We start from the raw sequence: 57,671 nt of genomic DNA on the forward strand, positions 1-57,671 counted from the left end.
GGTCGCCCTGGTCGCCTGCATGCGCAAACTCCTGGTGATCCTCAATGCCAGGCGTCGAGACGAACTCCTCCTCCAACAGACCGAACTGGCGACCCCTTAAGACAGTTGCTCTCCCGCAAGGGCAGAGGGGCTTTAGGCTTTTTTCTGATCTGACAGAGATCATATGAAGTGTCTTTGGAATCACTCTTCCGAAGTCTTGGTGAGCGGGAGCGAATGCTTTTGACGTTCGGGCCCCTTCCAGAAGCGCCCGTACGGTGGTCGGGCGCAGGGGCGAGCCGGACAGGATGTCCGGCCGAGGGACCTCAGGCCATGGATGGCCTGTGAGCCCGACCTGTGGCGACCGACCGCCGGGCGGGTTGCCCCGCTTCGGCGGGGCCGCCGATGGAGGGTGTACTTTCTTTTGCTTACCTTTATTTGCACAAGCACCAACAGTAGGCGCCTCTAGGCGAGGAAAGGTCAGTCGCCCTTAGGCGAAATAAACCCTCGGAGATTCACGATACCTGACCGGCGTCGTCGCCGGCATCCCCAAGAACGTCCTCACCCCCGCGTCGCCACGCTCTTTCGCGCAATCGCCGTCAGCGTCTCGGCCACCGCCGTGCGCACCGCATGCACCTGCTCGGCGATATGCGGATCGCCGGCGATGGCCTGCACGCGCTTGAGGCTGTGTTCCAGGGCAGCCGTGCTCTGGCGCAGGCTGGTCAGGTGATAGAAGGCCGCAGTGCCGTGGACCGTGTGGGCGGATTCCCGCGCCAGGTCCAGGTCGTTGACGGCGCAGGCGGTTTCCAGCGCGGCGAACTGGTGCGGCAGTTCCTCGCGCAGCAGCGCCAGCAGGTCCGGGTCCTCGGTCAGCATGGTCGAGACTGGCGCGCTGGTCGTGTTGGTAGCCGGCACCAGGGCGCGCAGCAACTGGCGCTCGTCGAAGGGTTTCAACAGGATCTCGTCGGCGCCGGCCTCCAGGAAGTCGCGGCGTTCGTGCGGTTCCAGGTAGGCACTGATCGCCAGGATGCGGCTGCGCGTGGCGGCCTTGCCTTCCGCTTCCAGCTTGCGCACCTCGCGCGCGCAGCTCGGGCCGTCCATCTCCGGCATGTGCGCGTCCAGCAGCAGGTAGTCACCCGGGCTGCGCCGCCACAGCGTCAACGCCTCGCGGCCGTCGTTGGCTTCCACCACTTCCAGGCCCAGGCTGGTGCAGAGCGCGGCGATGTAGCGGCGATTGACGATGTTGTTGTCGGCCACCAGCGCGAGCTTGTCGGACAGCGGGCGCTCCTGCTGATCCTCCGGCGGCGAGATCAGGCGCAGCAGTTCGCTCTGCAACATGCGCCGGCCTATCGATTTGGCGTGACAGGCACCGGCGCCAGCCTCGCGCAGGGTCTGGTGCACGTCCAGCGAGGCGGAGGCCACCAGGATCAGCAGCGGTGGGCGGTGCTGGCGGCACAGTCCGCAGAGTTCCAGAACGGACTGCTCGTCGGCCTCGATCTCCTTGAGGCCGGCGATCGCCACGTCCGGCAGGCGCGTGGAATGCAGCAGGGCCTCGTTGAGGCGCTCCACCGAGTCGAAGGCGCGCACCTCCATGCCCCAGAACTCCAGCCAGTGGGTCAGCGCCAGGCGGGCGATGGGATGCGACTCGTGCAACCAGGCGGACTTCTGCTGCAGCGGCTGCGGTGCCGGCTTCTCGGCGGTGCCGCGGAAGGGCAGCACGGCGCTGAAGATGGAGCCCTTGCCCAGGGTGCTCTCCAACTCCACGCGGCCACCCATCAGCTCCGCCAGGCGGCGGGTGATCGAAAGGCCCAGGCCGCTGCCGCCACGCGCGCTGCGGCCCACTTGGTGGAAAGGCTGGAACAGGCGGCGCTGCTGCTCGGGGGCGATGCCCACGCCGGTGTCGGAGATCGCGAAGCGCAGCCACAGGCGCTCGCCTTCCTCCTTCTCGCGCATCACGCGCAGCACCACCTCGCCGTTCTCGGTGAACTTGATGGCGTTGGAGATCAGGTTGGTGAGGATCTGGCGCAGGCGAGGGCCGTCACCCACCAGCTTCTGCGGCACGTCGTGGTAGACGATCTGCACCAGCTCCAGCACCTTCTCGTAGGCCAGCGGGGACAGCAGGGAGGTGGTGTCCTCCACCGTGTCCTGCAGGTCGAAGTTCTCCTCGTTCAGGCGCAGGTGGCCGGCCTCGATGCGGCTCCAGTCCAGCAGGTCGTTGATCATCGTCAGCAGCGAGCGCGCCGACTTGTCCAGGGTATTGAGCTGCTGGCGCTGTTCCTCGTTGAGGCCGGAGCGGCGCAGAAGGTCGGCGTAGCCCAGGATTGCGGTCAGGGGGGTGCGCAGCTCGTGCGACAGGTTGGAGAACAGCTCCGACTGGGCCCGGGCCGAGTCCTGGCTGTCGGCCAGGGAGCGGCGCAGCAGCTCGCTCTTCTCGTGGACCCGCTGCAGGTCCTGGCGCAGGCGGGTGGTGGCCTGGCCGACCTGCTGGTCCAGCTGGTCGCGGTACTGGGCCAGCAGGCGCCCGGTCTGGTTGATCTGCAGGCTCAGTTCGCCCGACAGGCCGGGCAGGTCGGCGGCGGCCCGGGTTTCCACCCGGCCGGCGGCGAGCTGCTTGAGCACGTCCAGCTGGCCGCGCTGGGCCTGCCCCAGTTTGCGGCTGGCCACCAGGGACAGGACCAGGCCCAGGGCGCCCAGGGCCAGCCAGAGGGCGATGGCCACCGGGGATTCGCGGATCAGCAGGAACCCGGGTGCCCAGACCAGTCCCCCGGGGACCAGGAGCCAGGGCCAGCCGGCCACGCGCTGCTGCCAGAGGCTCTTGAGCCTCATCCAATGCCCCGCAGCGTATCGGCAAACCCTACAATAGACGCCATGAACTTTCCCTCGCTCGCCGATTTTATCGGCAATACCCCGCTTGCCCAGCTCCGGCGCATGCCCGGTACCGGCAACAATACCCTGCTGGTGAAGCTGGAGGGCAACAATCCCGCCGGCTCGGTCAAGGACCGGCCGGCGTATTCCATGATCCGGCGCGCCGAGGAGCGCGGCGAGATCAAGCCCGGCGACACCCTGATCGAGGCCACCTCCGGCAACACCGGCATCGCCCTGGCGATGGCGGCAGCCGTGAAGGGCTACCGCATGGTGCTGATCATGCCGGAGCACCTCTCGGTGGAGCGCCGCGCGGTGATGAAGGCCTTCGGTGCCGAGCTGATCCTGGTGACCCAGCAGCAGGGCATGGAAGGCGCCCGCGACCTGGCGCTGGAGATGCAGGCGCAGGGCAAGGGCAGGGTGCTGGACCAGTTCGGCAACCCGGACAACCCGCGTGCCCACTACGAGGGCACAGCCCCGGAGATCTGGCAGGCCACCGGCGGGCGCATCACGCATTTCGTGTCGTCGATGGGCACCACCGGCACCATCATGGGCTGCTCGCGCTTCTTCAAGGAAAAGAACCCGGCGATCCAGGTGATCGGCGTGCAGCCCGACGGCGAGAGCTCGATCCCCGGCATCCGCAAATGGCCCGAGGCCTACCTGCCGACGATCTTCGATCGCCGCGGCGTGGATCGCGTGATCGAAGTCAGCGCCACCGACGCCGAGAACACCATGCGCGACATGGGGCGGATCGAGGGCCTGTTCTGCGGCCCCAGCAGCGGCGGCGCCCTGTGGGCGGCACTGCAACTCTGCCGCGAGGTGGAGAACGCGGTGATCGTCAGCATCGTCTGCGACCGCGGCGACCGCTACATCTCGACGGGCGTCTTTCCCTCTTGAGAAAGAATGGCAGTCCGCGAATGAACGCAAATGAACGCGAATTCCGGTGCGTGCCCATCTGCGTTGATTCGCGTTCATTTGCGGACTGAGTCATGGCCAGCCAAACCACCTTGGTCTTCGACATCGAGACCGTCCCCGATCTCGAGGGCGGCCGCCGCATCTACGGGCTCGAGGGCATGAACGACGGCGAGGTTGCCGCCGCCATGCGCATGCTGCGCACCGCCGCCAAGGGCAATGATTTCCAGCCGGCGCACCTGCAGCGCATCGTCGCCATCTCGGTGGCGCTGCGCCAGGGCGAGACCTTCCGCTGCTGGTCCCTGGGCGAGGAGTCCAGCGACGAGGCCGAGCTGGTGCGGCGCTTCTTCGACGGCATCGAGAAATACCGCCCGATCATCGTGTCCTGGAACGGCGGCGGCTTCGACCTGCCGGTGCTGCACTACCGCGCGCTGATCCACGGCGTGCAGGCCCCGCGCTACTGGGACACCGGTCACTTCGACCGCGAGGCGAAGTGGGACAACTACCTGGGCCGCTACCAGTTCCGCCACACCGACCTGATGGACGTGCTGGCGATGTATACCGGCCGCCAGAATGCGCCGCTGCACGAGATCGCGCTGCTGCTGGGCCTGCCGGGCAAGCTGGGCATGGATGGCTCGATGGTGTTCGACGCCTTCCGCGACGGCAAGCTACCGGACATCCGCGCCTACTGCGAGACCGACGTGCTCAACACCTGGCTGGTCTACCTGCGCTTCCAGCACATGCGTGGCCTGCTGGACAAGGCGGGCCTCGAGCAGGAAATCGACAAAGTGAAGGAATTCCTGCGCGCCAGCGGCGCGGCACACTGGAAGGAATTCCTGGAAGCCTGGAACGCAGGCTGAGTTCATGACACACCGCAAGAAAAAACCGCTCCCCGCCGGCGAGTTCGCCGCCGAGATCATCGACCTCGACAGCGACGGCCGCGGCTTCGCGCGCGTCAACGGCAAGGCCACCTTCATCGCCGACTCGCTCCCGGGCGAACTGGTGCAGTTCCGCTACACCAGCGTGACCCGCGACGCCGACGAAGGGCAGGTGACGCGAGTCGACCGTGCCTCGCCGGACCGTGTCGAGCCCGGCTGCGCGCACTTCGGCACCTGCGGCGGCTGCTCGATGCAACACCTCGCCGCCGACCGCCAGATCGAGTTCAAGCAGAAGCAGCTGCTGGACGGCCTGCAGCGCATCGGCAAGGTCACGCCGGAAACGGTGATGGAGCCGATCCGGGGTCCGGCCTGGGGCTACCGCCGCCGCGCGCGCCTGGGCGCCAAGCGCCTGCCGACCAAGGGCGGCGTGCGCGTGGGCTTCCGCGAGCGCAACAGCAACTTCATGTCGATGCTGGAATCCTGCGTTGTCCTGGATCCGCGCGTGGGCCTGAAGCTGCGCGACATCGGCCGGGCGGTGGACACGCTCAGCATCGCCGACAAGGTGCCGCAGATCGAACTGGCCTGCGGCGAGCACGTGGCCCTGGTGTACCGCGTGCTGCAGGATCCCACCGCGCAGGATCGCGAGAAGCTCGCCGCCTTCGGCGAGGCCCAGGGGCTGGAAATCTATCTGCAGCCGGGCGGCCCCGACACGATCACGCCGCTGGACCCGGCCACACCGCCGCTGGAGTATTCTCCGGATGGCTCGGACCTGCGCCTGCGTTTCCAGCCTTCCGACTTCATCCAGGTCAACAGCGGCATCAGCCAGAAGGCCGTGCGCCAGTCGATCGAATGGCTGGACATCCAGCCGGGCGAGCGCGTGCTGGAACTGTTCTGCGGCCTGGGCAACTTCTCGCTGCCGCTGGCCCGTGCCGGCGCCCGCGTGATCGCCGCCGAGGGCGAGGCCAAGCTGGTGCAGCGTGCCCGCGAGAATGCTGAGCGCAACGGTATCACCGACATCCGTTTCGAGAAGGCCGACCTGTTTCGGACCGACGCGAACGTGGACTGGCTGCAGCAGCCCTTCGACAAGGTCCTGCTCGATCCGCCGCGCGCCGGTGCCAAGGAGATCCTGCCGGCAGTGGCCAGCCGCAAGCCGAAGCGCATTGTCTATGTCTCCTGCCACCCGGGCACGCTGGCGCGCGACGCCGGCACCCTGGTGAACGAGTACGGCTATCGCCTGACGCGGGTTGGCGTGATGGACATGTTTCCCCACACCAGCCATGTCGAGAGCATGGCACTGTTCGAGCTCTAGGAAGAAAGCCATGCCTTTGGAGATCGAGCGCAAGTTCCTCGTATCGGGTGATGCTTGGCGCAGCCAGGTGAGCCGGTCCCTGGCCATGCGCCAGGGCTACCTGGCGGGCGAGGGCGGCAAGGCCTCGGTGCGCGTGCGCCTGGAGGGCGAGGACGCCAAGCTGAACATCAAGGCTGCCGTGGTCGGCGCCGCCCGCGCCGAGTACGAGTACGACATCCCCGCCGCCCAGGCGCGCGAGATGCTCGACCAGCTCTGCGTCGGCCGCCTGGAGAAGACGCGGCACTACATCGAGATCGACGGCCTGACCTGGGAGGTCGACGAGTTCATCAACGACAACGCCGGCCTGGTGGTGGCGGAGATCGAGCTCGGCAGCGTCGACCAGCCCTTCGGCAAGCCGGCCTGGCTGGGCCGCGAGCTGACCGACGACCGGCGCTACTACAATCATCATCTCGCCCTGCATCCCTGGCGGACCTGGCCCGATGAAGATCGACATTGACCTGACGCGCCAGCGCCTGCGGCTGCTCGAAGGCGAGCGACTGCTGAAGGAATACGCGGTTTCCACCGGCGCCAATGGCCCCGGCGAGATTCAGGGCAGCGGTTGCACGCCGCGCGGCAGGCACTACGTGCGCGCCAAGATCGGCGCCGGCAAGCCTATCAACTCGGTGTTCGTGGCGCGCCGCCACACGGGCGAGACCTGGACGCCGGAAGGCCACCAGCGCCAACCGAAGCGTGACTGGATGCTGACCCGCATCCTCTGGCTCTGCGGCCGTGAGCCCGGCCGCAACCGGCTGGGCTGCGTCGACACCTTCCGCCGCTACATCTATCTTCACGGCACGCCACCGGTGACCGAGTTGGGTAAGCCCGGCTCCCATGGCTGCGTGCGCATGCGCAATGAAGACGTCATTGAACTGTTCGATCTTGTCCCGGCAGGTACCGAAGTTGAAATCCATGAGTAAGAAATCCGCTCTCATCGGCCCGCTGATGCTCGACGTGCCCGGCCAGGAACTGACGGCCGAGGACCGCGAGGTGCTGTCGCATCCGCTGGTCGGCGGCGTCATCCTGTTCACGCGCAACTATCGCGATCCGGAACAGCTCAAGGCGCTGTGCGATGGCATCCTGGCGGTGAAGAAGTCGCCGCGCCTGCTGCTGGCGGTGGACCACGAGGGTGGGCGCGTACAGCGCTTCCGCGTGGGCTTCTCGCGCATTCCGGCGATGGGCTCGCTGGGCAAGCTGTTCATCGAGGACGCCGAGCGAGCCTGTGTGGATGCGCGCGAGCAGGGCCTGACCATCGCACGCGAGATCTCGTCCTACGGCATCGACCTGTGTTTTGCCCCGGTGCTGGACCGCGACTGCGGCGTCAGCACCATCATCGGCGACCGTGCCTTTTCGCAGGACACCGAGACCATCGTGCGCCTGGCCAGTGCCTTCCGCAGCGGCCTGAACGAACTCGGACTGGCGGCCACTGGCAAGCACTTTCCCGGCCACGGCGCCGTCGCGGCGGACTCTCACCTGGAACTGCCGATCGATCGTCGCAGCGAGGAAGAGATCCGCGCCACCGACCTGGTGCCCTTCAAGCGCCTGATCGACGAGGGCGTGGAATCCTTGATGATGGCTCACATCCGCTACCCTGCGGTGGACCAGACGCCGGCATCGCTGTCGGTGAAATGGATCGAGACCATCCTGCGCGGCGAGCTGGGCTTCGAAGGCGCGCTGTTCTGCGACGACCTGTCGATGAATGGCGCTGCTGCCGTCGGCACCATGGAAGAGCGCGCCCGCCTGGCGCTGGCCGCCGGCTGCGACATGCTGCCGGTCTGCAACGACCGCGCCGCGGCCGTGGCGCTGCTGGACGCCCTGAAGGACGTGAAACCCTCCAAGGCCGGTAGCGAGCGCCTGAAGAAGCTTTATCGCAGGGAGCCCAAGTGAGCGACGCCGCGGCCGAACACGCCAACCAGGTCCTCGCCGAGGCCGACTGCCTGCATGACGCAGCGACGGTGCGCCTGGCCTACGACCGCCTCGCCGAGCGCATCCGCGAGGCGTACATCGGCCAGAACCCGCTGATCCTCTGCGTGATGATCGGCGGCCTGCATGCCACCTCGGAGATCACCCAGCGCCTCGATTTCGCCTTCGAGATCGACTACCTCCACGCTACCCGCTACCGCGGCGCCACTGCCGGCGGCGGCCTGCTGTGGAAGCGCCAGCCGGACCGCGAGCTCAAGGGCCGCCACGTGCTGGTGATCGACGACATTCTCGACGAGGGCCACACGATGGTGGCCATCCGCAAGGCGCTTGCCGAGTTCCAGCCGGCCAGCCTCAAGGTGGCCGTCCTGGCGGAGAAGATCCATGACCGCCGCGCGCCCGAGGCGCATGCCGAGTTCATCGGCCTGCAACTGGTGGACCGCTACGTCTTCGGCTGCGGCATGGACTACAAGGAATACTGGCGGCAACTGCCGGCGATCTACGCTGTAAAAGGAATGTAAATGAGCACCAAGATCGCCGTGATCGGCGGCACCGGCATGAACCAATGGCCGGGCCTGGAGATCGAGCGCCGCATCGAGCTGTCCACGCCCTATGGCGCGCCCAGCGCGCCGCTGCTGGAGGGTCGCGTCTACGGCACCCGCGCGATCTTCCTTGCGCGCCACGGTGAGGGCCACAAGCTGCCGCCGCATGCGATCAACTATCGCGCCAACATCTGGGCGCTGCGCGAGGCCGGGGTGCAGAGTGTCGTCGCCATCGCGGCGGTGGGCGCCATCGCGCCCTGGTTCGAGCCGGGGGCCGTGGCGGTGCCGGCGGACATCATCGACTACACCTGGGGCCGCGAGCACACCTATTCCGACGGCCGCGAAGGCTCGGGCCTGGAGCATGTCGAGTTCACCCAGCCCTATTCGGAGCGCCTGCGCCAGGTCCTGGCCGAGGCTGCCGGCCGCGCCGGCGTCACGATGGGCGCAGGGGTCCATGGCGTGACCCAGGGGCCGCGCCTGGAATCGGTCGCGGAAATCCGCCGCATGCAGCGCGACGGCTGCGACATGGTCGGCATGACGGGCATGCCCGAGGCCGCCCTGGCCCGGGAGCTGAAGCTGGATTACGCCTGCCTGGCCGTATCGGTCAACTGGGCCGCCGGTGTCATGGGGCTGGGCGATATCCATGCCGAGATCCACCAGTCCATCGAGACCGGCATGGGTCGGGTGCGTGCCACTCTCGCCGAGACCCTGCCCAAGTTGTGACCAAGGCCCTGATTCGGGGGCGCCCTTCTGGTCTGGCTGCGCTATCCTCCCCGGACCTGCAGGAGCCCCGCGCCCCGTTCCATGCCGCCCCATAGACTAAACCCTGCCGCCTCCCGGGCTGCCATCACCGGCGACCGGGGGGAACTGCGGCTGGCAGGTGGGGCGGGGGGGTACTCCGAGCGCCTGGGCGCCTTCTTCCTGTCGGCCTTCCGCCTGTCCGCCCTGCCGGCGGCCCTGCTGGATACCGACCGCCGCATCCTCTGCGTCAACGACGCCATGAACGCCCTGCTGGGTGTGCCCGAGCTGCCTCCCCAGGGGCGCAAGCTGGAGGAGTTGTTTGACTTCAGCGACCGCGATCCGATCCTGGCGGCGGCTGCCGCCCTGCAGGTGGACCGCCGCTTCGAGCTCGACGTGCGCCTGCAACTGGGCTCTCTGACCCGGCCGCATCGCCTGGTCCTTACCCGTCCTTCGCCGGACGCCGGCTGCCTGGTGGCCGAGCTCCACGAGCGCCGCGGCGAGTCCAGCCTGTCCGCTACGGGTGGCGGGCAGGCCGGCTACAGCGCCATCGGCCTGGCGCTGATGCGCGAGGGTGTGATCGAGACCGATGAGCAGGGCCTGGTCGTCGGCATGAACGAGCGGGCCGAGGAACTGACCGGCTGGCCGCGCGCCCGGGCGCTGGGACAGACGCACGAGCGCGTGCTGCGCCTGCTGTCGCCGGAAGGCCCCTCGCGCAACCCGGTGCGCCTGTGCCTGCAGGGCGGCGCCGCGCGCATCTCCTCGGAGCACCAGTCGCTGACCCGCGACGGCCGCCGCCTCAACCTGCGTTGCTCGGCCGGTGCCCTGCTGCGCGCCGACGGCGACATCAGCGGCGCGGTGGTGGTATTCGAGGACTACACCCGCATGAGCCTGCTGTCGGAGGAACTGGCCTACCGCAGCACGCACGATCCGATCACCGGTCTGCTGAATCGCGACGAGTTCGAGCGCCGCGTCAACCTGGCGCTTGCCCGCTCCCGCAGCGAGGGCTCCGAGCATCTGCTGTGCTACATCGACCTGGACCAGTTCAAGATCGTCAACGACGTGCACGGTCATTTCGCCGGCGACGAGATGCTGCGCCAGATCGCCGGCGTGTTCCGCGCCTCGCTGCGCCCCGAGGACGCGCTGGCACGCCTGGGCGGCGACGAGTTCGGCGTGCTGCTGGAAAACATCCGCGTGTCGGAAGGCATGCCGCTGCTGGAAAGCCTGCTCGAAGCGGCCAGCAACAATCGCTTCGTCTGGGAGGGCCAGAGCTTCGGCACCACCGCGAGCATGGGCGCGGTGACCCTCAATCCGCGTACGCCCGATAGCTCGCGTGCGATGTCGCTAGCCGACGCCGCCTGCCACGCCGCCAAGGAGGACGGACGCAACCGCGTGCGCCTGGCGGAAGACAACGACGAAGCCGCGCGCCGCTACAACCAGATGAGCATGGTGGCGCGGATCAACCGCGCGCTGGACCACAACCAGTTCAGCCTCTACTACGAGGACGTGGTGCGCGCCGACGCGCTGGGCGAGGTGGTCTACCGCGAGCTGCTGCTGCGCATCCGCGGCGACCGCGGCGAAATCCAGCCGCCCACGGAATTCATCGCCGCGGCCGAGCGCTACTACATGATGAGCGCGCTGGACCGCTGGGTGGTCAATGCCGCGCTGGAAGGCATCGCCTGGCGCAACGACGGCATCATCTACGCCATCAACATCTCCGGCCTGTCGCTGGGCGACCGGCGCTTCCTGGACTACGTGGTGGAGCGCATCCACGAGTCCGGCGTGATGCCGCAGCAACTCTGCTTCGAGATCACCGAGACCGCCGCGATCACGCACCTGAGCGAGGCCCGCGCCTTCATCGAGCGCCTGGCCGAACTGGGCTGCCGCTTCGCGTTGGACGACTTCGGCTCCGGCATGGCGTCCTTCTCCTACCTGCGCAACCTGCCGGTGCACTATCTGAAGATCGACGGCAGCTTCGTGCGCTCCATGAAGGCCAACCGCCTGGATCGCGGCATGGTGGAGGCGATCAACCGCATCGGCCATGACATGGGTCTGAAGACCATCGCCGAGCATGTGGAAGACCAGGAGCTGGTCGACGCCCTGCGCGGCATCGGCGTGGACTGGATCCAGGGCCATGCCATCTCGAAGGCGCGGCCGTTCGAGGAATTGTTGAGTGGCTAAGCCCTAGGCAGGGCGGTCGGGCACGCGGCCTTCGGTCAGCAGCGCCCGCACCTCGGCCAGCAGTTCCAGCCAGTTGCGCAGGTGGCGGATGCCGAAGCGTAACGACACGTATACCAGCGCTTGGCGGCGGCTGGTGCGCCCTGTGCGGGCCAGATGCGAGGCCTCCTGCGCCAGGTATTCGTCCAGCTTGGCGCGGTTCTCTTCCAGGTTGCGCTCGATCTCGGCCAGGACCGGCCCCTGGTCCGCGAGGTAGGCCGCATAGATTCGCACCAGCGCCGCGCTGTTGAGCCGCTCCGGCTTCCAGGTGGCTTGCAGCCAGTCCTTGAGCGCCGCGCGCCCGGGCGCGGTGATGCGGTAGTGCTTGCGGTCGGGCCGCGAGGCCTGCTCCTGCAGTTCGAACTCCACCAGCCCGTCCTGACCCAGGGTCTTGAGCTCCTGGTAGATCTGCTGGTGCGAGGCGGTCCAGAACTGGCCGATGCCGCCGCGGAAGCGCTGGGCGAGGTCGTAGCCGGTGCCGGGCTTGCCCTCCAGCAGCACGAGAATGGCGTTCTTCAGGGACATGGTGGGCTCCTGGATGGCCTTATATGCAACATATTGCACATGATCCTCGTCCGTGCAAGGATATGCAATATATTGCATATGGAGAATGTCATGGCGCTCCCCGCCCAGTTCAAGAACCTTCGCCTGCCGGTCGTCGGCGCCCCGCTGTTCATCGTGTCCAACCCGGACCTGGTGATCGCCCAGTGCAAGGCCGGCGTCATCGGCTCCTTCCCGGCGTTGAACGCACGCCCGGCCGATCAACTCGAGGTCTGGCTCAAGCGCATCAACGAGGAACTGGACGCCTGGAACCAGGCCCACCCGGATACGCCGGCCGCGCCCTATGCCGTGAACCAGATCGTGCACAAGTCCAACACGCGCCTGCAGCACGATCTCGAGGTCTGCGTGAAGTACAAGGTGCCGGTGGTGATCACCTCGCTAGGCGCACGCCCGGAGGTCAACCAGGCGGTGCACTCCTATGGCGGCATCGTGCTGCACGACATCATCAACAACACCCATGCCAAGAAGGCCGTCGAGAAGGGCGCCGACGGCCTGATCGCCGTGGCCGCCGGTGCCGGCGGCCATGCCGGCACGCTGTCGCCCTTCGCGCTGGTCCAGGAAATCCGCGAGTGGTTCGACGGCCCGCTGCTGCTGTCGGGCTCCATTGCCAACGGCAATGCCATCCTGGCGGCCCAGGCGATGGGCGCGGACCTGGCCTACATGGGCTCGGCGCTGATCGCCACGCAGGAAGCCAACGCCGACCAGCGCTACAAGCAGATGATCGTGGACTGTGGCGCGGACGACATCGTTTACTCCAACCTTTTCACCGGCGTGCACGGCAACTACCTGCGCCCCTCCATCGTCAATGCCGGCCTGAATCCGGACGCGCTGGCGAAGGGCAGCGCGTCCGACATGGACTTCGGCGCCGCCGCCAGCGGCGAGATCGGCGATGTCGGCAAGAAGGCCTGGAAGGACATCTGGGGCTGCGGCCAGGGGATCGGCGCGGTCAAGCAGATCGAGACGGTGGAGGCGCTGATGAATCGGCTGAAGCGGGAGTATCGCGGGGCGCGGGAAAGGCTGGCGGTGAGCTAAAGTATTTTCCCCTCTCCCGCTTGCGGGAGAGGGTTTCTGTAAATCTTGGAAGGGCTGGCTCCACCAGGATTTACAGAAACCCTCTCCCTCTTTTCATCCCTCTCCCGCAAGCGGGAGAGGGATGAAAAGAGGGCGGCTACTTCAGTCCGCTCATCGCTTTTAACAACATCTCCGCCCTTTCCTCCACCTTCTCCAGGTTCGCATACCAATGCAGACGCTTCTGGCCTTCCAGCTTCCAGTGCTTGGGCTGCGTCTGGATCAGCTTGATCATCTTCACCGGGTCGATCGTCGTCTGCGGGCCGAAGTCGAAGGCAGCGGAACGTGCGCCGGCGCGCAGCCGCGAAAGGCCCAGTACCTGCGCCGCGATGCGCAGGCGCGTGGCGTCGAACAGGCGCTCCGCCGCCGGCGGCAGCAGCCCGAAGCGGTCGATCATCTCCACCTTGAGTTCATCCAGCTCTGAATCGGTGCCCGCCTCGGCGATGCGCTTGTACAGCGTCAGGCGCGCGTGCACGTCGGGGATGTAGTCGTCCGGGATCAGGGCGGAGGCGCCCAGGTCCACCTCGCAGTCGGAGCGGCCAAAGGGGCTGTCGTCGATCTTGCCGGACCGGATCGCCTTGACGGCGCGCGCCAGCAGGTCGGCGTACATGGTGAAGCCCACTTCCTCGATCTGGCCGGTCTGGTCCTCGCCCAGCAGTTCGCCGGCGCCACGGATCTCGAGGTCATGCGTGGCCAGCGCAAAGCCCGAGCCCAGGTCGCCCAGGGTCTCGATGGCGTCCAGTCGCTTCTGCGCGTCGGCAGACAGTGACCGCTTGGACGGCACCATCAGGTAGGCATAGGCGCGGTGGTGCGAGCGGCCGACGCGGCCACGCAACTGGTGCAGCTGTGCCAGGCCCAGGGTATCGGCGCGGTCGATGACGATGGTGTTGGCGGTCGGCACGTCGATGCCGGATTCGATGATCGTGGTGGCAATCAGGATATTGAAGCGCTGGTGGTAGAAATCCAGCATCACCTGTTCCAGCTCGCGCTCGCGCATCTGGCCGTGGGCATAGCGCACGCGTCCCTCGGGCACCAGTTCCTGGATGCTGCGCGAGAACGGCTCGATGTCCTTGACCTCGTTGTGCAGGATGTAGACCTGCCCACCGCGGCGCAGCTCGCGCAGGCAGGCCTCGTACACCAGCGTGTTGTTCCACTCGTGCACGGCGGTCTTGATGGCGATGCGCGAGGGCGGCGGCGTGGCGATGATGGACAGGTCACGTAGGCCGGCCAGCGACATGTTCAAGGTGCGCGGGATCGGCGTGGCGGTCAGCGTCAGCAGGTCCACCTCGGCGCGCAGGTTCTTCAACGCCTCCTTGTGGCGCACGCCGAAGCGGTGCTCCTCGTCCACCACCACCAGGCCCAGGTTCTTGAACTTCACGTCCGGTTGCAGCAGGCGGTGCGTGCCGATCACGATGTCCAGCGCGCCGCTCTCCAGCTCCTTTAGCATCGCCGTTTGTTCCTTGGCGGTGCGCATGCGCGACAGGCTGCCGACCCGGATCGGCCAGCCGGCGAAGCGGTCGGCGAAGTTCTTGGCGTGCTGCTCGGCCAGCAGCGTGGTCGGTGCCAGCATGCAGACCTGGCGGCCGGCACGGGCGGCGGCGAAGCAGGCGCGCAGCGCCACCTCGGTCTTGCCGAAGCCGACATCGCCGCAGACCACGCGGTCCATGGTCTTCTCGCTGCGCAGGTCGTCCAGCACGGCGTCGATGGCCTTCTGCTGGTCGGCCGTCGGCGTGAACGGAAAGCTGTCGCAGAATCGGGCGTACTCGTCGTCGTCGAACTCCAGTGCCATGCCCGGCTTGGCGGCGCGGCGTGCCTGGATCTGCAGCAGCTCCGCCGCCACGTCCGCCGCCTTCTCGCGCGCCTTGGCCTGGGCCTTGGACCAGCGCTCCGAGCCCAGGGCATGCAGCGGCGCCTTGTCGTCCTCGCTGCCGGTGTAGCGGTGGATCAGGTTCAGCGAGCCCACCGGCACGTAGCGCTTGCCGTCGGCGTATTCCAGCAGCAGGTATTCGGCGACGATGCCGCCAGCGTCGAGCTTCTCCAGGCCCCGGTAGCGGCCCACGCCGTGCTGCACGTGCACCACCGGCGAGCCGAGCGACAGGGTAGAGAGATCGCGCAGGATGGTCTCGGGATCGCGCACCTTGGCGCGGCCACGCCGTGTTTGCATCGGCGCGCGCGAGCCGAACAGCTGCGACTCGGAGATGACGGCGATGCTGTCGGACGCATAGCGGAAGCTGTCCTGCAGCGGGCCAAGCACGATGCCGTAGCGCTTGCCGTCGGCCGCGAACTCGGCCCAGTCCTTGTACTCACGCGTCTGCAGGCCCAGCGGCTTGAGCCAGGCCAGCACCGCCTCGCGGCGGCCTGGTGACTCGGCCACGAACAGCACGCGGGCGGTGGTCTGCTTCAGCCAGGCACGCAGGTCGTCCACGCTGGCAGGCGGGGCGGAGGCGTCGATCCCGGCATGGCGGGTCTCGTACAGCGCCATCTCGCGCAGCGCCTGGGTGGGCTCCTGGTAGAGATCCACCGGCTTCATCAGCGGCCGCTCGATGTCGCCGCGGTAGCGCTCGTAGCGTTCCTCGATCTGCTGCCAGTCGGTCTGCAGCGCCTGCTCCAGGTCCGCCACCGGCATCAGGATCGAGCCGGGCGGCAGGTAGTCGAGCAGGCCGTGGGTGTGGTTGAAGAACAGCGGCAGGTAGGCCTCGATGCCACCCGGCATCAGCTTGCGGCTGACCTCGGCGTAGATCTGCGAGCGCGCCGGGTCACCGGGGAAGTACTCGCGGTAGCGCCGGCGGAAGGTCTCGATGCCCTCGCGGTCGGTGGGGAACTCGCGTGCCGGCAGCAGGCGGATCTCCTCCACCTTGTCGAGGCTGCGCTGGGTTTCCGGATCGAAGCTGCGGATCGTCTCGATCTCGTCGTCGAACAGGTCGATGCGGAAGGCCGTGTTGCTGCCCATGGGGAACAGGTCCACCAGGGCGCCGCGCACGGCGAACTCGCCCTGGGTCTGCACCTCGGAGACCGACTGGTAGCCGGCGGCCACCAGGCGCTCGCGGAAGACGAGCGGGTCCAGCTTGTCGCCGACCTCGAGCTGGAAGCTGCGCCCCGACAGCCAGTCGCGCGGCGGCAGGCGGTAGATCAACGCATCGGCCGTCGCCAGCAGGATGCCGCGCTGCAGTTCCGGCAGCCGGGCGAGCGCCCGCAGGCGATCCGACAGGATCTCCTGGTGCGGCGAGAACTGGTCGTAGGGCAGGACCTCGGTGTCCGGCAGGTGCAGCAGCGGCAGGCGGCCGGAGAGGAAGAAGCGCAGGTCTTCCTCCAGGCGGTGGGCCTGCTGCTCGTTGCCTGCCAGCACCACGACCGGTCCGTCGCGGCCCAGCGCCAGGTCCACGGCGGCCAGCGCCTGTGCGGCGCTGGAAAGGGGGGCAGTTGCAGGAGATTCGGCGGACATGACAGCAGATAGACCACGGATGCCGCGCAGGGTGCGGCGGAGCCGGTCATTATCTCATCCGCTCAGCGGCCGTGGAACCGGACCGGCTTCTCGTCCTTGGCGGCAGGCGTCTTGGGGGTGTCGCAGCTGCCGCAGCTGTTGCAGCTGCCGCAGCCCCCGGCGGAGCCGGGCTTGGGCGGCGGCTGGCCGCGCAGGCGAGCCACCAGCGTCGCGCGCCAGTGGGGCGCCAGCTTGCCCAGCACGACCCACAGGCTCAGCAGCAGGGCGCCGCCGATCACCGAGAGTTCGAACAGGGCGTAGGCGGTCATGGCGTCAGCCCGCTGTCAACGCCAGGGTGACCTGGTAGGTGATCAGCGAGGCCAGGTAGGCCAGGCCGAACAGGTAGCCGGCGGCGATGGCCACGGTGCGCCAGCCGCCGCCCTCGCGGCGGATCGTGGCCAGCGTGGCAAGGCACTGCGGGGCGTAGACGTACCAGGCCAGCAGCGACAGTGCGGTGGCCAGGGTCCACTGGTCGGCGATGATCGGGATCAGCGAGCCGGAGGGGTCGTCTTCCGTGGAGGAGAGTGCATAAACCGTGGCCAGCGCACCCACCGCGACCTCGCGGGCCGCCAGGCCCGGGATCAGCGCGATGCAGATCTGCCAGTTGAAGCCGATGGGGTCGAACAGCGGCTGCATCCACTTGCCGATCTGGCCGGCCAGGCTGTAGTCGATGGCCGCGCCGGTGGCGCCGGCCGGCGGTGCCGGGAAGGTGGATAGGAACCACAGCATGATCGTCAGCGCCAGGATGATGGTACCCACGCGCTTGAGGAAGATGCTGGCGCGCTCCCACAGGCCGATGGCGATGTCGGCCGGGTTGGGCAGGCGGTAGCTCGGCAGCTCCAGCAGCAGCGAATGCTCGCTGTGGTCGCGGCGGGTCCACTTCATGACGTAGGCCACCAGCAGTGCGCTGAGGATGCCGGCGGCGTAGAGCGCGAACAGCACCAGGCCCTGGAGGTTGAAGACGCCCACGCTCTGCTGCGGGATGAAGGCGGCGATCAGCAGCGCATACACCGGCAGGCGCGCCGAGCAGGTCATCAGCGGTGCCACCAGGATCGTGGCCAGGCGGTCGCGCGGGTCCTGGATCGTCCGTGCGGCCATGATGCCGGGGATGGCGCAGGCGAAGCTGGACAGCAGCGGGATGAAGCTGCGGCCGGTGAGGCCGGCGCCGACCATCAGGCGGTCCAGCAGGAAGGCCGCGCGCGGCAGGTAGCCGGATTCCTCCAGCAGCAGGATGAACAGGAACAGGATGATGATCTGCGGCAGGAAGATGATCACGCCGCCCAGGCCGGCGATGATGCCGTCCACGATCAGGCTCTTGAGCAGGCCCTCGGGCATGGCGTCGCCTACCGCGGTGCCGAGCCAGGCGGCGCCCACGTCGATGCCATCCATCAGCGGCGCGGCCCAGGAGAACACCGCCTGGAAGATCATGAACATCAGCACGGCCAGCAGCGCCAGGCCGAACACCGGGTGCAGCACCACGCGGTCGATGGCGTCATCGACGCGCGCCGTGCGCTCCGGCACGCTGACGGCCGACAACAGCAGGCGGCTGACCTCGGCGTGCAGGTCCGCGCCCTCGGGTAGCGGCGCCGGCAGCAGCGGCATCTGGCTGTCGAGCTGCTGCACCAGCGACTCGGCGCCGTTGCGGCGCACCGCCACGGTCTGCACCACGGGGATGCCGAGGCCGGCCTGCAGCTTGGCCACGTCGATACGGATGCCGCGGCGCTCCGCCGCGTCGCACATGTTCAGGGTCAGCACCATCGGCAGGCCCAGGCGCTGCAGTTCCAGCACGAAGCGCAGGTGCAGGCGCAGGTTGGTGGCGTCGACCACGCAGACCAGCAGGTCAGGGCGGGCCTCGCCCTCGAACTGGCCCAGGCAGACGTCGCGGGTCACGGCCTCGTCGGGGCTGGTGGCGGCCAGGCTGTAGGCGCCCGGCAGGTCCAGCACCTGGATGTGGCGGCCGGAGGGTGCGGCGAAGCGGCCTTCCTTGCGTTCCACGGTGACGCCGGCGTAGTTCGCCACCTTCTGGCGGCTGCCGGTGAGGCGATTGAACAGCGCGGTCTTGCCGCAGTTGGGGTTGCCGACCAGGGCGACGCGCAGGGCTGCCGACTCGCTCATGCCTGGGCCTCCGCCAGCTTCACGGACACGCGCGCGGCCTCGGCGCGGCGCAGGGCGAAGCGGGTGTAGCCGATCTGCACCAGCAGCGGCTCGCGGCCCGCCGGGCCATGCGCGGTGATGCGCACCGGCTCGCCGGCGACGAAGCCCAGCTCCCGCAGGCGCACGGCGATGGGATCGCCAGCGGAGACATCCTGGACCCCGACCACGACGGCGGGGATGTTGCGGGGCAGCTCGGACAGGGTCATGGGGCTGGCGACATCTAGATAAGAATGATTTGCATTGTACCTCTTGAAGGCGCAGGGTGCCTACGGAGCAAAAAAAGGAAAATCCCGCCCCAGCGAGGCTGAGGCGGGATTCGGCGCCAGGTCCCCTCGCCCGTTTGCGGGAGAGGTGGGGCGAGGGCACGGATGCCCGAGGTAGGGCAATGCAGCGAGCAATTGCTGAGGAGAGGGTTTCTGTAAGGCGATCCTTGGCCAGCCGCCGTCTGTTCTACAGAAACCCTCCCCCGACCCTTCGGGCCACCCTCTCCCGCTAGCGGGAGAGGGGACAGACGAGGCCTTATCGGGTGAACGTCAGCTTCCCGTCCGCCGACTCCACCTTCACCCGGTCGCCGGTCGCGAACCGCCCGTCGAGGATCTCCCGCGCCAGCGGGTTCTCCACCAAGGCCTGGATCGCGCGCTTGAGCGGGCGCGCCCCGTAGACCGGGTCGTAGCCGGCCTGGGCCAGCAGGTCCAGGGCCGCGTCGCTGAACTCCAGGCCGATGCCGCGTTCCGCCAGGCGCTGGGTCACACGCGCGGTCTGGAACTTGGCGATGGCGCGGATCTGCGCCGCGCCCAGCGGATGGAACACCACCGCCTCGTCGATGCGGTTGATGAACTCCGGGCGGAAGTGGCTGCCGACCACGCCCATGACCGCTTCCTTGATCACGTCGTACTCCGGGCGGCCCTCGTCGGGCTTGCCCAGCATCTCCTGGATCATCTGCGAGCCGAGGTTGGAGGTCATCACCAGCACGGTGTTGCGGAAGTCCACGGTGCGGCCCTGGCCGTCGGTCAGGCGGCCGTCGTCCAGCACCTGCAGCAGCACGTTGAACACGTCCGCATGGGCCTTCTCGACCTCGTCGAGCAGGATCACCGAGTAGGGCCGGCGCCGCACCGCCTCGGTGAGGTAGCCGCCCTCGTCGTAGCCGACGTAGCCCGGCGGCGCGCCGATCAGGCGCGACACGGAGTGGCGCTCCATGAACTCCGACATATCGACGCGCACCATCGCCTCCTCGGTGTCGAAGAGGAAATTGGCCAGCGCCTTGCACAACTCGGTCTTGCCCACGCCGGTGGGGCCCAGGAACAGGAAGGAGCCGATCGGCTTGTTGGGGTCCGACAGGCCGGCGCGCGAGCGGCGGATGGCGTTGGACACAGCGCTGATCGCCTCGTCCTGCGACACCACGCGCCGGTGCAGCTCGTCCTCCATGCGCAGCAGCTTCTCGCGCTCGCCCTCCAGCAGCTTGGAAACCGGGATGCCGGTCCAGCGGCCGACGATCTCGGCGATCTCGTCCTCGGTCACCGAGTTGCGCAGCAGCTCGAACTTCTTCGGCGCGCCCTCGGGGGCGGCCGTGGCCTGCGCCGCGCGGCGCTCCAGCTCCGGGATGCGGCCGTACTGCAGCTCGGCCATGCGCTGCAGGTCGCCCGCGCGGCGGGCAGCCTCCAGGTCCAGGCGGGCGCGCTCCAGCTCCTCCTTCACGCCGGCCGAGCCGGCGACGGAGGCCTTCTCGGCCTTCCACTTCTCTTCCAGGTCGGAGTACTCGCGCTCCAGCCCGGCGATGTTCTTCTCCAGCTCGGCCAGCGAGCGGCGCGCGCCCTCGTCGTCTTCCTTCTTCAGGGCCTCGCGCTCGATCTTGAGCTGGATCAGGCGGCGGTGCAGGCGGTCCAGCGCCTCCGGCTTGGAGTCGATCTCGATGCGGATGCGCGAGGCGGCCTCGTCCACCAGGTCGATGGCCTTGTCCGGCAGGTTGCGGTCGGTGATGTAGCGGTGCGACAGCTTGGCCGCGGCGATCAGGGCGCCGTCGGTGATGTCCACGCCGTGGTGCACCTCGTAGCGCTCCTTGAGCCCACGCAGGATCGCGATGGTGTCCTCCACGCTAGGCTCGCCCACCAGCACCTTCTGGAAGCGCCGCTCCAGCGCCGCGTCCTTCTCGATGTACTTGCGGTATTCATCCAGCGTGGTGGCGCCCACGCAGTGCAGCTCGCCGCGCGCCAGCGCGGGCTTGAGCATGTTGCCGGCGTCCATCGCGCCGTCGGCCTTGCCGGCGCCGACCAGGGTATGGATCTCGTCGATGAACAGGATTACGCTGCCCTGGTCCTTGGCCAGCTCGTTGAGCACGCTCTTCAGGCGCTCCTCGAACTCGCCACGGAACTTGGCGCCCGCGATCAGCGCGCCGAGGTCCAGCGTCAGCACGCGCTTGTTCTTCAGGGACTCCGGCACCTCGCCGTTGACGATGCGCGCGGCCAGGCCTTCCACGATGGCGGTCTTGCCCACGCCGGGCTCGCCGATCAGGGCCGGGTTGTTCTTGGTGCGGCGGCTCAGCACCTGGATGACGCGGCGGATCTCCTCGTCACGGCCGATCACCGGGTCCAGCTTGCCGGCCTGGGCGCGGGCGGTGAGGTCGATGGTGTACTTCTGCAGGGCCTGGCGGTTGTCCTCGGCGTTTTCCGAGTCCACCTTCTGCCCGCCGCGCACTTGCTCGATGGCCTTCTCCAGCAGCTCCCTGCGGGCGCCGGCGGCGCGCAGCGCCTCGCCGGTGGCGCCCTTGTCGTCCACCGCCGCCAGCACGAACAGCTCGCTGGAGATGAACTGGTCCTTCTTCTGCTGGGCCAGCTTGTCGGTCAGGTTCAGCAGGCGCGACAGGTCCGGGCCCACGCTGACCTCGCCGGTGGCCTGGCCCAGCTTGGGCAGCTGTTCCACGGCCCGGGAGAGGCGGGTGCGCAGCAGGTCGGTATTGACCCCGCCGCGCTGCAGTAGAGGCAGGGTGGAGCCGCTGTCCTGGTCGAGCAGGGCGAGCAGCAGGTGCGCCGGGTCGATATGCGGGTTGTCCCGGCCCACGGCCAGGGACTGGGCGTCGGCAAGGGCCTGCTGGAAGCGGCTGGTCAGTTTGTCCATGCGCATGGCAAGGGGTCACTCGGTCAATGGTACTGACCTGAATCTGGAGGCTTTGGGGGCGGGTTCAAGGCCCTCCCGCTGCACCCGGCAGCGCTGGCGGACGGACGGCTAGGCCGCCTTCCGTTCCCGCTCCCGCCGCGTCGTCAGCCACCAGCCCACCACCACGCCCAGCGATACGATCAGGATCATCAGCGTCGCCAGTGCGTTGATCTTGGGGCTGAGGCCCAGGCGCACGGACGAGAAGACCTTGATCGGCAGGGTGGTGGAGTCCGGGCCGGCGAGGAAGCTGGCGATGACCACGTCGTCCAGCGACAGGGTGAAGGCCAGCAGCCAGCCGGATACCAGCGACGGCGCGATGATCGGCAGGGTGATCAGGAAGAACACCTTGAGGCGGTTGGCGCCCAGGTCCATCGCGGCTTCTTCCAGTGAGCGGTCCAGTTCCTGCAGGCGCGAGGACACCACCACGGTGACGAAGGACAGCGTCAGGGTGACGTGGGCGATCCAGATGGCGATCACGCCCTTGGAGGGGATGCCCAGCATGGCGCCGGCCGAGACCAGCATCAGCAGGATCGACAGGCCCAGGATCACCTCGGGCATCACCAGCGGGGCGGTGATCAGGGCGCCGAAGGCGGTCTTGCCGGGGAAGCGGTGAAAGCGCGTCATCACCAGTGCGGCCATGGTGCCGAGCACGGTGGCGGCGCAGGCGGTCCAGAAGGCGATCTTCAGGCTGACCCAGGCGGCGCCCAGGATCTGGCGGTCGCGGAACAGCTCGCCGTACCACTTGGTGGAGAAGCCGGACCAGACCGTGGCCAGGCGCGACTCGTTGAACGAGTAGACCATCAGCAGCAGGATCGGCAGGTACAGGAAGGCGAAGCCCAGCAGCAGGACCGAGCGGCCCGCCCAGCGTTGCCCGGCGGAGGCTTTCATCGGGCCTCCATCTGCCGCTGCTGCTGGCGGTTGAAGATGACGATGGGGATCAGCAGCAGGAGCAGCAGCACGGTGGCCACGGCCGAGGCGGCCGGCCAGTCGCGGTTGTTGAAGAACTCGCTCCACAGCACACGGCCGATCATCAGGGTGTCCGGTCCACCCAGCATCTCGGGGATCACGAACTCGCCGATGGCGGGGATCATCACCAGCATGCAGCCGGCGATCACGCCGGCCCGCGACAGCGGCCAGGTAATGCGCCAGAAGGCCTGCCAGGGACGGGCGCCGAGATCGTAGGCGGCCTCCAGCAGGCGGTGGTCGAGCTTCACCAGGGTGGCGTACAGCGGCAGGATCATGAACGGCAGGTAGCAGTAGACGATCCCGATGTAGGCCGCTGCCGGGGTGTAGAGGATCTGCAGCGGCTCGCTGATCAGGCCCATGCCCATCAGCAGGCGGTTGAGTATGCCGTTGCCGTCGAGGATGCCGATCCAGGCGTAGACGCGGATCAGGAAGGAGGTCCAGGACGGCAGGATCACCAGCATCAGGGCGATGTTGCGCGATGTGGGGCTCATGCGGGCGATGGAGTAGGCCATCGGGTAGCCAATCAGCAGGCACAGCAATGTGGAGATGGCGGCGATCTTGACCGAGCTGAGGTAGGCCACCACGTACTGCGAATCACTGAACAGCTTGAGGTAGTTGGCCAGGTTCAGGCGCAGCGTCAGTGCGTTGTCGATGTACTCCAGCACCGGTGTATACGGCGGCATGGCGATGGCCATGCGCGTGAACGAGATCTTCAGCACGATCAGGAAGGGGATCGCGAAGAACAGGATCAGCCACAGGTAGGGTGCCGCGATCACGCCCCAGCGGGGCTGCGGCATCCAGCGGCGCAGCGCGGCGCGCAGCTCCTCGTTCACGAGCTCAGCACCACGCCGTCTTCCTCACCCCAGGAGACCCAGACCTCGTCGTACCAGGTGAGGTTGTCGCTGTCCCAGCGGTGGCGGTTGGTGAAGTTGGCCATGAACTTGAAGCCGCTCGGCAGCTTCACGTGGTAGACCGAGTGGCTGCCGAAGTAGGCGATGTCCTGGATCACGCCCTTGGCCTTGTTGTAGCGCTGATCCGGCTCCTTCTTGCCGATGCGCAGCTTCTCCGGGCGCAGGGCGAAGGCCACTTCCTGGCCCTCGAAGCCGGAGATGCCGTGGCCGACGTAGACCAGCTCCGGGAAAGCCGGGGTGGCGATGGTGACGTAGTCCTTCTCGTCGTCCTTCACCACGCCCTCGATCAGGTTGACCGAGCCGATGAAGCTGGCCGAGAAGCGGCTGGTGGGCTGCTCGTAGATCTCGTCGGGCGTGCCGACCTGGCGGATGCGGCCGTTCTCCATCAGGGCGATGCGCGTGGCCATGGTCATGGCCTCTTCCTGGTCATGGGTGACCATGACGCAGGTGACGCCGGAGGTCTCGATGATCTCCACCAGCTCCAGCTGCATCTGCGTGCGCAACTGCTTGTCCAGCGCGCCCATGGGCTCGTCCAGCAGCAGGAGCTTCGGCCCCTTGGCCAGCGAGCGCGCCAGCGCCACGCGCTGCTGCTGGCCGCCGGAGAGCTGGTGCGGCTTGCGCTTGGCCAGCGCCTCCAGCTTGACCAGCTCCAGCATCTCCTCGACGCGCCGGCGGATCTGTTCCTTGGGCAGCTTGTCCTGCTTGAGGCCGAAGGCGATGTTCTGCTCCACCGTCATGTGGGGGAACAGCGCATAGGACTGGAACATCATGTTGATCGGCCGTTCGTAGGGCGGGGTGTCGCCCAGGGCCTGGCCGTCCAGCAGGATGTGCCCCGCGGTGGGGGTCTCGAAGCCGCCCAGGCAGCGCAGCAGCGTGGACTTGCCGCTGCCGGAGCCGCCCAGCAGGGCGAAGATCTCGCCGCGGTTGATGCTGAGGCTCACGTCCTCCAACGCGACGAAGCCGTCGAACTCCTTGCGAACCTCCTGGATACGCAGGTAGCCGACCTTGCTGGCAGCGTCCTTGTCCGGCGCGGGAGCACCCATGGCGGCCCCCTTACTTGCCGGTCTTCAGTTCGGTCCAGATTCGGGTGTACTGGCGATCGACTTCCGCCGGCAGCACCGAGTAAGTGAACAGCTTGGCGGCGACCTCGGCCGGAGGATAGATCGTGGTGTCGTTGCGGATGTCCTCAGCGACGTCCGGCAGCGAGGACGGCACCGGGTTGGCGTAATGGATGTAGTTGGTGTTGGCGGCGGCCACCTTCGGGTCCAGCAGGTGGTTGATGAAGGCGTAGGCGTTGTCCACGTTCTTGGCGTCCTTGGGGATGGCCAGCATGTCGAACCACTGCGGTGCGCCTTCCTTGGGGATGGAGTAGCCGATGTTGACACCGTTCTTGGCTTCCTCGGCGCGGTCACGCGCCTGGATCACGTCGCCCGACCAGGCCACCACCAGGCAGGTGTTGCCGTTGGCCAGCGCGCCCACCAGCTGCGAGGAGTGGAAGTTCTGGATGTAGGGGCGGATGCTCTTCAGCAGCGCCGCGGCCTTGTCGATCACCTTGGGGTCGGTGCTGTTGGGGTTCTCGCCCAGGTAGTGCAGGGCGATGGGGATCAGGTCGGAGGGCGTGTCGAGCAGCGTCACGCCGCAGGACTTCAGCTTGGAGATGTTCTCCGGTTTGAAGACCAGGTCCCAGCTGTTGACCACGTCCAGGTTGCCGAAGGCCTTCTTGACCTTGTCGACGTTGTAGCCGATGCCGGTGGTGCCGCTCATGTAGGGCACGCCGTACTGGTTGCCCGGATCCTGCTGGGCGATGCGCTGCATCACCGCCGGGTCCAGGTTGGCCAGGTTGGGAATCTTGGCCTTGTCCAGCTTCAGGAACACGCCGGCCTGGATCTGGCGGCCGAAGAAGTTCAGCGTGGGCACCACGATGTCGTAGCCGGTGGAACCGGCCAGCAGCTTGGCCTCCACCACCTCGTCGCTGTCGTAGACGTCGTAGGTCACCTTGACGCCGCTCTTGGCCTCGAAGCCGGGGATCACGTCCTCGGCGATGTAGTCCGAGTAGTTGTAGACGTTGAGCGTCTTGGAGGCCGGAGCCGCTGCCGGAGCCGCAGCGCCGGCCGGAGCAGCGGCGTCCTTGTCCTTGCTGCCGCAGGCGGCCAGCAGCAGGGCACATAGGGAAAGGACAACCGCGGCGCTTTGCGATTTCATGAAGCGACTCCTGGAATTGTGTAGGCCTCGGGCACCCCCGGCGCCCTGGTGCGCCTTACATTCGTGGTTAAGGCCCCGCACGTCAAGCAAATTGCGCGCCGGATCGCGCCCGCCCGCTTGCACGGGCGCGGAACAGGGGCTACTGTTCAAAAAGCTTTAATGTTTCTGGTATCCAATGCGCTGAATCCCTAGACGGTCTTCGCGTGCAAGGAAGACCGCCGGAGCAGGTATTTTTCATGGAGACGATCCCCGCCATCCTCAAACTGGATGTCGGCGGGCTCCCGGTTTCATGGGTCCGCTGGCAGACTGCCGTCACCCTCTACGCGCGCGACCGCGTGCGCTGGGAGGCCGGGGAAGAGCGCTTCACGATCTACGGCGGCACCTGTGCCGCCACCGGCCGCCGTTCCAGCATGGAGATCGGCTCGATCATCGCCGTCGCCGACAAGTCACGCCGCTTCGAGAAGGGCGTGCCGCTGCTGACCAACCGCACCCTGTTCCAGCGTGACCGCAACCTCTGCCTGTACTGCGGCCAGCAGTTCGGCGCCTCGCAACTGACCCGCGACCACATCATGCCCGCCTCGCGCGGCGGCGCCTCGGCCTGGGAGAACTGCGTGACGGCCTGCCGCCACTGCAACCAGCGCAAGGACGACCGCACGCCCGAGGAAGCCGGCATGAAGCTGCTGGCGGTGCCCTACACGCCGAACCTGGCGGAATACCTGATCCTGCAGAACCGCCGGATCCTGGCCGACCAGATGGAGTTCCTGGCGTCGTACGCGCGCAAGACCTCGGACCTGCGCGCCGCCTGAATCAGACTGGCTTGCGGGCGCCGAACACGGCGTAGCGGGCGCGCCCCTCCTTGAAGACACGGTACTGGCAACGCGCAGCGCGGACGTTGCCGTCCGACACCGCCTTGCGCACGCCCCAGAGGCGGCGCAGCGCCAGGATCGCGCGGGCCGGAAACGAGGCGCGGTACAGGCGGCGGGAGGAGGGCATCACCAGTTCGGTGACGTCCTGCTGGGCTGCGCCGGTGAAGCCGGCCGCGTCCATGGCTGCGTTCATCCACGGTGCCGATTCGATGCCGTGTACCTGCCAGCCGGAAAGCCATTCGTGCAGCAGCGCGTCGTCGCCGGGCTGGGCCGGCTCCCGCCGGAAGTAGTCGGCGACGATCAGTTGTCCGCCGGGCCGCAGGACCCGATGCATCTCGCGCAGCAAAGCCGCCTTGTCCGGGGAGTGGCAGAAGCTCTCGACGAACCAGGCCGCATCGAAGCTGTCGGCCCGGAAGTGGGTGTTCTGGAAGTCCATCAACTCGAAGCTGACCCGATCCTGCAGGGCTGCGGCCCGGGCATTTTCCCGGCAGAGATGCAGTTGCTGGGGACTCAGGGTGATGCCCACCACGCGGCAACCGAAGCGCCGAGCCAGGTACAGGCTGCTGCCGCCTACGCCGCAGCCGGCATCCAGCACCACCGAGTCTGAGCCCAGATCCAGCCGGTCCGCGAGCCAGCGATTTTCCTCGCGCAGGGCCTCCGGCAGGTTGCGGACGCCGGGGCTCCAGAAGCCGTAGTGCAGCGCCTGGGAGCGGTCCATGTCCCAGAGGAAGCGGTAATGCCGCAGCGTCTGGTCGTAGTACTGCGCGACGGCAGCATCCGGTGCGGACATGTCAGAGTGCAATCCAGCGGACGCGCGTGCCGGCGACCAGCGGCTGGTCGCTGGCCGGCAGCCAGGCCAGCGCATCGGCGCGGGCGAGATTGCTCAGCATGTGCGAATCCTGCTTGCCCAGGCGGCCCAGCACCACGCGGCCGGACTCGTCCTGGCCCACGGTGACGCGCAGCAGGCTGTCGCGCTGCCGGTCGGCGCGGAAGTCCGCCGCGAGTGCGGCTTCACGCCACAGCGGCGCGGGGGCGTCAATGCCTTCCAGCAGTTGCAGCGCGCGGATCACGTGTACGTGGAGGCCGATCAGCACGGCGCCGGGGTTACCGGGCAGGGCCAGCAGCGGCTGGTTGCCGCGCATGCCGTACCAGATCGGCTTGCCGGGCTTCTGCGCGACCTTCCAGAACACCTTGTCGAAGCCGGCGGCCTTGGCGGCGGCCGGCAGGTGGTCGTGGTCGCCTACCGACACACCGCCGGAGGTAATGACTAGGTCGGCGCAGGCGGCGGCGTCCTGCAGGGCGGCGGTGACGGCCTCCAGGCTGTCCGGCACGTAGCGCAGCATCGCCAGCGGGTAGCCGCGCTCGGCCAGCCAGCCGGCGCAGAGCGGGCCGTTGGCGTCGTGGATCTGGCCGGGGGCCAGCGCCTCGCCGGGCCTGGCGACCTCGTTGCCGGTGACCAGCACGGCCACGCGGGGACGCGGGCGGGTGGCCACCTGCTGCACGCCGGCCATGGCCAGCGCGGCCAGCAGGCCGGAGTGCAGGCGGCGGCCGGCGGGGGAGATGGGATCGCCGGAACGGATTTCCTCGCCGCGGTGGCGGATGTCGATGTTGGTGGCCAGGGGTTCGGTCAGGCGGATGGTGTCGCCTTGGCGCTGGACGATCTCCTGGCGTGCGATGGTGTCCGCGCCGGCCGGCAGCGCGCCGCCGGTGAAGATGCGCAGGGCCTCGCCGGGGCCCACGGACAGTTTGGCGGCATCGCCCGCAGCGATTTCGCCGGTGACGCGCAGCGACTGCGTGGCGTCGGCGCTGCGCAGGGCGTAACCGTCTACCGCGCTCTGCGTGAACAGCGGCAGGTCCACGGCGGAGCCCGCCGGCTCGGCCAGCACGCGGCCCAGGGATTCATGCACCGGGCCGCGCTGGGCGGGCAGGGGCTGGATGCGTTCGCCGTAGACCGCGAGCGCGGCTTCCAGCGGCAGCAGCGGCGACTTGCCGCCGTGCGCGACGTCGCCGCAGTCATGCGCCATCAGCGGATGTCCATGGTGTAGCCGCCGGGATGCGGCTTGTCGTGGCGGCAGACCTCGAAGATGTGGATCAGCCCCGGCAGCAGCGGCGCCAGGGTTTCCAGTGCGCCGCGACGAGAGCCGGGGCAGGTGATCAGCAGGCTGTTGCCGATGAAGCCGGCGACACCGCGAGACATCAGCGCAAAGGGCGTGCGGCGCTGGCCGAAGGCTCGGGCGGCTTCCATCATTCCCGGCAGCTCGCGCGTGATCAGGGGCTTGAGCGTGTCCACGGTGATGTCGCGCGAGCCCATGCCGGTGCCGCCCACGGTTACGATCAGGTCCACGCCCCGGTTGACCTTGGCCTTGACGCTAGCCAGCAACTGCTCCGCTTCGTCCGGCAGGATCTCGTAGCTGAGCGGATCGAAGCCCGCGGCGGCGAGGTCGTCGCGCACGCCGGCACCGGCGGTGTCCGGCTTCTTGCGCGCGGAGACGGTGTCGGACAGCACGATCACCGCAGCCGTGGCCGGCACGCGCAGCTTGCGGCGGAACTGCGACTTGCCGCCCTTCTTCAGCAGAAGCCTGCAAGAGGTCATCTCCAGCTCTTCCGGCTCGCAGTAGGGCTTGAGCATGTCGTAGAGCGTCAGCACGGCGATGCTGGTGGCGGTCAGCGCCTCCATCTCCACGCCGGTGGGGGCGATGGTCTCGACCTCGCTGATCACCTCGACCTGGCCCTCGCCGAGCTCGAAGCGCAGGTCGGCGCGGTAGATCGGCAGCGGGTGGCACAGCGGGATCAGCTCATCCGTGCGCTTGGCGGCGAGGATGCCGGCGATGCGCGCGGTCTTGACCGGGTCCCCCTTCTCGGTGTCGCCGCTGCGCAGGCGCTCGATGCAGTGCTGCGGCGCGCGCAGCGTCGCGGTGGCGGACGCCGTGCGCAGGGAGTCCGGCTTCAGGGAGACGTCTTTCATGAGTGATGGTGGTGATGATGATCGCCATGCTTGTGGGCATGGTCGTGACCGTGTTCATGGGGCAGGTCGGGGCGGATGCAGCAGCCCTGGTTGAAGGCGCTGGTGCCGTCCTCGAAGAATTCTTCCTTCCAGATGGGCACGCGATGCTTGACCGCGTCCACCGCGTACTTGCAGGCGGCAAAGGATTCGCCACGGTGCGGCGCGCGCACGGCGCAGTAGATGGCGATGTCGCCGATCTCCAGCATGCCCAGGCGGTGTATCACGCGGCAGTGCGGCACACCGAACTTGTCGCGCGTCTCCTGCTCGATCTCGCGCATGAGCTTTTCGGCCAGTGGCGCGAAGGCGGTGTACTTCAGGCGCAGCACGCGCTTACCCTCGTTGAGGTCGCGCACGGTGCCGGCGAACACGTTGAGCGCGCCGCAGTCACGGTGCTCAGCCATGCCGAGGATGGGGTCGAGCTGGAGGGGGGTGTCGAAGAGGTACATCTCTTTGCTCGTTCAGAACCCCTCGCCCGCTTGCGGGAGAGGGGCAGGGGAGAGGGTTTCTGTAGAGCCCTCAATCGTCAGCCGGATTTTCTCAAGTACGGCCTCGGTTTGCTGCATGACCTCATGATTCCAGAACCGTAGCACAGTGAAACCCTTTGCTACGAACCATTGGTCGCGACGGTGATCGTAGGCCTCGTTCTCGTTGTGCTGGCCGCCGTCCAGTTCGATGACCAGATGATGCTCCAGGCTCATGAAATCGGCGATGTAGGGGCCTTGCGGAACCTGGCGCTTGAAGCGTATGCCGAGGAAGCGGTTGGCTCGCTGGTGGTACCAGAGCCGCTGTTCGGCTTCGGTCTGGTGGCTGCGGAGGGTTTTGGCGTGTTGTCGGAGCTTCACAGAAACCCTCTCCCCCAGCCCCTCTCCCGCAAGCGGGCGAGGGGAGTAGGACTGCTACCCGCCGGCCACCGGCGGCAGCAGCGCCAGCCGGGTGCCGTCTTCCAGTTCCTCGGTCCGCAGCAGCAGGCGGTCGCCCTGTGCCACGGCGGTGGTTTCCAGGTATTCGCCCAAGGCCGGGATGGCGTCGGCCAGTGCGTCCAGGGCGTCGCCGACGCTGCTGGCGCCTGTGGGCAGCGTCAGGCTGCGCTCGTCGCCGCCGGCGGCGCGCCGCAGGGCGCCCCAGAATTCAAAGGTGATTTGCAACGCTAGCCCCCAAGGGTATGCATGGTGATGGGCCGCTCCACGGGGCCGCGGTGCGCCGCGTAGCCGGCTTCCTTGTTCCAGACGGCGCTGGCGATACGGCGGGTCAAATCTTCCGGGGAGCCTTCGCGCAGCAGCGGCGCCAGCGGAGTGCCCTGCTGTGCGAACAGGCAGGTGTAGAGCTCGCCGCGCACGGTCAGGCGCAGGCGGTCGCAGCTGGAGCAGAAGGGATTGCTGACCGTGGAGATCACGCCCAGGCGGTAGTCGCCGTCCAAGGTGTACAGGGTGGCCGGGTCTTCGCTGCGGGGCAGGCGCTCCACGCGGTATTGCGTGCCCAGGATCTCCAGCAACTCGGGCTCGCCGACCACCGCGTCGGACTGCCAGCGGCCCGGGGCGTCCAGCGGCATGTACTCAATGAAGCGCAGTGGCATGCCGCGCTGCTTGGCCCAGTCGGTCAGCGGCAGGATGTCCTGCTCGTTGTGGCCGCGCACCAGCACGGTGTTGAGCTTGAACGGCATGTCCAGCGCGAGAGCGGCGTCGATGCCAGCCATGACCGGCGCCAGCTCGGCGCCGGTCATGGCGCGGAAGCGCTGCGGATCGACGCTGTCGAGGCTGATGTTGAGGTCGTCCAGGCCGGCACGGCGCAGATCGGGCAGGGCCTCGGCCAGGCGCGAACCGTTGGTGGTCATGGAGATGCGCTCCAGGCCCAGCGGACGCAAGGCATTCAGGTCCGCGACGATGCTGGCCAGGTCCGGCCGGAGCAGCGGCTCGCCGCCGGTGAGGCGGATGTTGCGGATGCCCATGCGCACGAATTCGGCGACCAGCGTGCGCAGCTCCAGGCGGGTCAGGAACTGCTGCCTGGGAATCCACTTGGGTGCTTCGGGCATGCAGTAGCGGCAGCGGAAGTTGCAGCGGTCGGTCAGCGACAGCCGCAGCTTGTGCTTGTGGCGGCCGTGCTGGTCGACGAGGCTGGGGCGGCGGCTTCCGTCAGCCATGGCAGGCCTCAAGATAGTGCTCGGCGGCTTGCAGCTCGGCCGGGGTGTTCACGCTCCAGACCGGCGTGGGCTCGGCGTCGGTGAAGTCGGCCGCGACGGCGCCGATGTCGGCCAGCCAGCGCTTGGGTGCGCGCTCGCCGGCGTCCAGGGCCTCGCGCAGGGGGGGCGCCAGGTCGCGGTGCAGCAGGGCGCAGACGTATTGGGCATCGCCGTCGGCCACCGCGTAGGCGGCCTGAGCCTTGCCGGCTTCCGCCGCGCGGCGCAGGCGCGCCAGCAGGTCCGCTGGCAGCCGGGCCGCGTCACAGGGAGCGGTCAGCAGCCAGTCGGTCCGTGTGGCTTCCAGCGCCGCCAGCATGCCGGCGAGCGGACCACGGAAATCGGGCCAGGGATCGGAAACCACGGTGAATCCTGAGTCGGCGTATTGGTCGAGGTGGCGGTTGGCGACGATCAGGATAGCACCCGCCTGCCGCTCCAAGGCCGCGAGCACGTGTTGGTACAGGGGCCGGCCCGACAGGCGGACCAGGCCCTTGTCGGCGCCGCCCAGCCGCTCGCCACGGCCGCCGGCGAGGATCGCGGCCGTCACGTTCAGCGGGCTGGCCGCTACACTGTGGTTGCGCTGGCTCACCGGTGCATCCTATACCTATGGGGTCTGTTGACACTATGAACGTCGCTGCGACGGAGACCGTTTTGGCGCAGGGCTATGTCCCGGCACGCGCGGTGTACTGGACGTACATAAGCGGGGCGGGACGACGCCCTGCGCCAAAACGGTCCCGCCCTCCGGGTGCCCCCGTCTTTGCCGCCATGCTGTGTTGCTCGTCGGTCACTTATTCCCGATAAGCGCCCTCCTCGCGCCTTGCCTGGCGGCAAATACGGGGGCATCGCAGCGACGTTCATAGCGTCAACAGACCCCCGGCCGGGTAGCCGTACTACCCGAACCCAAGCGGCAAAAACATGAATGAAGTCAATCTTCAAGGCCGCCGGATCGCGGTGCCTGAATCGCGCGAGCTGGACGTCTTCGCCGGCCTGCTGGAGCGCCGCGGCGCCATCGTGCTGCGCTGCCCCCTGATCGACATCCTCGACGCGCCCAATCCGGTGCCCGTGCTGGACTGGATTCGCGACTTCAATGCCGGCTCCTGCGACGACCTGATCCTGTTCACCGGCGAGGGGCTGCGGCGCCTGCTGTATGCCATCGAGCGCCACGACCCGGCCCTGCGGGCGCCCTTCGCGGCCCGCCTGGGGCAGGTGCGCAAGATCTCCCGTGGGCCCAAGCCGGCCCGGGTGCTTCGCGAACTGGGCCTACGGCCGGAGCTGATGGCCGAGCCGGCCACCACGGCCGGCGTGATCGATTTGCTGCGCGGCCTGCACCTGGAGGGGCGGCGCGTCGGCGTGCAGCTCTACGGCGCCGAGCCTAACCTGCCGCTGATGGAATACCTGCGCGTGGCGGACGCCACGGTGCTGCCGGTGGCGCCCTACGTCTACGCCGATGCCGCCGCCGATGCGGAGGTGCTGGCGCTGATCGAGCGCCTGGAAGGCGGCGGACTTGATGCCATCGCCTTCACCAGCATGCAGCAGGTGGAGCGCCTGTTCCGCGTGGCCGACGGCGCCGGCCGGCACGACGCACTGCTGCGCGGCCTGCGCCGGGTGGTGGTGGCTTCGGTGGGGCCGGTGGTGGCGGACCTGCTGACGGCGCGCGGCATCGAAAGCCAGGTGATCCCGGCCGACAGCTTCTACATGAAGCCGCTGACGCAGGCGCTGGTGGACAAGCTCGGCCGCTGATGCGGCCGAGCTTGTCCAGATAGTAGATAGTAAAAGCACGGCGCATCGCTTTTCCTACTATCTAAAAACTGCTATCCACTATCTGAAGCTCCTTCAGGAGCTTCCTCAGCTCCGGCACGCAGGAGCCGCAGTTGCCGCCGGCCTTGAGGCAGCCGGTGATCTCGGCGGGAGTCTTCAGGTTCTTCTCGAGGATCGCCGCACAGATGGTGTTGCGGCCCACGCCGAAGCAGGAGCAGATGGTGGGGCCGGTATCCACGCTCTTTTCCGCGGGCTCGCCCACCATCAGGCCGATGCGGTCACCCTCTTCGAGCTGGTCCTTCACGAACAGGCTGGCCAGCCAGGCGCGCGAGGGCAGGTCGGGGCGTGAGGACATGAACACGCAACACTCGATGCGATCGCCCACCACCAGCGCCGCCCGGTAGACGCCGGACCTGCGGTCCTCGTACTCGATCCAGTCGGCCTGAGGATCATGGGCGCCGAGCAGTTGGCGTGCCCAGGCCCCACGATCCATGGCCTGGTCGCGGCCGGCGATCTCGTAGCGCAGGAACTGGCGGCCCTGGATGCGCGTCCACCAGGTGGCGCTCTCCAACTGCAGTTCCTGGCGTGACAGCACGAAGCCATGCCACAGCACGCGGAACTCTTCCACGCGCACCGGCGTGTGCTTGAACTCGGGCTCGCCCGAGACTGGGTCCACCACCGGGTTCACCAGGCTGCCGACGCGGGCGTCGGAAGCGAACTGTGCGTTCCAGTGGATCGGCACGAAGACGCTGCCGCGAGGGATGCCGCCGCCAAGCTGCACGCGCGCCACCAGCGAACCCCATTGGGTGGAGACGCGCGCCAGCTCGCCGGCGCGCACGCCGCAGGCCAGGGCGTCCTGCGGGTGCATGTCGACAAAGGGTTCGGGCACGTGGTCGGCCAGCTTGGGCGACTTGCCGGTGCGCGTCATGGTGTGCCACTGGTCGCGCACGCGGCCGGTGTTGAGCACCAGCGGGAACTGCTCGCTGGCGGCGTGCGCCGGGGCCCGCACCGGGGTCGGCACGAAGTGGGCCTTGCCGTCGGCGTGGAAGTAGCGTCCGTCCTCGAACAACCTTTTCGTCCCCTCTCCCGCTTGCGGGAGAGGGGTAGGGGAGAGCGTGTCTGTAGAACTCGCAGAACCAGACCTTCCAAGATTTACAGAAACCCTCTCCCCCAGCCCCTCTCCCGCAAGCGGGCGAGGGGAGTGTGGAACAGGCCATTGCACCGGCTGCAGGCTGTCGAAGCCCGCGCGTCCCAGGCCGACGAGCCCGCCAAGATCGAAGCAGCGGCTGCCTTCGTTGCGGAAGGCAGAGAGGCGCGCATGTTCATCGAAGATCCTATGCGGGCCGTCGAAGTCGAAGCCCCCGTAGCCCATGCGGCGGGCGACGTCGCAGATGATGTCCCAGTCGCCTCGCGCCTCGCCCGGCGCCGCCAGGAATTTGCGCTGGCGCGAGATGCGGCGCTCGGAGTTGGTGACGGTGCCGTCCTTCTCGCCCCAGCCCAGTGCCGGCAGCAGCACGTGGGCGTAGGCGTTGGTGTCGGTCTTCTCGATGATGTCGGAGCAGATCACCAGCTCGCATTTGGCCAGCGCGCGCTTGACCTGGTCGGCGTCCGGCAGGCTGACGACTGGGTTGGTGGCCATGATCCACACGGCCTTGACCTTGCCGGCCTCCACCGCGCGGAACAGGTCCACGGCCTTGAGGCCCGGCCTGTCGGCGATATGCGGCGACCCCCAGAAGCTCTGCACGATGTCACGGTGATCGGCGTTGTCCAGGTCCATGTGCGCGGCCAGCATGTTGGCCAGGCCGCCCACCTCGCGACCGCCCATGGCATTGGGCTGGCCGGTGATGGAAAAGGGACCCATGCCGGGCTTACCGATGCGGCCGGTCAGCAGGTGGCAGTTGATGATGCTGTTGACCTTGTCGGTGCCGGCGGAGGACTGGTTCACGCCCATCGAGAACGCCGTGATGGCTTTCTCGGTGCGGGCGAACAGTTCGTAGAACTCCAGCAGCTCAGCCTCCGCGATCCCGCAAGCACGCACCACGGAGCTCAGGTCGCCCGCGGTCTCGTCGGCGATGGCCAGGGTGCGTGCGAGGCCGGCGGTATGCTGCTCGACGAGGGCGGTGTCCACCACGCCGCGCTGATGCAGGAAGGACAGCAGGCCGTTGAACAGCCAGACGTCGGTGCCCCCACGGGCCGGCAGGTGCAGGTCGGCCAGCTCGCAGGTGGCGGTGCGGCGCGGGTCGACCACCACCAGCTTCATATGCGGCCGTGCCTCCTTGGCCTTGGCGATGCGCTGGAAGAGGATGGGATGGCACCAGGCGGTGTTGGAGCCCACCAGCACGACCAAGTCGGCCTGTTCCAGGTCCTCGTAGCAGACCGGCACCAGGTCTTCGCCGAAGGCGCGCTTGTGGCCGGCCACGGCGGAGGACATGCAGAGGCGCGAGTTGGTGTCGATGTTGGCGGTGCCGACATAGCCCTTCATGAGCTTGTTGGCGACATAGTAGTCCTCGGTCAGCAACTGGCCGGAGACATACAGGGCCACGGCGTCGGGGCCGTGCTCGTCGATGATGCGGCGAAGGCCGCCGGCGACGCGATCCAGGGCGGTGTCCCAGCTGACGCGCTGGCCGTCCATCTTCGGGTAGAGGAGGCGGCCGTGCAGGTCCACCGTTTCACCCAGGGCCGAGCCCTTGACGCAGAGCTTGCCGTGGTTGGAGCCGTGGCTGGCGTCGCCGGCCACGCCGACCTGGCCGTCCGGGTGGACGCTGGCCTTCACCCCGCATCCCACGCCGCAGTAGGGGCAGGTAGTGGCGGTGGTCGCCGTGGCGGAAAGGGGAGCAGGGAGGGTCACGTCTAGGCCGCTCGCGGTTCGCAGTAGGCCTGGCCGAACAGCAGGCGGCTGCGCAGGCTGGCGATGTCGGTCCGCTCCTGGATCATGCCGAAGTACCAGGGCCCGTCCTTGACGTCGCCATAGAGCACCGCGCCGATCACGCGGTTGTCCTTCAGCACCAGGCGCTTGTAGATACCGCGACGCGGGTCGCGCAGCACCAGGTCCTCGCTGTCGACGTCGCCGATGAAGTCGCCGGCGGAGTAGAGGTCCACGCCGGTGACCTTGAGCTTGGTGGCCGTGGCCCGCTGCACGTAGCGCGAGTGGCCGAAGCCGGCGAGGTGGATGGCGCAGACGCGGGCCTGGTCCCAGATCGGCGCCACCAGGCCGAACAGCGCCTGCCGGTGCTGCACGCACTCGCCGACGGCGTAGATGCGAGGGTCGAAACTCTGCAGGGTGTCGTCCACCACGATCGCGCGGTCGCACTGCAGGCCGGCGCTCCGGGCCAGCTCGATGTTGGGGCGCACGCCGGCGGTCATCACCACGAGGTCCGCGGCGACCTCCCGGCCATCCTTCAAACGCAGGGCGGTAACGCGGTCCGTCCCGGTGATCTCGGCGGTGTCGGCGTTGAGCAGGATGCGCAGGCCCTTGCGCTCCAGCGCGGCCTTCAGCAGTTCGCCGGCCGGCATGTCGAGCTGCCGCTCCATCAGGCCACTGTTCTTATGCAGCACCGTGACGTCCATGCCCTGGCGCAGCAGGCCGTTGGCGGCCTCCAGCCCGAGCAGGCCGCCGCCGATCACCACGGCGTGGCGGTGGTTGCGTGCGGCTGCCAGCATGGACTCCACGTCATGGATGTCGCGGAAGGCGATCACCCCCGGCAGTTGGTGGCCCGGCACCGGGATGATGAAGGGCTTGGAGCCGGTGGCCAGCAGCAGGCGGTCGTAGCGGATCGTAACGCCCGACTGCGAATGCACGGTGCGGCGCGGGCGGTCGATCTTCACCACCGGGTCGCCGGCATGCAGGGTGATGCCGTTCCTCGCATACCACTCGCGGGTGTTCAGCATGATGTCGTCCACGGTCTTCTCACCGGCGAGGACGGGGGACAGCAGGATGCGATTGTAGTTGCCGTGCGGCTCGGCGCCGAACACGGTGATGTCGTAGAGGTCGGGGGCCAGCTTCAGCAGTTCCTCGACGGTGCGCATTCCTGCCATACCGTTACCGACGACAATCAATTTTGGCTTCATGGGATAGAGCCCTCCATGGCGCCGCGGCCCGGCCCGGCCATCCATGGCCGGGCGTTCGCCGGGAAAAATGTCCACTGGACATTTTTCTCTTCCGGCTCACCCATGCCGTTGCCGACTATCACCAGCTTGGGCTTCGATGGGGTCATGTCGGGTTGCCCCCGGGCGGGAGAGTCGTCCTTCGCGCGGTACCGGCCCTTTGATAACGGCCCGCACTCGGGAACGACCTCCCGCTTGGGTGCTCAGTGTGCGGCGACGAGGATTTGCCCGTTTTCGACACGCGCCGGGTAGGCGCGCACCGAATGCTCGGGTGCTTCCAGGCATTCGCCGGTCTTCAGATCGAAGTGGTGCTTGTAGATCGGCGAGGCGACGACGATGCGTTCACCCAGATTGCCGACCAAGCCGCGGGACAGTACCGAGGCTTCCGAGTTCGGATCATAGTTGGAAATCGCAAAAATTCCCCCACCCGTTCCGATCCGGAACACCGCAATGGCCTCTTCGCCGACCAGGGCGCAGACGCCCGTATCGGGGACGATATCGTCCACGGCGCAAACCGGGACCCAGGTGCTCACATTGCGGTCGCCATCCATGTTCATGCTCCTCAGGCTGCCCTCACTACGACCGGGATGCTGCCCAGCTTCGACTGCTTCTCTTCGGGCGTCGCCGGCCGGATCTGGCCGCGCTCCTCGATGAAGACGACGTTGCCGTCGGTCTTCTCGCTGTTGACGAAGGTGCGGAAGCGCTTGCGGGATTCGGGGTCGGTGACGGCCTTCTTCCACTCGCACTCGTAGGTGTTGACCACGTGCTGCATCTCGGCTTCTAGCTCGGCGGCGATGCCGAGCTTGTCGCTGATGATCACGCTCTTCAGGTAGTCCAGGCCGCCTTCGAGGTTCTCGCGCCAGGTGCTGGTGCGCTGCAGCCTGTCAGCGGTGCGCACGTAGAACATCAGGAAGCGGTCGATGTACTGCAGCAGGGTGGACTTGTCGAGGTCGCTGGCAATCAGCTCGGCATGGCGCGGCTTCATGCCGCCGTTGCCGCAGACGTAGAGGTTCCAGCCCTTCTCGGTGGCGATGATGCCGACGTCCTTGCCCTGCGCCTCGGCGCATTCGCGGGTGCAGCCGGATACGGCGAACTTGAGCTTGTGCGGGGCGCGCAGGCCCTTGTAGCGATTCTCGATCTCGATGGCCAGGCCTACCGAATCATCCACGCCGTAGCGACACCAGGTGCTTCCGACGCAGGACTTCACGGTGCGCAGCGACTTGGCGTAGGCATGGCCGGTCTCGAAGCCGGCGGCGATCAGTTCGTCCCAGATCAGCGGCAACTGCTCGACGCGGGCGCCGAACAGGTCCACGCGCTGGCCGCCGGTGATCTTGGTGTAGAGGCCATACTTCTTGGCCACCTGGCCCACCGCGATCAGGCCGTCGGCGGTGACTTCGCCGCCGGGCATGCGCGGGACCACGGAGTAGGTGCCGTCCTTCTGGATGTTGCCGAGGAAGTAGTCGTTGGAATCCTGCAGCGCGACGTGCTCCTTCTTGAGCACGAAGTCGTTCCAGCAGGAGGCGAACACGCTGGCGGCCACCGGCTTGCAGATGTCGCAGCCCAGGCCGTTTCCGTGCTTCTCCAGCAGGGTTTCGAAGGTCTTGATCTGGCCCACGCGCACCAGGTGGTAAATCTCCTGGCGCGAATAGGGGAAGTGCTCGCAGACATGGTTGTTGACCGCCATGCCCTGCTTCTTCATCTCCGCCTTCATCACCTGCGTGGCCAGAGCCACGCAGCCCCCGCAGGAGGTGCCGGCCTTGGTACAGGACTTGATGGCGCCGATGGTGGTGGCACCCTCGCAGACCGCCGCGCAGATCTGGCCCTTGGAGACGTTGTTGCAGGAGCAGATCTGCGCCGAGTCGGGCAGGTTGTCCACGCCCAGGCCCGGCTTCTTGCCGCCGGAATCCGGCAGGATCAGGAACTCCGGCGATTCCGGGAGTTCCATCCGGTTGAGCATCATCTGAAGCAGGGTGCCGTATTCCTCGGCGTCGCCCACCAGCACGCTGCCGAGCAGGTGCTTGCCGTCCTCGGATACCACCAGCTTCTTGTAGACCTGCTTGCGCTCGTCGTTGAACTGGTAGACGCGGCTGCCGGGGGTGCTGCCCATGGCGTCGCCGATGCTGGCCACGTCCACGCCCATCAGCTTGAGCTTGGTGCTCATGTCAGCGCCGGTGAATTCGGCAACCTGGCCCAGCAGGTGCTTGGCGGCGACGCGGGCCATCTCGTAGCCTGGCGCCACCAGGCCGTAGATGCGGCCGGACCACAGCGCGCATTCGCCGATGGCGTAGACGTCCGGGTCCAGGGTGCGGCAGAAATTGTCGATCACGATGCCGCCGCGTTCGCCGACGCCGAGCTGGCAGGCCTTGGCCAGTTCATCGCGCGGGCGGATGCCGGCGGAGAACACGATCATGTCGGCATCCAGGTGGCTGCCGTCCGCGAACTTCATGCGGTGGGTGCCACCTTCACCGTCAATGATCTCGAGGGTGTTCTTCTGGGTGTGCACGGTGACGCCCAGTTCCTCGATCTTGCGGCGCAGGGTGCGGCCGCCGCCGTCATCCACCTGCACGGCCATCAGGCGCGGGGCGAATTCCACGACATGGGTTTGCAGGCCCATGTCGCGCAGGGCCTTGGCGCACTCCAGGCCCAGCAGGCCGCCGCCGATGACCACGCCGATCTTCGAGCGGGCACCGCACTCCTTCATGCCCTCCAGGTCCTCGATGGTGCGGTAGACGAAGATGTCCTTGCGGTCCTTGCCCGGTACCGGCGGCACGAAGGGATAGGAGCCGGTGGCCATCACCAGCTTGTCGTAGTGCAGGGTTTCGCCGGTGGAGACCGTGATGGTCTTCATGGCGCGGTCGATCGCGGTGGCCCTGGCGTTGAGCTTCAGCAGCAAGCCGTCGCGGCCGAAGAAGTCCGGTGCGACCAGAGACAGGTCTTCCGCCGACTTGCCGGCGAAGAACTCGGACAGGTGCACGCGGTCGTAGGCGGGACGCGGCTCCTCGCAGAGCACGGTCACTTCCAGGTCCGGAAGGCCGGCTTCGGCCAGGGATTCCAGGAACTTGTGGCCGACCATGCCATGGCCGATCACCACGATCTTCTGCTTCATCGGAGCGCTCCTCAATGGTCGCAGTCGGAGAGGAAGCCGAGCAGTTCCTCGCGCAGCTTGTAGTAGTTCGGGTGCTCAAGCAGGGCCTTGCGCGTCCGCGGGCGAGGCAGCGGCACGTCCATGACCCTGCCAACCCGGGCGTTGGGGCCATTGGTCATCATCACGACGCGGTCGGCCAGCAGGATCGCCTCGTCCACGTCGTGGGTGACCACGATGGCCGTCAGGCGAGTTCGGGCCCAGACCTCCATCAGCACCTCCTGGAGGTCCCATCGCGTCAGCGAATCGAGCATGCCGAAGGGCTCGTCCAGCAGCAGCATCTTGGGCGACAGCGCGAAGGCGCGAGCGATGCCCACGCGCTGCTTCATGCCGTTGGAAAGCTCGGAGGCACGCTTGCTGGCCGCGTCCGACAGGCCGACACGACCCAGGTAGTGATCGACGATCTCGCGGCGTTCCGTCTCGCTGATATGCGGGAAGACCTGGCGCACACCGAGCATCACGTTGTCGGCAGCGGAGAGCCAGGGCACCAGGCTTGGCGCCTGAAACACGATGCCGCGGTCGGGTCCGGCGCCGTCGATCTCCTTGCCGTCGAGGATGATGCCGCCCTCGCTGATGTCGTTGAGGCCAGCCATCATCGACAGAACGGTCGACTTGCCGCAGCCGGAATGTCCGATGATGGAGATGAATTCTCCCTGGCGGATCTTCAGGTCGAAGCCGTCCACCACCTTCACCGGCCCCTTCTTGGTCGGATAGATCTTCGAGACCTTGGCGAACTCGACGTAGCGCTCCGGTTGTACTGGTGCCTTCTTCGTGGCGGCCTTGAGCGCGGCGGGGTGCTCGTCGCTGGTCACAGGCACCTGCGGACGCAACTCCACGACCTTGCTGCCGGCCGTGCCCTGGGAGCCCTTGGCGGTGTCGATCAGATACTGCGTGACTTCCTTGCGCAGCTTCACGAAGGCTGGGTCGTGGTTCATCTCCTTGCGGTTGCGGGGGCGCGGCAGATCAATGCGGAACTCCGGGCCGAAGGTGGCGCCGGGGCCGGGGTTGAGCGGGATGATGCGATCCGCGAGCAGGATGCCCTCGTCCACGTCATTGGTGATCAGGATGCAGGTCTTCTTCTCCTGGCCCCAGATCTGCACGATCTCGTCCTGCAGCTTGGAGCGGGTCAGCGCATCCAGCGCGCTCAGCGGTTCGTCCAGCAGCAGTATGTCGGGGTTCGCGGCGAGGGCGCGCGCCACCGCCGTGCGCTGGCGCATGCCGCCGGACAGTTCCGAGGGACGCTTCTGCAGGGCGGGCGTCAGGCCCACCATGTCGATGTACTTCTCGACGCGAGCCTGGCGTTCGGCCGCGGGCAGGTGGGCATAGACCTGGTCCACGGCCAGCGCCACGTTCTCGCGGACGTTCATCCAGGGCATCAGCGAATAGCTCTGGAAAACCACGCCGCGGTCGGGGCCCGGGCCGCGGACCGGCTGGCCCTTGAGCAGGACCTCACCCTCGTCCGCTTCGATCAGTCCGGCGATCAGCGAGATCAGCGTGGTCTTGCCGCTGCCGGAGAAGCCGACGATGGCGACGAATTCACCTTCCGCGATCTGCAGGTTGATGTTCTTCAGCACCGGACTGCATTGCTTGCCCTGGCCGTAGCTCTTGCCGACGCCGCGCAGTTCCAGGTACGGTGCCACGGCGTCGGTTGCGCCATGGGGAATGGGCGCATCGGCAAGTTCGGCAGGCTTCACTTGTGCGTGCATGTTCAGGGCTCCGGTCTCAGTGAGCCTGCTCGCCGAAGCTGACCAGCTGCTGCAGCGTCTGCATCAGGCGATCCAGCACGAAGCCGATGAAACCGATGGTGAATACCGCCACCATGATGCGTGCCAGCGACTGGCTGCTGCCGTTCTGGAACTCATCCCAGACGAACTTGCCCAGGCCGGGGTTCTGGGCCAGCATTTCGGAGGCGATCAGCACCATCCAACCCACGCCCAGCGACAGGCGCAGGCCGGTGAAGATCAGTTTCAGCGAAGAGGGCAGCACGATCTTGCGGACCTTGGCCAGCCAGGACAGCTTGAGCACGCGGGCGACGTTGATCAGGTCCTTGTCCACCGAGGCCACGCCGACCGCGGTGTTGATCAGCGTGGGCCACAGCGAGCACAGGGTGACGGTGATCGCGGAGATCAGGAAGGACTTCTGGAACATCGGGTCGGCGCTGACGTAGACCGCCGAGACGACCAGGGTGACGATCGGCAGCCAGGCCAGCGGCGAGACCGGCTTGAACAGCTGGATCATGGGATTCAGCGCGGTCTGCACGGTGGGCGACAGGCCGCAGAGCACGCCCAGCGGTACCGCCACCAGGGTTGCCAGCAGGAAGCCGACGAAGACCGTCAGCAGGCTGGTGCGGATTTGGTCGATGTAGGTGGGCTTGCCGGTCCAGGCGCGGATGCGGACCTCGGCGCCCGGGTCCTCAGCCAGCTTCGCGGCGTTGCGCTCCTCCTGCCGCTGGTAGAACTCGGCGGCCTTCTCGCGTTCCGCGACATGCTCGTCCACCAGCACGTGGAAGGCTTCATAGACCGCTGCCGGGCCGGGCAGCGCCCCCAGGCTGGTCTGGATGCCCTGGGCCACCACGCCCCAGCCGGCCAGGAACAGCAGGAAGGCGAAGACCGGCACGCCGATCTTCATCAGGATTTCGCGGGCCTGCTCGCGCGGGTCTTCGCCAGCGGCGAGCCGCACGAAGGGCACGAACCAGGTGAGCCCGGTCTTGTTCAGGAAATTGTTGGTCTGGGTCAGCATCGGCTTGCTCGGGTGTGGTTGCGTTTCTGGTGCTTGGCGCGGACGGGCAGACTCCTGCCCGGCCGCGCCCTGTGCTCAGGGCTTTTCGTTGCCCTTGAGGCCGATCTTGAGCTTGGAGAGATAGGCGTTCGGGGTGCGGCCGTCGTAGCTCACGCCGTCAATGAAATCCGCCGTGGCCGGCTTGAAGCCCGACTCCTTGGCGAAGTCCGGGAAGTCGCTGGCCTTGAGCTTGCCTTCGGCGATCAGCTCCTTGGCGGCGGCGGTGTAGAGATCGGAGCGGTACACCTTCTTGGCGGTGTCGAAGTACCACTGGTCGGTCTTGGCTTCGGGGATCTGGCCCCAGCGGCGCATCTGCGTCAGGTACCAGATGGCGTCGGAGTAGTACGGGTAGGTGGCGTGGTAGCGGAAGAAGACGTTGAAGTCCGGCACCTGGCGCTTGTCACCATTCTCGTACTCGAAGGTGCCGGTCATGGAGTTGGCGATCACGGCCGCGTCGGCACCGACATAGGACGCTTTCGACAGCATCTTGGAGGCTTCACCGCGGTTGCCGTTGTTGTTGGCGTCCAGCCAGTAGGCGGCGCGGATCAGGGCCTTGACCATGGCCTTGGTGGTCTTCGGGTTCTTGGCGGCGAAGTCCTCGCGGATGCCGAAGACCTTCTCCGGATTGTTCTTCCAGATCTCGTAGTCGGTGATCACCGGCACGCCGATCCCCTTGAATACGGCCTGCTGGTTCCAGGGCTCGCCCACGCAGTAGCCGTAGATGGTGCCGGCCTCCAGCGTCGCGGGCATCTGCGGCGGCGGGGTGACAGACAGCAGCACGTCGGCCTTGATCTGGCCAGCCACGTCGCCTTTCTGGGGCGCGTAGAAGCCAGGGTGGATGCCGCCGGCCGCGAGCCAGTAGCGCAGCTCGTAGTTGTGCGTGGAAACCGGGAAGACCATGCCCATGTTGAAGGCCTTGCCCGCCGCCTTGTACTGATTGACCACCGGCTTGAGCGCATCAGCCTTGATCGGATGCACTGGCTTGCCGCCGGCCATCGGGATGTTCTTCTTCATCTCGGCCCAGACGGCATTGGAAACGGTGATGCCGTTGCCGTTCAGGTCCATGGAGAAGGGCGTGATGATGTCGGCCTTTGTGCCGAAGCCAATGGTCGCCGCCAGGGGCTGGCCAGCGAGCATGTGCGCGCCGTCGAGTTCGCCTGAGATCACGCGGTCGAGCAGCACCTTCCAGTTGGCCTGTGCCTCCAGGGTGACGTAGAGGCCTTCGTCCTCGAAGTAGCCCTTCTCATAGGCCACGGCCAGCGGCGCCATGTCGGTCAGCTTGATGAAGCCGAACTTGAGGTCTTCCTTTTCCAGCTTGTCCTTGGCGCTTGCCACCGGGATGCCCAGCGCCAGCGCAAGGCCACCAGCCATGAGTGCGGTGCCGGTGAGCTTTGCGAACAGGCCCGCGAGACGCCCCATCGGCCCTGCCACCACCGGTTTGACCTTGATTGTGCTGCTGAGCATCTTCTGCACTCCCGAATGATCCCGAAAAAGAAGCCGGAAACGAAAAAGCGCCCATGGACCGGGATTGACCGGTGCATGGACGCCGTTGTCCTGAGCATCCGTGGTGCGACCCCCGGATGGATGTCTTGTAAGCCCGCCGCCTTTAGCGGGCTATCTCACGGGGATAAGTCGCAAGGCCCATGCCATGTTTCAAGCGCCGGGTCCGCGCCGTGCTGGTGCATGGATCGAGATGCAGGCGCCCTGGCATGGTTCGCCACGCACCGGCATCGCGCCCGGCTATCTGGAATCGCTCCAGATTGGATCGAGAGCCCGGTGGGCGGCTTCAGCTGTCGGGGTTCTCTTGGTCTGAGTGGCGCGCTGCCCTGCGCGTTTGCAGGGCATGTGCGCCATCACGGTGCGGTTCAGCCATGGCTGCCGACCGACGCCGCAGGGGCGGCGCTGCGCTGCGTGTCGAACGAACTGCCGTCGAACAGCAGGTCGGGGCCCATCAGCAGCGGCCCGTTGTTGCTGCCGATGGCCCAGGCGCCGGCGTGCACGCCTTCAGGCTTGGTATCGACGCGAGGGCAGGGCTGGCCGACGCGTTCGGCGGCGATGCGGTACAGGTCGGGCCGATAGGTCTGCGCGGCGACCAGGGCGGCATCCACATGACTGGGGACATGCCCCCAGCGCTGCATCTGTGCGACGAACCAGTGCGCGTGAGAGTGCCAGGGGAAGTTGGCGGCCCCGGAATGGAACACCAGACCTGGGCCACGCGGGTGGCGTGCATCGCGCACCGCCAGCGCCTCCTCCAGTTCCAGCATGGAGGCGCCGCGCACGTAGTCGCCCGCCTTGAGCATCTCGGCGGCGGCCAGGCGGCCCGGGGCGGCCTCGAGCGAGCGCGAGGCTTCGATCAGGGCGGCGACCAGGGCCAGGTGGGTCAGGGGATGGCGCTCCGCCCAGTCTCGGGTGACGCCCAGCACCTTTTCGGGGCTGTTGTTCCAGATCTGGTGCTTGGTCACGATCGAGCGGCCGAGGTTGGCACGCTCGGCGACACCACCCCAGGGCGCGCCCACGCAGAAGCCGTCGATGCGTCCTTCCTGCAGCAGTTGCACCATCTGCGGCGGCGGCACTACGACCAGGCGCAGGTCGCGATCCGGGTCGATGCCGCAGCCAGCCAGCCAGTAGCGCAGTTCGTAATGGTGTGCCGAGTGAGGGAAGACGTGCGCGAAGACCAGGGGCGGCGCGCGTACGGCGCGGTCGACCTCGATCACGCGCCGCAGCGCGGCACCGGCCGCGCGCGGTCCTTCCTCTGCCAGGCGCATGCGCCGGTACAGGGCATTGGAGACGGTGATGGCATTGCCGTTGAGGCTCAGCGACATGGCCGTGAGCATCGGCACGCCGATGCCGTCGATGCCCAGCGTCGCCGCCAGCGGCATGGGCGCCAGCATATGCGCCGCATCGAGCAGGCCGGCGGCCAGCTTGTCGCGGATGCCGGCCCAGGCCGATTCCACCGTGATCGATACGTCCAGGCCATGGCGGGCAAAGTGGCCGGCGGCCTGCGCCACGACGATGGGCGCCGCATCGGCCAGCGGCACGATGCCGATGCGCAGGCGGGACTTCTCCAGGTTGTTGATCATCAGAGTAGTTCCGCGGCGGCGATCAACGCACGGGCGGCGTCGCCGAGCTTGAGGTTGCGTTCCATGGCCATGTTCCTCAGCAGTTCATGGGCCGCCGGTTCGTCGAGGTTGCGGCGCTTCATCAGGAGGCCCTTGGCGCGCTCGATGTCGCGGCGGTCGGCCAACTTTAGGCGGGTCTCTTCCAGTTCGGTGCGCAGCGCATGGAATTCCTGGAAGCGGGCGATGGCTACCTCGATGATCGGCGCCAGTCGCGCCGGCTGCAGGCCGTCAATGACATAGGACGTGACCCCGGCGCGCACAGCGCGGCGGATGGTCTCGCCATCGCTGCGGGAGGCGAACAGCACGATCGGCCGCGGCTGTTCCCGCGCGACCTGGCCTAGGGACTCCAGCGTGTCCCGGTTCGGTGCATCGACGTCGATCAGGATGACGTCCGGCTGGTAACGGCGCACGGCAGCCTGCAGGTCGGCCGAGGTGGTGACCGCCGCCACGATCTCATGGCCCAGCGCGCGCAGCGGACTATCGAAGGCGGCGCGCCGTGCCGGGTCATCATCCACCAACATGATGCGAAGTGGGCCAGGGTCTCCGCCAGTGCTGCCCTGCTTTGGTTCAGACCCCAAGGATGACCCCACGAACGCTCCAACAACGGATGCCCTGGAGGGCTATTGGTGCGGCTCATGCAAGGATCGTGACAGCCCAGGTGCCCCTGAACGGTGCGTGGCGTGATTTGGATGAGGCTTTTGCGGCGGTCAGCGGTGATGCCGGTGCGCCGGTCCTGGCTTGGGGCACCTAATCCGGTGCGAATTCGTTCAATCGCGCGCCTTCCTGGTGCCCGGATAACGAGCATAAAAAAGGCGCCTGCACGGTTTCCCATGCAGACGCCATTGCCCGAACTGAGGGCCGGACGCATCACGGTGGACTTGCCGCGGCGATGCTCCTGACCATGCAATCAGACGAGCAAACGGCGTGCCAGCGATGGAGGTGCGCGCCTCAGCGCGGCTCGACGAGGTCGTCCAGTTCCACGTTCAGCGCGCGCACCGACAGGTGGATCTCGCGCAGCGACAGCGTCAACGAGGCCAGCATCAGCAGCAGCGCCAGCCCGAACAGGGACAGGGCCAGCGGCTGGTTCTCGATCAGCACGCCGAACAGGCTGGCGGTGCAGCTCAGCAGGCTGGTCACGCCCAGGGCCTGGCTGTGGCGCAGCAGGGTCAGGCGCTCACGCAGATTGTCCACCTGCAGCTTGATGCGCGGGTGCGGCTCCTCGCGATAGCGGGCGATCAGATGGCGGGCGAGGCTGGCCAGCCCCAGGAAGCGGTTGGTGTAGGCCAGCATCAGCAGGGAGACGGCCGGGAACAGCAGGCCGGGGGTGGCGTAGGTGAGTGGCGTCATGGCGCCAATCTACCTCATGGCTACTCCGAAGCGCTGCCGCAAGGCCCGGCGCGAGGTGGCCAGCAACTGCTCGGACTGCTCGCTGGTGGGCACCGCGCGAGCCATGGCCAGGGCCCCCGCCATCTCCGCGAGCAGGGAGGCCGCTGCCGCCCGCGGATCGGCCTGGCCGGCCTGCTCCAGCATGGTGGCCAGCCGGTGGCTGACGGCCTCGATGCCGGCGCCGAAGGCGCGGCGGGCTGCGGCGGGCAGGTGCGGCGCCTCGCCGCAGAGCGCAGGAATGGGGCAGCCGTGGGCCCGGTCGTCGCGGTGGCGCTGCGAGAGGTAGAAGTCAATGTAGCCCGACAGCGCCTCGGCAGACGTGCAGCGCTCCATGTAGTCGTCCATCTTGGCTTCAATGTCGGAAAACATTGCCGTCATGGCCTCGGCCACCAGCTCGTCCTTGGACTTGAAATGGGCATAGAAGCCGCCGTGCGTGAGCCCGGCCTTGCCCATGATGGCGGCCACGCTGACCCCGCGCGGCCCCTTGGCGCGGATCGCGCGTGCGGCTTCCTTCAGCAGCAGCGCGCGCGTGCGTTCCTTGTGTTCGGCGTCGTAGCGCATCGGCCGATCTTATCCGCTACGCGGCCTCCAGGATGGTGGCGATACCCTGGCCGCCGCCGATGCACTGCGTGGCCAGCGCGTAGCGCTTGCCCTCGCGCTTGAGCAGCTGCGCCGCCTTGCCGGTGATGCGTGCGCCGGTGGCACCCAGCGGGTGGCCCAGGGCCAGGGCGCCGCCATCCAGGTTGACCTTGGCGCGGTCGATACCCAGCTCGCGCAGGCAGGCAGCGGCCTGGCTGCCGAAGGCCTCGTTGATCTCGACGATGTCGATGTCCTCGATCTTGAGGCCCGCGCGTTCCAGCGCCTTGCGCGTGGCCGGCACCGGGCCCATGCCCATGACCTCCGGCCCGCAGCCGGCCACCGCCACCGCGCGGATGCGCGCCAGGATCTCCAGCCCATGCCGCTTGGCGAAGTCCTCGGAGCAGACCAGCACCGCGGCGGCGCCATCGGTCAGCGGCGAGGAGGTGCCGGCGGTGACGCTGCCGTCGGCGCGGAAGGCGGGCTTGAGCCCCGCCAGGCCTTCCAGCGTGGTCTGCGGGCGCAGGCAGCCGTCGCTGTCGACCAGGCCGTCGGCGGTCTGCACCGGCGCGATCTCGCGGGCCAGCCGGCCTTCGGCCTGCGCGGCGGCGGCCTTCTGCTGGGATTCCAGCGCCAGCTGTTCCTGCTCGGCGCGCGGCACGCTGAAGCGCTGCGCCACGTTCTCGGCGGTCTCGCCCATGGTGATGTAGGCCTCGGCCTGGAACTCCGGCGCGTCCACACCCGGCTGGCGGAAGCGCGGGTTGGGTGAGGCATTGAAGCCGCCCTGCGGCACGCGGGTCATGGACTCCACACCGGCGCAGATGAAGGCCTCGCCCGCGCCGATGGCGATCTGGCCGGCGGCCATGTGGATGGCGTTCATCGAGGAGCCGCAGAAACGGTTGACGGTGGCGCCGCCGACCGACTCCGGTAGCCCGGCCAGCAGGCCGGCGATGCGCGCGATGTTGCTGCCCTGCTCGGCCTCGGGGTAGGCGCAGCCCATGATGACGTCCTCGATCAGCGCGGGATCGAGCCCGGAGCGCTCGACCAGGGCCTTGATCGCCACGGCGGCGAGGTCGTCCGGGCGCGTGCCGGCGAAGCGGCCCTTGCGCGCGAACTGGAAGGGGGTTCGGACATAACCGGCAATGACGGCGTTGGTCACGGCTGTTCTCCTGTGAAGATGAAGTGATTAACCGGCGTAGCTGGGCGGCTGGGCAGTGAGGCCCGCTTTCACCTGCCGGCTGATGTCGTCGGCCAGGGCCTCGATCTGCCCGGCTTCCAGCGCGGCGAGGGCGCTGGCGGCCACGTCGGCGGGCGAGGCCTTGGGGGCTTCCACGCCGGCCACCATGTCGGTGTCGATGTAGCCGGCGTGTACGCCGACCACTTCCGTGCCCTGGGCCTTGAGCTGGATGCGCGTGGCGTTGGTCAGCGCCCAGGCCGCAGCCTTGGATGCGCTGTAGCCGGCCGTGCCGGGCAGGGCGACCCAGCTCAGCACCGACAGCATGTTGACGATGCCGCCGCCGCCATTGGCGGCCAGCACCGGGGCGAAGGCGCTCGTGGTGTGGGCGATGCCGTGGTAGTTGGTGTCCAGCTGGCGGCGGGCGTTGGCTTCTGCCTCCACGGCGTTCTGCCCGTCGTCCAGGAAGATGCCGGCGTTGTTGACCAGCAGGCTGACGTCGCCGCAGGCGGCCGCGGCGGCGGCGATCTGGTCGGGCTTGGTGACGTCGAGCTTGACCGGGATGACACCGGGGAGGGTGACGGTGGCCGGGTCACGGGCGGCGGCATAGACCTTCTTGGCCCCACCGGCCAGCAGGGCCTTGGCGAAGGCCAGGCCCAGGCCGCGGTTGGCGCCGGTGACCAGCGCGACGGAACCCTTGATCTTCATGGTGACACTCCGGCTTTATTGGATGATGAGAATCATATTATGGGTGTCATGTAATGGAATCAAGGGGCATTGGCGGGCGGCGCTTTTTGAACCGTTCATGCCGAGTGCCGCGTCCCTCGATACGATCCGCCAGGGCGGATCACTCGGGATGACCGGGTGGTGGCGTATCGAGGCACGCACTGCTGCCATTCCCTCTCCCCGCTTGCGGGGAGAGGGTTAGGGTGAGGGGCGGCGGAGTTTCGGATAGGAACCAGGGCGGGGATGCCGGCGACTACGCCGGTCAGGAGCGGTGGATCTTTGGAGGTTTATTTCGCCTAAGGGCGAGGTACTTTTCTTTGTTGTACGACAAAGAAAAGTACCCAAAAGAAAACGTACCCTGCCATCCGCGGCCCCGCTGAAGCGGGGCAACCTGCCTGGTGGACGAGTGCGACGGGTCGGGCCCACAGGCCATCCATGGCCTGAGGCCCCTCGGCCGGACATCCTGTCCGGCTCGACCCTGCACTCGGCCCCCAGGCAGGCGCTACTGGAAGGGAACCCGGTACATCAAAAGCATTCGCTGCGCTCACCGGGACATCGAGGAAGAGCGCAGGCAGGGGATCTCTATCCTTCGAAAGAGCTGTTTTGTCCGCTCACACCGGCTTGGCCAGCGCCCGCCACATCATCTCGAACAGCGGCCCGGAGTTGGCGGTCAGCGATTCCTTCATGCCGCGGTGGATGTACATCTGCACCAGGCGGTTGGTGAAGCCCATGACGAAGTCGAGCAGGTACTTCTCGTCGACGTCGTCGGTCAGCACACCGCGCTCGCGGCCTTCCGAGAGCACCTTGATGAAGGTGTGGAACAGCTCGGGGTTGTGGTAGTGCTCCTGCTTGCGCCAGGTGTTCACGTACACCGAGCTCATCTGCAGCTGCATGACCTTGGGATTCTTCTCGTAGAAGTCCAGGCTTACCCAGAACACCTTGCGCAGGCGCTCCTTGTAGTCGGCAATGCCCTGCAGATGATCGAGCAGGCGCTCTGCCAGCTTCTGCAGCCAGACGTCCAGGCAGGAGAACAGCAGGGCTTCCTTGCTGCCGTAGTACTTGTAGAGCGTCTGCAGCGAGACGTTGGCGCCGCGGGCGACCTCGATCAGGCCCACGCGGTGGAATTCCCGCTCGGAGAAGATGTCGAGCACGGTCTGCTCGATGCGGGCGCGGGTCTCGGGGTCGAGTCCGGCTCGGTCAGCCACCACGGCTTCGGTTCGGCGCATGTCTGTTCACTGAGTAATGGTTGTTACTGGAAACTTCCCGGCGCCCCATACGCAGCCGTATTGACCGGGCCGCAGCGCGCCAGTAAGCTCGGTCCGCTTTCAATCCAGCCGGCGGGTTTGCATCTGCCCCGCCACGCCAATCCACGTTCCCGATCGGCTGATGGTAATTTAAATTACCTAACACCGCAACGAGGTCTCCATGAGCGAAGCATTCATCTACGACGCGGTGCGCACGCCGCGCGGCAAGGGCAAGAAGGACGGCAGCCTGCACGGCGTCACGCCCATCCACCTGGTCGGCAACCTGCTGACGGCGCTGCAGCAGCGCAACAACCTCGATACCTCCAAGGTCGACGACGTGGTGCTGGGTTGCGTTACCCCGGTGGGCGAGCAGGGCGCGGACATCGCGCGCGTCGCCGTGCTCTATGCCAACTGGGCGGAGAGCGTGGCCGGTGTCACGCAGTCGCGCTTCTGCGCCTCGGGCCTGGAGTCGGTGAACATCGCCGCGCAGAAGGTCATGTCGGGCATGGAAGACCTGGTGGTGGCTGGCGGCGTCGAGAGCATGTCGCGCTGGGCCATGGGCTCGGACGGCGGCGCCTGGGCGATGGACCCGCGCGTCAACCACATGACCGGCTTCGCGCCGCAGGGCATCGGCGCCGACCTGATCGCGACGCTGGAAGGCTTCTCGCGTAAGGATGTCGACACGTTCGCCGTGCAGTCGCAGCAGAAGGCTGCCAAGGCGCGTGCCGAAGGCCGTTTCGCCAAGTCGCTGGTGCCGGTGCGTGATCTCAACGGCATGGTCGTGCTGGACCATGACGAGTTCATCCGCGCCGAGGCCACGGTCGAGGGCATGGCGGGCCTCAAGCCCTCCTTCGAGCAGATGGGCGCGATGGGCTTCGACGCCACCGCCCTGCGCAAGTACACCACCATCGAGAAGATCGACCACGTCCACCACGCCGGCAACAGCTCCGGCATCGTCGACGGCGCCGCGCTGATGCTGATCGGCAGCAAGAAGATCGGCAAGAAGCTGGGCCTGAAGCCGCGCGCACGCATCGTGCAGACCGCGGTGATCGGCTCCGAGCCCACCATCATGCTCACCGGCATCGGCCCGGCCTCCAAGAAGGCCCTGGCCCGCGCCGGCATGAACGCCTCCAACATCGACCTGTTCGAGATCAACGAGGCCTTTGCCGCGGTGGTGCTGCGTGCGCAGCGCGATCTGGGCATCGACCCCGCCAAGGTCAACGTCAACGGCGGCTCCATCGCCATGGGCCACCCGCTGGGTGCCACCGGCTGCGCCATCCTCGGCACCCTGCTCGACGAGCTGGAGCGCCAGGACAAGCAACTGGGCCTGGCCTCGCTCTGCGTGGGCGCGGGCATGGGCATCGCCACGATCATCGAACGCCTCTGAGGGAACCGACATGAGCGTCAATTTCGAAAAAGACAACGACGGCATCGTCACCCTCACGCTGGACATGCCGGGCCGTTCGATGAACGTGCTCAACGACGAGCTGAGCAAGCCGCTGGCCGAGGCCATCGGCAAGATCGAAGGCGATGCCTCGATCAAGGGTGTGATCGTCACGTCCGGCAAGAAGGAATTCCTGGCCGGCGCCGACATCGAGAAGGTGTTCGCCATCACCGATCCGGCAGATGCCTTCAAGCTGGCCGAGGACTACAAGGGCTTCCTGCGTCGCCTGGAGCTTTGCGGCCGCCCGGTGGTGGCCGCGCTCAACGGCACCGCGCTGGGCGGCGGCCTGGAGCTGGCGCTGGCCTGCCACTACCGCATCGCCATCGACGATCCCAAGGCCAAGTTCGGCCTGCCGGAAGTGAAGCTGGGCCTGCTGCCCGGTGGCGGCGGCACGCAGCGCCTGCCGCGCCTGATCGGCATCCAGCCCTCGCTGCCGCTGATGCTGGAAGGCAAGGAGCTGAAGGCCAGCGACGCCAAGAACGCCGGCATCATCCATGCGCTGGCCAAGGACCGCGAGGATCTGCTGGCGCAGGCCAAGGCCTGGTGCCTGGCCAATCCGAAGCCGGTGCAGCCCTGGGACGACAAGAAGTTCAAGTGGCCGGGTGGTGACGCCAAGTCGCCGGCCAACGGCCAGCTCTGGGCCATCGCCCCGTCCATGGCCAATGCCAAGACCCAGGGCAACTACCCGGCGCCGATCAACATCATGGCCAGCGTGTTCGACGGCGGCATCACCGACTTCGACACCGGCTGCCGCAGCGAGTCGCGCTACTTCGCCAACTGCGTGGTTTCGCAGGTGTCGAAGAACATGATCGGAACGCTGTGGTTCCAGCTCAACGCCATCAACAAGGGCAGCTCCCGCCCCGAGGGCGTGGAGCGCTCCACGGTGAAGAAGCTCGGCATCCTCGGCGCCGGCATGATGGGCGCGGGCATTGCCTACAGCTCGGCCAAGGTCGGCATCGAGGTGGTGCTGCTCGACACGACGCAGGAGGCCGCCGACCGCGGCAAGGCCTACTCCAGCGGCCTGCTCGACAAGGACCTGAAGAAGGGCCGCCTGACGCAGGAAGGCAAGGACCAGTTCCTGGCCCGCATCAAGGCCACCACGAGCTACGACGACCTCAAGGGCTGCGACCTGGTGATCGAGGCCGTGTTCGAGGACCGCGCGATCAAGGCGGATGTCACCAAGAAGGCCGAGGCACAGCTGGCCAAGACGGCCGTGTTCGCGTCCAACACCTCCACGCTGCCGATCACGGGCCTGGCGGAAGCCAGCGAGCGGCCGAAGAACTTCATCGGCCTGCACTTCTTCTCGCCGGTGGACAAGATGCCGCTGGTGGAGATCATCGTTGGCAAGAAGACCAGCAAGGAAACCCTGGCGCGTGGCTTCGACTACGTGCAGCAGATCAAGAAGACGCCGATCGTGGTCAACGACTCGCGCGGCTTCTATACCTCGCGCTGCTTCGCTACCTACCCGATGGAGGGCATGACCCTGCTCGCCGAAGGCCAGCATCCGCGTTCCATCGAGATGGCCGGCCTGCAGGCCGGCATGCCGGTGGGCCCGCTGGCAGTGCAGGACGAGGTCTCGCTGTCGCTGTCGCTGCACGTGCTGGAGCAGACGCGCAAGGACCTGGCCGCCGAGGGCAAGACCGCCAGCGAGCACCCGGGCGTCGCCGTGGTGGAGAAGATGGCCAAGCAGCTCGACCGCCAGGGCAAGAAGGCCGGCAAGGGCTTCTATGACTATCCGCAGGGCGGCCAGAAGTCGCTGTGGAAGGGCCTGGCCGAGCAGTTCCCGCTGAAGGAGCAGTTGCCGCAGCAGGAGTTGATCGACCGCCTGCTGTACGCGCAGGCCAACGAAGCCGCCAAGTGCTACGAGGAGGGTGTGGTCACCGCGGTCGGCGACACCAACATCGGCTCGATCTTCGGCTGGGGCTTCGCCCCGCACCAGGGCGGCGCGCTGCAGTTCATCAACGCGACCGGGCTGGCACAGTTCGTGAAGCGTTCCAAGGAACTGGAAAAGAAGTACGGCGAGCGTTTCAAGCCCGCCAAGCTGCTGGTGAAGATGGCCAAGGAAGGCAAGCGCTTCGAGTAAGGGCAATCCGCGGCCAAGCCCGTCCCGTGCAAAACGCGGGGCGGGCTTGCTGCTGTCCGGGCATCCGGCATGAACGGATGGCCCGGAAGATTTCGTTTCACATTGGAGTCCCCCCATGTTTGGCTTATTGATGAAGTTCATGCAGGCCCAGAAGATCCTGCCGCAGATCTCCGATACGGAGCGGCAGGCCCTGGAAGCGGGTAGTGTCTGGATCGACGGCGAGTTCTTCGCCGGCAATCCCGACTTCCCGAAGATGCTGAAGGAGACCTACGGCCAGCTCAGCGCCGAGGAGCAGGCCTTCGTCGACGGCCCGCTGGCCGAGCTCTGCCGCATGCTCGATCCCTACGAGATCGCCCGCACGCGCGTGGTGCCGCCCGAGGCGATCGAGTTCATCAAGAAGCAGGGCTTCATGGGGCTGATCATCCCCAAGGAATACGGCGGCAAGGAGTTCTCGCGCCTGGCCGTGTCCACCATCATGCACACGCTGAGCCCGTACTCCTTCGTGGCCAGCGTGTTCGTGGTGATCCCCAACTCGCTGGGCGCCGGCGAGCTGATCCACCACTACGGCACCGACGCGCAGAAGCAGCACTACCTGCCGCGCCTGGCCTCGGGCGAGTACGTGCCCTGCTTCGGCCTGACCGAGCCGACGGCGGGCTCCGATGCCGCGTCGATCCGTGCCGAGGGCGAGGTCTTCAAGGATGCCGACGGGCAGGTGAAGATCCGCCTGAACTTCCGCAAGCGCTACATCACGCTGGCGCCGGTGGCCAACCTCTGCTCCATCGCCTGCCAGCTGCACGATCCGCAGAACCTGCTGGGCAAGGGCCAGCACCCGGGCATCACCGTGGTGATGGTGCACAAGGGCACGCCGGGCTTTGCCAATGGCGACCATCACCTGCCCATCGGCGAGCCGTTCTACAACGGCCCGCTGATCGGCAAGGATGTGGTGGTGCCGGTGGACAACATCATCGGCGGTGCCGAATACGCCGGCCAGGGCTGGAAGATGCTGATGGAGCAGCTCGCTGGTGGCCGTGCGATCTCGCTGCCCGCGGGTGCCATCGGCGGCATGAAGCAGGCCTCTGCCGTGGTCGGCCCTTACTCCGTCGTGCGCCAGCAGTTCGGCATGTCCATCGGCCAGATGGAAGGCGTGCAGGACAAGATTGGCAAGATCGCGGCGCTGACCTACATGTGCGAAGGCGCGCGCGTGTTCGCCTGCTCGGCGGTGGATCGCGGCATCCAGCCGCCGGTGACCTCCGGCGTGCTCAAGTGCTACACCACGGAGCTGTCGCGTGAGCTGATCACCGACGCCATGGACGTGTTCTCCGGCGCCGGCGTCATGCAGGGCCCGAACAACATCCTGGGCTCCGGTTTTGCCTCTTCGCCGGTGGGCATCACGGTGGAAGGTGCCAACATCATGACGCGCACCCTGATGATCTTCGGCCAGGGTGCCACCCGCTGCCATCCCTACGCGCTGAAGGTGGTGGAAGGCGTGGAGACCGACAACGTGCCGCTGTTCCGCCAGAACCTGGTGGGCTGGATCGGCCACTTCGTCGCCGGCATCGTCCGCAGCGCCGTGCGCGGCTGGACCCGCGGCCTGACGGTGAAGGTGCCGGACGTGGCGGTGGAGACGCGTGCCTACTACCGCCGTCTCGGCTGGTCGGCGGCGCGCTTCGGCCTGCTGACGGACCTCGCCATGTTCTGCATCGGCGGCAAGCTGAAGATGCGCGGCAAGCTCACCGGCCGTTATGCCGACGCGCTGGCCTGGCAGCTGCTGGCGTTCTCGGCGCTGCGCCGCTTCGAGGCCGAAGGCCGCCGTCCGGAAGACCTGCCGCTGGTGCGCTACTCGGTGGAGTACTCGCTGGCCCAGGTGCAGAAGGCCTTCGAGGGCATCTACGCCAACTTCAATGCGCCGGTACTGGGCTTTGTCATGCGCACGGTGGGCTCGTGGTGGCTGCGCGTGAACCCGGTGGGCAAGCTGCCGGCCGACGACCGCTCCGCCGCCGCCGCGCAGACCATCCAGCGCTACGACGCGCAGTACCGCCGCCTGACCGAGGGCGTGTTCGTGCCTGCCGGTGGCAAGACGGCGTCCAGCCGCCTGCTGCAGGCCTTCCGCCTGCTGGCCGATGCCGAGAGCGCCCTGTCGCGCATTTCGCGCGCCCAGCGCGAGAAGAAGCTGGCCCGCGGTGCCGCCGCCGAGGTGGCGCCCAAGGCGGC

General features: G+C 67.5%; 48 protein-coding genes (1 of these 48 running past the window's edge). 15 read left to right on the forward strand and 33 right to left on the reverse strand.

Annotated elements, in window-relative coordinates; translation table 11 throughout:
* Positions 1 to 537: 537 nt before the first annotated feature.
* On the reverse strand, positions 538 to 2,802 hold the full coding sequence (locus QT386_RS05015) for an ATP-binding protein (RefSeq protein ID WP_289272647.1): 2,265 nt from the start codon (positions 2,800 to 2,802) through the stop codon (positions 538 to 540).
* Between the two features lie 42 nt (positions 2,803 to 2,844).
* Between QT386_RS05015 and cysM the strand changes: the two genes are divergently transcribed.
* The 9 genes from cysM (at position 2,845) to QT386_RS05060 (ending at position 11,354) form a co-directional block, all read left to right on the forward strand.
* Entirely contained in the window at positions 2,845 to 3,735 is an 891-nt protein-coding gene (gene cysM / locus QT386_RS05020) for a cysteine synthase CysM (RefSeq protein ID WP_289272648.1), read from the forward strand.
* 92 nt (positions 3,736 to 3,827) lie between these two features.
* A complete protein-coding gene (locus QT386_RS05025; RefSeq protein ID WP_289272649.1) occupies positions 3,828 to 4,610 on the forward strand; it encodes a 3'-5' exonuclease in 783 nt (260 codons plus the stop codon).
* A gap of 4 nt (positions 4,611 to 4,614) precedes the next feature.
* Positions 4,615 to 5,937 (forward strand): 23S rRNA (uracil(1939)-C(5))-methyltransferase RlmD, encoded by a 1,323-nt coding sequence (rlmD, locus tag QT386_RS05030; protein WP_289272650.1) that lies wholly within the window; start codon positions 4,615 to 4,617, stop codon positions 5,935 to 5,937.
* 10 nt (positions 5,938 to 5,947) lie between these two features.
* Entirely contained in the window at positions 5,948 to 6,433 is a 486-nt protein-coding gene (locus QT386_RS05035) for a CYTH domain-containing protein (RefSeq protein WP_289272651.1), read from the forward strand.
* Positions 6,417 to 6,893, forward strand: coding sequence for a L,D-transpeptidase (locus tag QT386_RS05040; RefSeq protein WP_289272652.1), 477 nt, complete (start codon positions 6,417 to 6,419; stop codon positions 6,891 to 6,893). Before QT386_RS05035 ends, QT386_RS05040 begins: the two co-directional genes overlap by 17 nt.
* Positions 6,886 to 7,860 (forward strand): beta-N-acetylhexosaminidase, encoded by a 975-nt coding sequence (nagZ, locus tag QT386_RS05045; RefSeq protein ID WP_289272653.1) that lies wholly within the window; start codon positions 6,886 to 6,888, stop codon positions 7,858 to 7,860. Before QT386_RS05040 ends, nagZ begins: the two co-directional genes overlap by 8 nt.
* Entirely contained in the window at positions 7,857 to 8,414 is a 558-nt protein-coding gene (locus QT386_RS05050) for a hypoxanthine-guanine phosphoribosyltransferase (RefSeq protein WP_289272654.1), read from the forward strand. Before nagZ ends, QT386_RS05050 begins: the two co-directional genes overlap by 4 nt.
* On the forward strand, positions 8,415 to 9,158 hold the full coding sequence (locus tag QT386_RS05055; RefSeq protein ID WP_289272655.1) for an S-methyl-5'-thioinosine phosphorylase: 744 nt from the start codon (positions 8,415 to 8,417) through the stop codon (positions 9,156 to 9,158).
* A gap of 81 nt (positions 9,159 to 9,239) precedes the next feature.
* Positions 9,240 to 11,354, forward strand: a complete 2,115-nt coding sequence (locus tag QT386_RS05060) for a bifunctional diguanylate cyclase/phosphodiesterase (RefSeq protein ID WP_289272656.1) — start codon at positions 9,240 to 9,242, stop codon at positions 11,352 to 11,354.
* Positions 11,355 to 11,357: 3 nt separating this feature from the next.
* Here the strand turns inward: QT386_RS05060 and QT386_RS05065 are convergent, their stop codons facing one another.
* Positions 11,358 to 11,915, reverse strand: coding sequence for a PadR family transcriptional regulator (locus QT386_RS05065; protein ID WP_289272657.1), 558 nt, complete (start codon positions 11,913 to 11,915; stop codon positions 11,358 to 11,360).
* 90 nt (positions 11,916 to 12,005) lie between these two features.
* On the opposite strand from QT386_RS05065, the gene QT386_RS05070 reads away from it, so the two are divergent.
* Positions 12,006 to 12,983: a nitronate monooxygenase family protein gene (locus QT386_RS05070; RefSeq protein WP_289272658.1), complete on the forward strand. Its 978-nt coding sequence runs from the start codon at positions 12,006 to 12,008 to the stop codon at positions 12,981 to 12,983.
* A gap of 136 nt (positions 12,984 to 13,119) precedes the next feature.
* Here QT386_RS05070 and mfd read toward each other — a convergent pair whose 3' ends face one another.
* The 9 genes from mfd to QT386_RS05115 all read right to left on the reverse strand — a co-directional run bounded on the left by mfd (position 13,120) and on the right by QT386_RS05115 (position 25,883).
* A complete protein-coding gene (mfd, locus tag QT386_RS05075) occupies positions 13,120 to 16,461 on the reverse strand; it encodes a transcription-repair coupling factor (RefSeq protein ID WP_289272659.1) in 3,342 nt (1,113 codons plus the stop codon).
* A gap of 62 nt (positions 16,462 to 16,523) precedes the next feature.
* A complete protein-coding gene (locus QT386_RS05080; protein WP_289272660.1) occupies positions 16,524 to 16,769 on the reverse strand; it encodes a hypothetical protein in 246 nt (81 codons plus the stop codon).
* Positions 16,770 to 16,773: 4 nt separating this feature from the next.
* Positions 16,774 to 18,615, reverse strand: coding sequence for a ferrous iron transport protein B (feoB, locus tag QT386_RS05085; protein WP_289272661.1), 1,842 nt, complete (start codon positions 18,613 to 18,615; stop codon positions 16,774 to 16,776).
* Complete coding sequence (locus tag QT386_RS05090; RefSeq protein WP_289272662.1) at positions 18,612 to 18,860, reverse strand: FeoA domain-containing protein; 249 nt, start codon at positions 18,858 to 18,860, stop codon at positions 18,612 to 18,614. Before QT386_RS05090 ends, feoB begins: the two co-directional genes overlap by 4 nt.
* 313 nt (positions 18,861 to 19,173) lie before the next feature.
* Positions 19,174 to 21,765: an ATP-dependent chaperone ClpB gene (clpB, locus tag QT386_RS05095; RefSeq protein ID WP_367401394.1), complete on the reverse strand. Its 2,592-nt coding sequence runs from the start codon at positions 21,763 to 21,765 to the stop codon at positions 19,174 to 19,176.
* A 108-nt stretch (positions 21,766 to 21,873) separates the two neighbouring features.
* The gene (locus QT386_RS05100) at positions 21,874 to 22,692 is read right to left on the reverse strand and encodes an ABC transporter permease subunit (protein WP_289272664.1); all 819 of its coding nucleotides are present in this window, start codon (positions 22,690 to 22,692) and stop codon (positions 21,874 to 21,876) included.
* Complete coding sequence (locus QT386_RS05105; RefSeq protein WP_301334178.1) at positions 22,689 to 23,567, reverse strand: ABC transporter permease subunit; 879 nt, start codon at positions 23,565 to 23,567, stop codon at positions 22,689 to 22,691. Before QT386_RS05105 ends, QT386_RS05100 begins: the two co-directional genes overlap by 4 nt.
* A gap of 32 nt (positions 23,568 to 23,599) precedes the next feature.
* Positions 23,600 to 24,724: an ABC transporter ATP-binding protein gene (locus QT386_RS05110; protein WP_289272666.1), complete on the reverse strand. Its 1,125-nt coding sequence runs from the start codon at positions 24,722 to 24,724 to the stop codon at positions 23,600 to 23,602.
* A gap of 10 nt (positions 24,725 to 24,734) precedes the next feature.
* Positions 24,735 to 25,883: a polyamine ABC transporter substrate-binding protein gene (locus tag QT386_RS05115; RefSeq protein ID WP_289272667.1), complete on the reverse strand. Its 1,149-nt coding sequence runs from the start codon at positions 25,881 to 25,883 to the stop codon at positions 24,735 to 24,737.
* Positions 25,884 to 26,119: 236 nt separating this feature from the next.
* On the opposite strand from QT386_RS05115, the gene QT386_RS05120 reads away from it, so the two are divergent.
* On the forward strand, positions 26,120 to 26,689 hold the full coding sequence (locus QT386_RS05120; protein WP_289272668.1) for an HNH endonuclease: 570 nt from the start codon (positions 26,120 to 26,122) through the stop codon (positions 26,687 to 26,689).
* Between the two features lies 1 nt (position 26,690).
* On the opposite strand, the gene QT386_RS05125 is transcribed toward QT386_RS05120, so the two are convergent.
* Genes QT386_RS05125 through mobA form a run of 8 tightly spaced genes read right to left on the reverse strand, consistent with a single transcriptional unit; the run spans position 26,691 to position 32,515 of the window.
* Complete coding sequence (locus QT386_RS05125) at positions 26,691 to 27,539, reverse strand: methyltransferase domain-containing protein (RefSeq protein ID WP_289272669.1); 849 nt, start codon at positions 27,537 to 27,539, stop codon at positions 26,691 to 26,693.
* A 1-nt stretch (position 27,540) separates the two neighbouring features.
* Entirely contained in the window at positions 27,541 to 28,773 is a 1,233-nt protein-coding gene (gene glp / locus QT386_RS05130; RefSeq protein ID WP_289272670.1) for a gephyrin-like molybdotransferase Glp, read from the reverse strand.
* On the reverse strand, positions 28,773 to 29,714 hold the full coding sequence (gene moaCB, locus QT386_RS05135; protein WP_289272671.1) for a bifunctional molybdenum cofactor biosynthesis protein MoaC/MoaB: 942 nt from the start codon (positions 29,712 to 29,714) through the stop codon (positions 28,773 to 28,775). Before moaCB ends, glp begins: the two co-directional genes overlap by 1 nt.
* Entirely contained in the window at positions 29,711 to 30,199 is a 489-nt protein-coding gene (locus tag QT386_RS05140) for a molybdenum cofactor biosynthesis protein MoaE (RefSeq protein WP_289272672.1), read from the reverse strand. Before QT386_RS05140 ends, moaCB begins: the two co-directional genes overlap by 4 nt.
* Positions 30,200 to 30,211: 12 nt before the next feature.
* The gene (locus QT386_RS05145) at positions 30,212 to 30,595 is read right to left on the reverse strand and encodes an endonuclease domain-containing protein (RefSeq protein ID WP_289272673.1); all 384 of its coding nucleotides are present in this window, start codon (positions 30,593 to 30,595) and stop codon (positions 30,212 to 30,214) included.
* A gap of 54 nt (positions 30,596 to 30,649) precedes the next feature.
* Positions 30,650 to 30,898: a MoaD/ThiS family protein gene (locus QT386_RS05150; protein ID WP_289272674.1), complete on the reverse strand. Its 249-nt coding sequence runs from the start codon at positions 30,896 to 30,898 to the stop codon at positions 30,650 to 30,652.
* 2 nt (positions 30,899 to 30,900) lie between these two features.
* Positions 30,901 to 31,890 carry a GTP 3',8-cyclase MoaA gene (gene moaA, locus QT386_RS05155; RefSeq protein WP_289272675.1) on the reverse strand — a complete coding sequence of 330 codons (990 nt, stop codon included), beginning with the start codon at positions 31,888 to 31,890 and terminating at the stop codon, positions 30,901 to 30,903.
* Positions 31,883 to 32,515 carry a molybdenum cofactor guanylyltransferase MobA gene (mobA, locus tag QT386_RS05160; protein ID WP_289272676.1) on the reverse strand — a complete coding sequence of 211 codons (633 nt, stop codon included), beginning with the start codon at positions 32,513 to 32,515 and terminating at the stop codon, positions 31,883 to 31,885. The genes moaA and mobA overlap by 8 nt, the downstream gene beginning before the upstream one ends.
* Positions 32,516 to 32,841: 326 nt before the next feature.
* Here mobA and QT386_RS05165 point away from each other — a divergent pair, with 326 nt between their 5' ends.
* A complete protein-coding gene (locus QT386_RS05165) occupies positions 32,842 to 33,666 on the forward strand; it encodes a uroporphyrinogen-III synthase (RefSeq protein WP_289272677.1) in 825 nt (274 codons plus the stop codon).
* A gap of 61 nt (positions 33,667 to 33,727) precedes the next feature.
* On the opposite strand, the gene QT386_RS05170 is transcribed toward QT386_RS05165, so the two are convergent.
* The 14 genes from QT386_RS05170 to QT386_RS05235 all read right to left on the reverse strand — a co-directional run bounded on the left by QT386_RS05170 (position 33,728) and on the right by QT386_RS05235 (position 51,915).
* Entirely contained in the window at positions 33,728 to 36,532 is a 2,805-nt protein-coding gene (locus QT386_RS05170) for a molybdopterin-dependent oxidoreductase (protein WP_289272678.1), read from the reverse strand.
* A 2-nt stretch (positions 36,533 to 36,534) separates the two neighbouring features.
* Complete coding sequence (locus QT386_RS05175) at positions 36,535 to 37,752, reverse strand: NAD(P)/FAD-dependent oxidoreductase (RefSeq protein ID WP_367401392.1); 1,218 nt, start codon at positions 37,750 to 37,752, stop codon at positions 36,535 to 36,537.
* A 239-nt stretch (positions 37,753 to 37,991) separates the two neighbouring features.
* Positions 37,992 to 38,339, reverse strand: a complete 348-nt coding sequence (gene nirD / locus QT386_RS05180; RefSeq protein ID WP_301334172.1) for a nitrite reductase small subunit NirD — start codon at positions 38,337 to 38,339, stop codon at positions 37,992 to 37,994.
* 11 nt (positions 38,340 to 38,350) lie between these two features.
* Positions 38,351 to 40,894, reverse strand: a complete 2,544-nt coding sequence (nirB, locus tag QT386_RS05185; RefSeq protein WP_289272679.1) for a nitrite reductase large subunit NirB — start codon at positions 40,892 to 40,894, stop codon at positions 38,351 to 38,353.
* An 11-nt stretch (positions 40,895 to 40,905) separates the two neighbouring features.
* Positions 40,906 to 42,636: an ABC transporter ATP-binding protein gene (locus tag QT386_RS05190; RefSeq protein ID WP_289272680.1), complete on the reverse strand. Its 1,731-nt coding sequence runs from the start codon at positions 42,634 to 42,636 to the stop codon at positions 40,906 to 40,908.
* 16 nt (positions 42,637 to 42,652) lie between these two features.
* Positions 42,653 to 43,669, reverse strand: a complete 1,017-nt coding sequence (locus QT386_RS05195; RefSeq protein WP_289272681.1) for an ABC transporter permease — start codon at positions 43,667 to 43,669, stop codon at positions 42,653 to 42,655.
* A gap of 75 nt (positions 43,670 to 43,744) precedes the next feature.
* Complete coding sequence (locus QT386_RS05200; RefSeq protein ID WP_367401395.1) at positions 43,745 to 45,079, reverse strand: CmpA/NrtA family ABC transporter substrate-binding protein; 1,335 nt, start codon at positions 45,077 to 45,079, stop codon at positions 43,745 to 43,747.
* Positions 45,080 to 45,573: 494 nt separating this feature from the next.
* Positions 45,574 to 46,788: a CmpA/NrtA family ABC transporter substrate-binding protein gene (locus QT386_RS05205; RefSeq protein WP_289272683.1), complete on the reverse strand. Its 1,215-nt coding sequence runs from the start codon at positions 46,786 to 46,788 to the stop codon at positions 45,574 to 45,576.
* On the reverse strand, positions 46,788 to 47,348 hold the full coding sequence (locus tag QT386_RS05210) for an ANTAR domain-containing response regulator (RefSeq protein ID WP_289272684.1): 561 nt from the start codon (positions 47,346 to 47,348) through the stop codon (positions 46,788 to 46,790). The genes QT386_RS05205 and QT386_RS05210 overlap by 1 nt, the downstream gene beginning before the upstream one ends.
* Positions 47,349 to 47,775: 427 nt before the next feature.
* A complete protein-coding gene (locus QT386_RS05215) occupies positions 47,776 to 48,174 on the reverse strand; it encodes a DUF2721 domain-containing protein (protein ID WP_289272685.1) in 399 nt (132 codons plus the stop codon).
* 9 nt (positions 48,175 to 48,183) lie between these two features.
* Positions 48,184 to 48,774, reverse strand: a complete 591-nt coding sequence (locus QT386_RS05220; RefSeq protein ID WP_289272686.1) for a TetR/AcrR family transcriptional regulator — start codon at positions 48,772 to 48,774, stop codon at positions 48,184 to 48,186.
* 16 nt (positions 48,775 to 48,790) lie between these two features.
* Positions 48,791 to 49,948 carry a thiolase family protein gene (locus tag QT386_RS05225; protein ID WP_289272687.1) on the reverse strand — a complete coding sequence of 386 codons (1,158 nt, stop codon included), beginning with the start codon at positions 49,946 to 49,948 and terminating at the stop codon, positions 48,791 to 48,793.
* Between the two features lie 27 nt (positions 49,949 to 49,975).
* Positions 49,976 to 50,671, reverse strand: a complete 696-nt coding sequence (locus tag QT386_RS05230; protein WP_289272688.1) for an SDR family oxidoreductase — start codon at positions 50,669 to 50,671, stop codon at positions 49,976 to 49,978.
* A gap of 629 nt (positions 50,672 to 51,300) precedes the next feature.
* Complete coding sequence (locus tag QT386_RS05235) at positions 51,301 to 51,915, reverse strand: TetR/AcrR family transcriptional regulator (protein ID WP_289272689.1); 615 nt, start codon at positions 51,913 to 51,915, stop codon at positions 51,301 to 51,303.
* Between the two features lie 199 nt (positions 51,916 to 52,114).
* Here QT386_RS05235 and QT386_RS05240 point away from each other — a divergent pair, with 199 nt between their 5' ends.
* The 3 genes from QT386_RS05240 to QT386_RS05250 form a co-directional block, all read left to right on the forward strand.
* Positions 52,115 to 53,320, forward strand: coding sequence for an acetyl-CoA C-acetyltransferase (locus tag QT386_RS05240; protein ID WP_289272690.1), 1,206 nt, complete (start codon positions 52,115 to 52,117; stop codon positions 53,318 to 53,320).
* 10 nt (positions 53,321 to 53,330) lie between these two features.
* Entirely contained in the window at positions 53,331 to 55,460 is a 2,130-nt protein-coding gene (locus tag QT386_RS05245) for a 3-hydroxyacyl-CoA dehydrogenase NAD-binding domain-containing protein (RefSeq protein WP_289272691.1), read from the forward strand.
* A gap of 115 nt (positions 55,461 to 55,575) precedes the next feature.
* Positions 55,576 to 57,671, forward strand: partial view of an acyl-CoA dehydrogenase gene (locus QT386_RS05250; protein ID WP_289272692.1) — the 5' portion only. Its footprint extends 166 nt past the window's final position; only the first 2,096 of its 2,262 coding nucleotides appear in the window; the start codon lies at positions 55,576 to 55,578; its stop codon lies beyond the right edge, outside the window.

It is taken from the genome of Solimonas sp. SE-A11 (assembly GCF_030345715.1).
GTDB lineage: Bacteria > Pseudomonadota > Gammaproteobacteria > Nevskiales > Nevskiaceae > Solimonas_A.

Coding starts and splice junctions, on each gene's coding strand:
- QT386_RS05105 (WP_301334178.1), bottom strand. CDS start 23,567: ATGCCGCAGCCCCGCTGGGGCGTGATCGCGGCACCCTACCTGTGGCTG.
- QT386_RS05015 (WP_289272647.1), bottom strand. CDS start 2,802: ATGAGGCTCAAGAGCCTCTGGCAGCAGCGCGTGGCCGGCTGGCCCTGG.
- QT386_RS05090 (WP_289272662.1), bottom strand. CDS start 18,860: ATGACCCTGTCCGAGCTGCCCCGCAACATCCCCGCCGTCGTGGTCGGG.
- rlmD (WP_289272650.1), top strand. CDS start 4,615: ATGACACACCGCAAGAAAAAACCGCTCCCCGCCGGCGAGTTCGCCGCC.
- QT386_RS05115 (WP_289272667.1), bottom strand. CDS start 25,883: ATGAAATCGCAAAGCGCCGCGGTTGTCCTTTCCCTATGTGCCCTGCTG.
- QT386_RS05065 (WP_289272657.1), bottom strand. CDS start 11,915: ATGTCCCTGAAGAACGCCATTCTCGTGCTGCTGGAGGGCAAGCCCGGC.
- QT386_RS05110 (WP_289272666.1), bottom strand. CDS start 24,724: ATGGGTGCTCCCGCGCCGGACAAGGACGCTGCCAGCAAGGTCGGCTAC.
- QT386_RS05235 (WP_289272689.1), bottom strand. CDS start 51,915: ATGCGCCGAACCGAAGCCGTGGTGGCTGACCGAGCCGGACTCGACCCC.
- QT386_RS05210 (WP_289272684.1), bottom strand. CDS start 47,348: ATGTTGGTGGATGATGACCCGGCACGGCGCGCCGCCTTCGATAGTCCG.
- QT386_RS05055 (WP_289272655.1), top strand. CDS start 8,415: ATGAGCACCAAGATCGCCGTGATCGGCGGCACCGGCATGAACCAATGG.
- QT386_RS05025 (WP_289272649.1), top strand. CDS start 3,828: ATGGCCAGCCAAACCACCTTGGTCTTCGACATCGAGACCGTCCCCGAT.
- QT386_RS05220 (WP_289272686.1), bottom strand. CDS start 48,774: ATGCGCTACGACGCCGAACACAAGGAACGCACGCGCGCGCTGCTGCTG.
- glp (WP_289272670.1), bottom strand. CDS start 28,773: ATGGCGCATGACTGCGGCGACGTCGCGCACGGCGGCAAGTCGCCGCTG.
- QT386_RS05240 (WP_289272690.1), top strand. CDS start 52,115: ATGAGCGAAGCATTCATCTACGACGCGGTGCGCACGCCGCGCGGCAAG.
- moaA (WP_289272675.1), bottom strand. CDS start 31,890: ATGGCTGACGGAAGCCGCCGCCCCAGCCTCGTCGACCAGCACGGCCGC.
- QT386_RS05125 (WP_289272669.1), bottom strand. CDS start 27,539: ATGTCCGCACCGGATGCTGCCGTCGCGCAGTACTACGACCAGACGCTG.
- moaCB (WP_289272671.1), bottom strand. CDS start 29,714: ATGAAAGACGTCTCCCTGAAGCCGGACTCCCTGCGCACGGCGTCCGCC.
- QT386_RS05200 (WP_367401395.1), bottom strand. CDS start 45,079: ATGGCTGGTGGCCTTGCGCTGGCGCTGGGCATCCCGGTGGCAAGCGCC.
- QT386_RS05120 (WP_289272668.1), top strand. CDS start 26,120: ATGGAGACGATCCCCGCCATCCTCAAACTGGATGTCGGCGGGCTCCCG.
- nirB (WP_289272679.1), bottom strand. CDS start 40,894: ATGAAGCAGAAGATCGTGGTGATCGGCCATGGCATGGTCGGCCACAAG.
- nirD (WP_301334172.1), bottom strand. CDS start 38,339: ATGGATGGCGACCGCAATGTGAGCACCTGGGTCCCGGTTTGCGCCGTG.
- QT386_RS05175 (WP_367401392.1), bottom strand. CDS start 37,752: ATGAAGCCAAAATTGATTGTCGTCGGTAACGGTATGGCAGGAATGCGC.
- QT386_RS05205 (WP_289272683.1), bottom strand. CDS start 46,788: ATGATCAACAACCTGGAGAAGTCCCGCCTGCGCATCGGCATCGTGCCG.
- QT386_RS05060 (WP_289272656.1), top strand. CDS start 9,240: ATGCCGCCCCATAGACTAAACCCTGCCGCCTCCCGGGCTGCCATCACC.
- mfd (WP_289272659.1), bottom strand. CDS start 16,461: ATGTCCGCCGAATCTCCTGCAACTGCCCCCCTTTCCAGCGCCGCACAG.
- QT386_RS05165 (WP_289272677.1), top strand. CDS start 32,842: ATGAATGAAGTCAATCTTCAAGGCCGCCGGATCGCGGTGCCTGAATCG.
- QT386_RS05100 (WP_289272664.1), bottom strand. CDS start 22,692: ATGAAAGCCTCCGCCGGGCAACGCTGGGCGGGCCGCTCGGTCCTGCTG.
- QT386_RS05245 (WP_289272691.1), top strand. CDS start 53,331: ATGAGCGTCAATTTCGAAAAAGACAACGACGGCATCGTCACCCTCACG.
- clpB (WP_367401394.1), bottom strand. CDS start 21,765: ATGGACAAACTGACCAGCCGCTTCCAGCAGGCCCTTGCCGACGCCCAG.
- feoB (WP_289272661.1), bottom strand. CDS start 18,615: ATGAGCGAGTCGGCAGCCCTGCGCGTCGCCCTGGTCGGCAACCCCAAC.
- QT386_RS05215 (WP_289272685.1), bottom strand. CDS start 48,174: ATGACGCCACTCACCTACGCCACCCCCGGCCTGCTGTTCCCGGCCGTC.
- QT386_RS05230 (WP_289272688.1), bottom strand. CDS start 50,671: ATGAAGATCAAGGGTTCCGTCGCGCTGGTCACCGGCGCCAACCGCGGC.
- QT386_RS05040 (WP_289272652.1), top strand. CDS start 6,417: ATGAAGATCGACATTGACCTGACGCGCCAGCGCCTGCGGCTGCTCGAA.
- QT386_RS05070 (WP_289272658.1), top strand. CDS start 12,006: ATGGCGCTCCCCGCCCAGTTCAAGAACCTTCGCCTGCCGGTCGTCGGC.
- QT386_RS05035 (WP_289272651.1), top strand. CDS start 5,948: ATGCCTTTGGAGATCGAGCGCAAGTTCCTCGTATCGGGTGATGCTTGG.
- cysM (WP_289272648.1), top strand. CDS start 2,845: ATGAACTTTCCCTCGCTCGCCGATTTTATCGGCAATACCCCGCTTGCC.
- QT386_RS05080 (WP_289272660.1), bottom strand. CDS start 16,769: ATGACCGCCTACGCCCTGTTCGAACTCTCGGTGATCGGCGGCGCCCTG.
- QT386_RS05190 (WP_289272680.1), bottom strand. CDS start 42,636: ATGCACGCACAAGTGAAGCCTGCCGAACTTGCCGATGCGCCCATTCCC.
- QT386_RS05140 (WP_289272672.1), bottom strand. CDS start 30,199: ATGTACCTCTTCGACACCCCCCTCCAGCTCGACCCCATCCTCGGCATG.
- nagZ (WP_289272653.1), top strand. CDS start 6,886: ATGAGTAAGAAATCCGCTCTCATCGGCCCGCTGATGCTCGACGTGCCC.
- QT386_RS05195 (WP_289272681.1), bottom strand. CDS start 43,669: ATGCTGACCCAGACCAACAATTTCCTGAACAAGACCGGGCTCACCTGG.